Here is a 53,311-nt window from a genome sequence, read left to right as displayed (position 1 = left end):
GATTCTGGCGCATGAGAAGTGGTTGCCAAACTTTGCTGACTGCATTGCAGAACTCAAAAAAGCACATTAACTGAGGCTGATTATGGAACGCTTACTGATTGTTAATGCCGATGACTTTGGCTTAAGTAAAGGTCAGAACTACGGCATTATCGAGGCCTGTCGTAATGGTATTGTCACCTCAACGACGGCGCTGGTGAATGGGGAGGCTATCGATCATGCGGTGCGGTTAAGTCGTGACGAGCCGAGTCTGGCCGTTGGGATGCACTTTGTCCTTACACTGGGCAAGCCGCTGACTGCGATGCCGGGGCTGACCCGGCAGGGCATGCTGGGGAAATGGATCTGGCAGCTGGCAGAAGAAGATGCCTTACCTCTGGAAGAAATTTCCCAGGAACTCGCCAGCCAGTATCTGCGATTCATTGAACTGTTTGGCCGCAAACCAACACATCTTGATAGCCATCATCATGTGCATATGTTTCCGCAGATTTTCCCGATTGTTGCCAAGTTTGCGGCTGAAGAGGGGATTGCGTTGCGTATTGATCGTCAGCCAGTATTTAACGACGATGATTTACCCGCTAATTTGCGCAGTTCACAGGGCTTTAGTAGTGCATTCTATGGTGAAGAGATCCGTGAATCACTGTTCCTGCAAGTGTTGGATGATTCCAGCCATCGCGGTGAACGCTCGCTGGAAGTGATGTGCCATCCGGCGTTTGTCGATAATACAATTCGCCAGAGTGCTTACTGTTTCCCGCGGTTAGCGGAACTGGATGTGTTAACGTCGGCGTCGTTGAAGTATGCCATTGCCGAGCGTGGTTATCGGTTGGGTAGTTATCTTGATGTGTAGGTAAAACAGTTTTGCCGGATGCGGCATAAACGCCTTTTCCGGCAAGCAATGTATTGAAATTTCAAAATATTATGAATATCCGGTAGGCCTGATAAGCGCAGCGCATCAGGCAAAGGTGGCGCAGTTGCGCCACCCATATTTACGCCGGAATTTTGTCAATCTTAGGAATGCGTGACCACACGCGGTGTGCAGCCATTAGTGTTAACAGTTCATCCATAAAACTACCGTCGGCGCTGTCGGCTTCTACAATCCCTTCTTCACCCTGATCATCAACCTTAATTGTCGCCTTGAACTTGCGGGCGTCTCCCGCCAGCGCAATCGGTTTAAGGTGTTTGTAGGCTTCCATCAGGTAATAGTTCGCATCGCCGTTGTCTGCGATATCCGCAATATTACCGCAAGGGACAATCACCGCATCCACCGTGAGCGAAGGCGCACCGGCAAACGTTGCGGCAATCGGCAATACCGTACCGTCATCTGCCGTTACCTCACCCATACGCGAATAGAGCAGTTTGGCATGTACGCCTTTCGCTTTCAGCGCCTTGAGGATCGCCAGCAGATCTGCCGATTTCACTTTATCGTTGAGCAGGATAGCCACCACGCGGCCTTTCACATCGCCGTCCGGGATCGCGTACAGACTCAGCGCCGGATCTTTCTTCAGGCCGTTTACGTCCGGTGGCGGGGTGATATTCAACTGATCATCCGTTAGCTCGATGCCGAGATTTTTCGCCACCGCCTGGGCCAGAGTGAGATCAATATGCGCCAGCTGGTCAACGACGCGCTCACGAATATACGGACGAACTACTTTGCTTAACTCAAAACTGAAACCATCGACAATATGGCGCTGCTCGAATGGCGTCTGACTTAGCCAGAACAGACGCGGATGGGAATAATATTCGCCAAACGATGGACTGCGCTCGCGAACTTTGTTGCCTTCTACGCGCTCCTGGTATGATTCAAATCCTCCGCGTTTCGGCCCCGGCGGTGTTTCGCGCGGCCAGTTGTCGTTGATCGAGTTCGGTTCGTAGTTTGCCGGATTTGTGTCGATTCCCATGCGGTGCATGCCGTCACGCTGGAAATTATGGTAAGGGCAGGTCGGGCGATTAATCGGAATTTCGTGGAAATTCGGCCCGCCAAGGCGGCTTATCTGCGTATCGGTATAGGAGAACAAACGCCCCTGCAACAGCGGGTCGTTGGTGAAATCGATACCGGGGACAATGTGACCTGGGTGGAAGGCCGCCTGTTCGTTTTCAGCAAAGAAGTTATCCGGGTTGCGGTTAAGCACCATTTTGCCGACGCGCTGTACCGGCACCAGCTCTTCCGGGATAAGCTTGGTCGGATCGAGAAGGTCGAAATCGAACTTGAATTCGTCTTCTTCCGGGATTAACTGGAAGCCCAGTTCGTATTCCGGGAAATCGCCTGCTTCAATCGCTTCCCAGAGTTCGCGACGGTGGAAATCCGGGTCACGTCCGGTGAGTTTCTGCGCTTCATCCCATACCAGCGAGGCTTTACCTGCCAGTGGTTTCCAGTGGAAACGCACAAACGTCGCTTTCCCTTCGGCATTAATCAGGCGGAAAGTGTGAATACCAAAGCCTTCCATGGTGCGGTAACTGCGCGGGATCCCGCGATCCGACATCGCCCACATCACGTTGTGCAGAGTTTCAGGTTGCAGAGAAACATAATCCCAGAAAGTATCGTGGGCGCTTTGCCCTTGTGGAATTGCCCAGTGCGGTTCTGGTTTTACCGCATGAACAAAATCGGGGAATTTATGCGCATCCTGGATAAAGAAGATCGGCGTGTTATTGCCAACGAGGTCAAAAATACCCTCTTCAGTATAGAACTTGGTGGCAAAACCACGGATATCACGCACGGTATCGGCAGAGCCAGCGCCACCCTGAACGGTAGAGAAACGGACAAACACTGGGGTGATTTTGTTCGGGTCAGACAGGAAGTCGGCTTTGGTTATATCGCTTAAGTTTTTATACGGCTGGAAATAACCATGAGCCGCAGATCCTCGCGCATGAACAATACGTTCCGGGATACGCTCATGGTCAAAGTGAGTGATCTTCTCGCGCAGAATAAAATCTTCCAGCAGCGTTGGACCACGGCTACCGGCACGCAGTGAGTTTTGATCGTCAGCGATGCGCACGCCCTGATTGGTGGTAAGCGCATAATTTTCACTACCTTTACGTACATCTTCCAGGGAATTGAGTTTTTCGTTACGCGTATCAGGGGCTTTCAGACTGCCTGGCGCGGTAGGCTGCGCGCCTGGCGGCGTCGGTTCAGCCGCTGGACGATGAGAGCCGTCCTCAGGTGCCAGTGAGTCCATTCCTGGTTTCGCTTCGTTCGAGTCGTGCAGGGGGGACTGGTGCTGATGTGGGTTCTTTTCGTTATGTTGCGACATTGAACTCGTCTCCTTATTTCATTGCTGAAAGGGCCGCTTTTTTGGTCAAAAAACCCTCTAACTATAGACCATCAGGGGTATCTCGCTCCGGAAGTGGTGTCGGCGAAAGTATTTGAAGATGTACGCAAAGCAGGACGGCCGTGGGCTAAATCGGCTAAACTACATTTTTTCTGATTTTTAATATGCGTTTAGTGAAGCCAGTAATGAAGAAACCGCTACGTCAGCAAAACCGCCCGATTATTAGCTATGTCCCGCGCACGGAACCTGCGCCGCCGGAGCATGCGATTAAAATGGATTCGTTTCGTGATGTCTGGATACTACGTAGCAAATATGTGGCGTTTGTTCTGGTGGGGGAGTCATTCTTGCGCTCACCGGCGTTTAGTGTGCCGGAGGCGGCCCAGCGCTGGGCGAATCAGATTCGACAAGAGAATGAGGTCGAAGAGTGAAAAAAACGCCTGTCGGGATGACAGGCGTTTTGCGTTATAAGCCAGGGTTAACGGTGAGCCAGTTCGGCGTCATCTTCGCTATCCAGAATAGATTTATCGGTCTGCTTCAGCCACTGGCTGGTCAGTGTACCTGCGGTCATAGAACCGCTGACGTTCAGTGCCGTACGGCCCATATCGATAAGTGGTTCAACGGAAATTAACAATGCCACCAGCGTTACCGGCAAGCCCATTGCAGGGAGTACAATCAGTGCGGCGAATGTTGCACCGCCACCAACGCCTGCAACACCTGCTGAACTTACCGTGACGATACCAACGAGTGTCGCAATCCACATTGGGTCTAGCGGGTTAATGCCAACCGTAGGCGCAACCATCACTGCCAGCATTGCCGGATACAGCCCGGCACAGCCGTTCTGACCAATGGTTGCGCCGAAGGAGGCGGCGAAACTGGCGATGGATTCAGGCACGCCCAGACGACGCGTTTGTGCTTCTACATTCAACGGAATAGACGCAGCGCTGGAGCGACTGGTGAAGGCAAACGTCAGCACTGGCCAGACTTTACGGAAGTATTTCAGCGGGCTTACGCCATTAATGCCCAGCAGAATGCCATGCACTGCAAACATAATCAGCAGACCGAGGTAGGAAGCGACAACGAAGCTACCCAGTTTAATGATGTCTTGCAGGTTGGAACCTGCAACAACTTTGGTCATCAGTGCCAGAACACCGTATGGCGTCAGTTGCATGACCAGGCGAACCAGTTTCATCACCCAGCTTTGCAGCGTATCGATAGCGGTTAAGACACGTTCACCTTTCGGCGCATCATCTTTCAGCAGTTTCAGTGCTGCAACGCCCAGGAACGCCGCAAAAATTACCACGCTGATAATTGACGTCGGATTGGCGCCGGTCAGATCTGCAAACGGGTTTTTCGGGATAAAGGACAAGACAAGCTGCGGAACGCTCAGGTCAGAGACTTTACCGACATAGTTGCTTTCGATAGCGTTCAGACGCGCAGTTTCAGCGCCACCCTGAACCAGCCCCTCAGCCGTCAAACCAAACAGGTTGGTGACCAGCACACCGACCAGCGCCGCAATCAGCGTGGTAAACAAAAGCGTACTGATGGTCAGAAAACTGATTTTTCCTAGTTGAGACGCGTTATGCAGACGGGCAACCGCACTTAAAATGGAGGCAAATACCAGCGGCATGACGATCATTTGCAGTAACTGAACATAGCCGTTACCGACAATGTTAAACCACTGAACAGAATCTTTGAGTACCTGGCTGTCAGAACCATAAATGGTATGCAGGGCAAGGCCAAAAACCACACCCATCACCAGACCTACCAGCACTTTTTTGGCCAGACTCCACTGTTTGTGGCGGGTTTGGGCCAGCGCAAACAGCAGCACAACGAACACTATGATGTTCGCAATTAATGGAAAGTTCATCCCCGTTCTCCTGATCTTATTATTTCTATCGCTACGCAGTAGCCATAGTGTTGACGCAAGATTAACAGAACTGTGAGCTGGCTCTTATATTCAAATGGAATGGCTTATTCCAGAAAAGCAATTTTTGTTTTTTTAGTATTCAACCTGATGCTTAATAAGGCGATGAAACTCGATCTGCAAGGTATTAATCATTTGCGATGACCAACGCACGGCACTGTTTTCGGGCAGTGAATGGGGCATCCACACCGACCAGACAAACAACGCCATGCAGAGAAAACGTTCTAACTGGTTGCCTTTTTGTGGAACCAGAATCGGCAGACGGAAACGCCATCGACACGGCCAGAGGAGGGGAACGCCAGCGGGGGTCAGCATATCAGCAAGAATATGACTCAAATAACCGAGAACCATACCTTGCAAAGCATCAGCCGGAATAAACCAGCTTTCTGGGACTTTCAGGTAAAAGGTCGCCAGTAGAGCGAAAACCGCCAGCAGGCTGTGGGTAAAGCCACGGTGACCAAAAGCGCGGGCAATGGGTTTTGATATCCACTTTAATCGCTGCCCAAGAAACGACTTTGGGTGGTCAATATCAGGCAACAGGCAAGTTAATATTGCTGAAGGGACAATATGCCACCAGTCACCCTGTGCCAGCACGGGTGTAAGCTCGGCATTTTTAGCAAACACCGCACAAGCAATAGAAAAGAGGAGGTGACCTTCCGCCGTCATGATAAAACTCACTAAACTGTCGATACGTACAGTATAGGGTTTTTATACAGTGCGCGGAAGTGGTGACGGTGTAACTCTTCATCACAATGTGATGATAAAATCATCAGTTGAACGTGATTTCAGATAAGCAACCAGGGGCTGTGTTACCACGCCCCCTTTTTATTAACCGAGGAGGTCTTTCGCGGTGAGTTCGGTCAAGGATGAAAGTTTTACATTCGCCAACACAAAACGTGGATCATTTTGCGCTTCCGGTGCCGGAACGACGATGGAGCGCATTCGTGCTGCCTTCGAGGCGATCATGCCATTAACCGAGTCTTCCAGCGCCACGCAGGCGATTGGATCAACGCCCAGTTTTGCTGCGCAGTCGAGATAAACCTGCGGATGCGGTTTGCTATAAGGCAATTTTTCAGCGGAGGCGAGGGCATCGAAACTGTCACGTAGGTCAAACATGGTCAGCACTTTTTCAAGCATATGCAGCGGTGACGCTGAAGCCAGACCAATTAATAAGCCCTGCGCTTTACATAAAGCAACGGCTTCACGCACGCCAGGCAGTAATGGACGCGTCTCTTCAACCAACGAAATGGCGCGGGCAATCACCCGATCTACCACTTCCTGATGACTCGGTCCATTCCACGGTTGCCGGGCATACCACAGATCAACCACCATATCGATGCGTAAACCTAAGGTGTCTGGTAGCTCATTACGGCGGGAGATGTCCACCCCCAGGCTTGCCATCACATCCAGTTCGGCCCGATCCCATAAAGGTTCGGAGTCGATAAGTAATCCATCCATATCAAAAATTGCAGCAAGAATCTGTCGTGGGGTTGACATTACAACCTCTCCTTTAGAGCATTATGTGTAAGGTATTTAGCAGTGCTTATGATTAAGCGCCTATCATATCGCCTTTAAAGAATGGGCGAAAACAGATATCTACAGGTAAACTAAGTGAATCGACGCGTCTTAATCAAGGAGAACTCATGACGTATCAACAAGCTGGACGCATTGCTATTTTGAAAAGGATTTTCGGTTGGGTTATTTTTATACCAACACTTGTTTCCACGTTGATTTCCTTGCTGAAGTTTATGAATACCCGGCAAGAAACCCAGGAAGGCATTAATGCGGTAATGCTCGACTTTGCCCATGTCATGATCGATATGATGCAGGCGAATACGCCTTTTTTGAATCTGTTCTGGTATAACTCCCCGACGCCCAATTTTAATGGTGGTGTGAACGTTATGTTCTGGGTGATCTTTATCCTGATATTTGTCGGACTGGCGTTGCAAGACTCTGGAGCACGCATGAGTCGTCAGGCGCGCTTCTTGCGCGAAGGCGTTGAAGATCAACTCCTTCTGGAGAAGGCTAAAGGGGAAGAGGGGTTATCGCGTGAACAGATCGAGTCGCGCATTGTCGTTCCACGCCATACTATCTTCACACAGTTTTTTTCACTTTATATCCTGCCGGTAATTTGCATCGCTGCGGGATACGTGTTCTTTTCTCTGCTTGGTTTCATTTAATACAAAGGCCGCGCGGTGCGGCCATTATCATCGACTCCCGTCATGCGGCTAACAATCTATCCAATGATTGTTGAGCAACAACCAGATGCTGCCCGCCAAACAACCTTGCACGGTTTAGCAAAGTGTAAAGCTGGTAAATCGGTTGGCGTTCGAGGAAATCGGTCGGTAGCGGTGAAACTGATTGATAACCATCATAGATTTGCGGAGGCTGTTCTGCATGTAGCGGCAACATCGCCAGATCGCACTCTCTGTCGCCCCAGTAACAAGCTGGGTCGAAAATATACGGGCCATTCGGACCTAGCGCACAATTCCCTGACCATAGATCACCATGCAACAGTGATGGTTGCGGCTGATGTGAGGCCAGGCGCTGCTGGATATGCTCGACGATGGCGTCGATATTGCCGAAGGCGATCCCTTTTTCTGCTGCCAGCTCCAGTTGCCAGCCAATCCGTTGTTCAGCAAAAAACGTTGACCAGCGGCGTTGCCAGGTATTGGGTTGAGGGGTAGTAGAAAGGGCGTTGTCGAAATCGAGGCCAAATTGTGGCTGGTCGCTCCATTGATGTAGATGCGCAATTTGTTGCCCTAAAATAAAGGCGTTATGTGCATCCAACGGCCGAGGAGGGAGATAATCCATCACCAGAAAACTGTAGTCACGGTCAGCGCCAACGGCCCAAACTCTGGGTACGGTGACGGTTTTACTGCGAGACAACAATTCCAGTTGGTCGGCTTCGGCGGTAAAACCGGGAAGCAATTCTCTTTCATCACATTTGACGAAAAAGTCACGTCCTGCATAGCGTAAATGCCATGCGGCATGGACTTCCCCGCCAGGCAGTTCATTACGCAGTTCGATTTCGCCTTCACCTAACTGCTCGCTCAAAAGACGACTGATTACCTGCCACATGATGTCTCTCCCATGCTGTCTGCCAGATCATAAGGTTAGCGCAAGAATAAGGTGTAAAAACACGAGCTAACGCACACCACAGACTGATTATTGCCCAAAAAACTTTATTTGTTGCTATTCCACTCCTCCCAGGTGGTTATCCTTATCTCGGGGTCTTTGCCTGTAGCGCTCTGAGCGAGTCCGGCAACGAGTTCTCTTATCTCATCTTCGTTTTGCGTACTGAGAAGGCCAAAGCTATTCGTCCCTAGTTCATGGATATTCCCATCATCGTCTGTCATGGTCAGTGAAAAGCCATCTCGTGTCAGAAAGTTATTTAACTCATTAATTTCAGTTAATGTATCTTCATGCAGCATGACGGTAATGACATAACGGACAAGATCGCCACCAGCCATAATTCACCTCTTTGTTATCGCGTGATTTTTTAGCATAGTCGCATAAACGCGTTGCCGACAGGTTTGTGGTGATTCCCCCAACCGGTGGGGGAATGTCTCGATTAGCGGGAAAGGTAAGCGTAAATTTTTTGTGTATCGTCATGGGAGCACAGGCGTGTCCCCTGATTGAGTGTTGCGGCACTACCCGCAGCCACGCCAAAACGAACCATTTCATCAAGCGAGGCATTTTCTGCCAGCTTCAATGTCATCGCCCCTACCATGCTGTCGCCAGCACCGACGGTACTTTGGCTTTTTAGCGGCGGTGGCACAACCTGAATGCAGTTTTCGCTATCTACCCCCAAAGCTCCTTGTGGACCAAGGGAAACGACGACCCGTTTGGCCTTACCACTATTAACGATTTCCTGCGCAGCTTTACGCACATCATCGGGTTGAGTGAGCTCGCGACCTACCAGTGCGCTGAGTTCTTTTTGGTTAGGTTTAACTAACTCGATATTACCAATCGCCAGTGCCGCGCTTAAGGCTTCGCCGGAACTGTCGACGATGCAGCGGATCCCTTGTTTTTGCGCAGCAGAAATAAGCTGCGTTAATTTTTCCAGTTTCACGCCTGGTGGCAGGCTACCACTAATAACCAGAATAGCCTCTGACTCGATTTCCAGAACTTGTTCTTCAAGTTGACGAAACTCATCTTCGCTTAAAGCTGCGCCGGGCATGACAAAGCGATACTGCTCACCGCTGGATTCCACATGTACATGCAGATTCTGGCGGGTCCAGTCTTTCGCTTCGACTGTGGCGACAGGAACATTTTCATCGGCCAACAGAGCGACGAGATGTTCGCCGGTCGCGCCGCCGGCCGGGAATATAGCCGTCGCGCTCCCGCCCAGATGAGCAATGGCACGGGCGACATTAATACCGCCGCCACCAGGTTCAAACACGGGGGCACTACAGCGCAGTTTTCCTTCGGGGTAAATTTGCGGGGTAATTGTTGCGCTATCGAGAGAGGGCGCAAGTGTCAACGTATAGATACGTACCATCATTTCCTCCTATAGGCTGATTTCAGTCTGGCACTGAATCAGTGGAAAGTGAAGAAATTAACAATATGATTTATTAGATATTTATATAAAATTAATAAGGTAAAGATATATAAATAAATATCTGTTTTCGCAACGCGCTTATTCAAAAAATGAAATAAGAAGTCATTGCTAAGTTTTTCACTCCTTTTTATAATTTGTCACCTTTCCAGGGACGCTACTCTTTGATCCTTAAGAAAGTTTCCGGGACCGCGATGGTCTCTTTTTTTGTTGTACGGACTTTTAATAAATGAAGCTTTTGAAGACAGTTCCTGCCATCGTTATGTTGGCGGGGGGTATGTTTGCGTCTCTGAATGCAACTGCCGATGATTCCGTTTTTACTGTCATGGACGATCCTGCCAGCGCAAAAAAACCTTTCGAAGGTAATCTGAATGCAGGCTACCTTGCACAATCAGGCAACACGAAAAGTTCCTCACTCACGGCTGATACCACTATGACCTGGTATGGGCATACTACTGCCTGGTCGCTGTGGGGGAATGCCAGCAATACTTCTTCTAATGATGAGCGTTCTTCGGAAAAATATGCAGCAGGTGGGCGTAGCCGTTTTAATTTAACTGATTATGATTATCTGTTTGGTCAGGCAAGTTGGCTGACAGACCGTTATAACGGTTATCGGGAACGAGATGTATTGACTGCGGGTTATGGTCGCCAGTTTTTAAATGGACCGGTACACAGCTTCCGCTTTGAATTCGGCCCTGGCGTGCGTTACGACAAATATACCGATAATGCCAGTAAAACGCAGCCGCTGGGTTATGCCTCCGGAGCTTATGCATGGCAGTTGACCGACAACGCTAAATTTACCCAGGGTGTATCGGTTTTTGGTGCCGAAGACACTACGCTGAACTCTGAAAGCGCATTAAATGTTGCCATCAATGAACATTTCGGTCTGAAGGTGGCCTACAACGTTACATGGAACTCAGAACCGCCTGAGTCTGCGCCGGAACATACCGATCGTCGCACAACGTTATCGCTGGGCTACAGGATGTAATAATGTGCCGGGCCGTGTTATGCGGTCTGGCTGCATTGTTTGTTGATAGCGCCTCACCATTCAGCCCCAAATCATCGCTGCCCAGCGCAGCAACAGCATCGCGCCGCAAATAGACAGCAAGACTACCACCATCTTCCAGTGTTTTTTGTTGAAACGTTTTGTCGGCATGCGTTTTTCCAGGGGATTTACAATCTTCAATAATCGAGTGTAACAAAAGGGTCAGGTGTTGCCTGTATTGATTTATATCATATCGAACATGATGATTGTCGCTTTGCCCGATAACAATTACCGTGTAAACTGCCAAGCGGTATTATCAGAAAGTGGGTGTAGGTCTGGCATCGCCAATCAGCATGCTGTGACATATTTCGCAGAGTGAAGCGGGAATCAGCCCAAACCTTTTTGATAAATTTCATATGAATCTTTGTATGTGATCTTTCGTGTAAGTACCATCCAGAATTTCACCTCATTCCTGTCTGTTCCTGTCTGTTTCACCAATTCCGCATCACGCCTCACTTTCTTTAATTTACCCGTTTCAATTTAGTTCATCTTGTCCGCGTTCGTGTCGTAGAATCTGTGTACCAAATTGTGTACCAATTCCGACAAAGCTGAACAGGGACAAGCATGCCTCTCAACGATACCAAACTCAGACGTATAGCTGGCAAGCCATATGATGGACCAGAGGAGATTGCTGATGGTGGTGGGCTTTCTGCCAGGATCAGTCCAAAGGGACTTATCACCTTTCAGTATCGCTATCGCTTCAACGGGAAACCGGCCCGGCTAAAACTTGGCACGTACGGCAAGATGTCGATCAAAGAAGCCCGCGACGCGATGGAGGAATGCAAGGGCTGGCTGGAAGAGGGACGCGACCCGGCAATGCAGCGGAAGAAAGCCAGGGACATCGTATCCAGTTCACCGAGCATCAATACTCTCGTTGATGAGTGGCTTGAAACGCCATCAGTGAAAGAAATGGTGAAGTACGAATACTGGAAACGGATGCTGAAGCTTCACGTTACCGACAATTATGGTCGACTGATAGCAGATGAAATGAGCCCAGTTGAGTGGGAGCAGATATTCCTGCGCATAACGAAAGGTGGTTCCCCGGTACAAGCCGGTAACGTTCTGGTGAAGATGAAGCAGGTGATCCGCTATGCGCTGCGCCGAAAACGTATTACTTCAAATTCGCTAATGTTGCTCGAAATTAATGATGTCGGTAGCCGACCGGATGACGGGGAGAGATTCCTGAATGATGATGAGATAGGCGCGTTCTGGAATGCTATCGATAAAACCAAAATGTCATGGCAAAACAAAATGCTGATCCGCATTGTAGCCCTTACCGGTTGTCGCGGCGTTGAATTGAGGCTGGCAAGGAAGGGTGATTTTGACCTGAAGGCGCGGGAGTGGGTTATACCGAAAGAGAACTCGAAAACGCGTAAGCGCTTTGTGCGTGGGATTTCTCAGCTTGCAGCCGATTATTTACAGAAGGTTTTTGATGTGTACCCCGAACAGTCAATCGTATTTCCGCCTGCGAAGTTACAGGTGGACAGACCTATGGCGGCCAGTACATTGATTTCCATTGCGGGGCAGGTTGAAGAGGTTATGGGTGGGGAGCATTGGTCCTTGCATGACCTGCGAAGAACGTGCAAAACAAAGATGGCTGAACTTGGTGTAGCGCCTCACGTATCAGAGAAAATACTCGGGCATAAGCTAACGGGGATGCTGGCTGTTTATGACCAGTATGATTACATCCCCGAGCAGCAGGCAGCAGCGGAATTGTGGGCTGATAAGATTCAGGCGTGTGCAGCCAATAGTCCTTTATCTTTGCAGAACTGAATAACTTCTACATAGCGGAAGAGAGCACCACCTTTAGGCGGGTGGATTTCTTCCACTTCCTGCGGGAATGGTGTGCCAGATTCTTCCCACTGTTTGCGCTTTCGATAAAATGTGGTTCTGGAGATACCGCCAAGCATCTCCTGAACGCGCTCACGGTTAACCAGAACCGGCTGAATGCTGATTGTTGTTTGCATGCTTTTCTCCAGGCAAAAAGAAGCCCGGGCGAACCGGGCAAATGGGGGATAACGTGGCAGTGTATTGGCACCCAATAGCCAGCTCATAACTGGCTATCAGTTGCGCTACCTGTCATGTATATTGATTTGTGTTGAAAGAGGATAGGTGCATGGCTACATATAAGCAGATCCAGGAATACGTCAAAGCTCATAATGGTGTAAGCGTAAAAACATGCCACATCGCTCATGTTAAGCACATGCATCGATTCAAGATGAGGCAGGCGCCGAACCGCATTTCTCCTGACTCAAGGGTTTATAAATGCCCTGATAATTTTGTCCCTCTTATTGAGCAAGCAATGAAATATTTCGGGATGATTGCTTAGCCTTATCATAGTTTTCTTATGTGATGCTGTTAAATATTCTCAGTCTTATGACGTGCGAATAGATATTTAAAATATAACTCTTTAGTGTTGCTGATCTCTATTTTTAAATCATTAAGGATCAATAGATTGAAAAGCTTGTCATGTATCTCGAAAACTAAATCACGTAGCTTTATCAGATCAATAGTTGATGTGTAATCATTCAGATTATCATGAAATACCCCATCCCATGTGATTTTGGGATGAGTAATTAATATGTTGTTTTTCTTGGTTAATCGATAAATAACATTAGTTTGTTTCACATGCTGAGCCTCACACAGTAAGCTTCCATTATGCAAAAGGCCGTTTCTGAGGGAGACCAATGATTCTATATCATTCGATGGTAGATTTGTATTAAGCTCAAGGCAACGTTTTATTCCATTTTGCTTGTTAGAAGATTTTCCTTTCGGCGTGTAAAGGGTGCCCATTTGGTCCATCATGGCAAAAGATGTCATTAATGGAACGTATTGATTAGTTCTGTTATTATTAAAGGATGCGGATAAAGTTTCTCTTAAGTCATGGAGGCTTGATGATAAATAGCAGTTTTTTAGTTCTATAGAATTTGCGATGTTATATAAATGAACATACGCAAGTTCATCGGTGTTTAACTCATCCAAGTTTTTCATGGAAAAAAATCATGAGTAGCGTAAGGCTTGCTTGGGTCGAAATTTAGCATGGAATTCCACATGTATAATATAAGTAAGTATAATGATAGACGATATATAGTCTAACTTTAATCTTTTGTGATTAGAAGCTATCTAACCTCACATTTCGGTTTCTGTCCATGGCGCAATAGCACTTTGGAATCCTTTATATCAAGGAACCACCGACTCACGCTGCAACTCTTCGACGACTGATACGTCGTCTGCAAAATCTGCTATGGTCAGTGCTCCATGAACTGTCGGTTAATTCGGTTGAAGGTGAACGCGACCAGTAAAAAAGGAGCCTGTAGCTCCCTGATGATTTTGATTTTCATGTTCACCGTTCCTTAAAGACGCCGTTCAATATGCCGATCGCCAGACTTAAATGAGTCGGTGTGAATCCCATCAGCGTTACCGTTTCGCGGTGCTTCTTCAGCACGCTACGGCAAATGTCATCGACGTTTTTATCTGGAAACTGCTGTCTGGCTTTTTTGATTTCAGAATTAGCCTGACGGGCAATGCTGCGAAGGGCGTTTTCCGGCTGATGTGTCATTGAACAAGCCCCATGTCGGCAAGCATAAGCACACAGAATATGAAGCCCACCGCTAGAAATTGTCATGCCGCCTCCGTGAGTTGCTTAGAGGTGATGATTTGCACCAGACGGTCAGCAGCTGCTTTCTGTGCAGGAACGGAAGCAATAATGGTCGGCCGTTCTTTGTCGATATTTGCGCAGACGCCGCCCCATTGCGAAATCAGGAAGAAGTCTTCCATCTCAGAGGAGCCCGCACGGCTCGTCAGTTCCTCAATCATCTGGACGATATCGACGATTGAGTGTTCAGCCATTAGCCGCTGAACGGCGTAGCCGAAGGCGTTGATCATCACCGCATGGAACTGAATGTAGTCGCGCTTGTAGTCAGCCTGGTTCGTGCAGTGGCGAATCGCATCAATCTGTGTAAGAGACAGCCAGGCTTCCCAGATGGATTCGATGTCTCCCATTTCAAGCGGCTTACTCCCCGCACTGGCAAACTTGGCTGTGGCGTCACTCAGCGCTTTGAAGCTCACCCACAGCTTACTTTTTGCAGGAACGACGTTATGCTCGAAGTCGGTTACTTCTGAGAAAGTGTCGTGCTGCGAAAGGAACGTCACCATCCCCTGCGCAACATCATTGCGCCCGTCATATGCCATATTGATCGCGGCAGATGGCTTGGACACATTGTTGTTGATATCAGAGAAGAACTGCTGGCGCGCTTTAAGCGGTAATTTGTGAGTCAGCATCAGTGGAATACTGATTGGTTCGCCATATTTGCGGCAGAATTCAGCAATGCCCGCCGCGCGGTGCTGGCCGTCGAAAAGTTTTATTTCGGCGTCCATAGGGAACCGTGCAACGCCGACATTCGTGTTTCCGTATTCATCAAACTCGATTTCTGAATTACAGTTTCCAACCAGCGGCGGGATGATGAACGGCTCTTTATTTTCATATGCGCGGACAAGGTATTCGTAGAACTTCTTGACGCGCGCAGGATTGATTTCACGCTGGGAGCGTTCGAGAGTACTGCCAACGTTGTCTGAAGCCAGAACGCGTGCCAGCGTGCGGGCCGGGACTGTCATCATCAGAGTGACAGTGCTTCCCTGTAGGCCGCGGGATGCTGGGAACTCAAAGAAATAATCGCCAACTGCACTCATACTGCCTCCTGTTCAGGGTCGCTTTGTACATACAGCCCCCGTTTATTATTTATCGCCTCAGCCAGCCGCTGTGCTTTCAGTGGATTTCGGATAACAGAAAGGCCGGGGAATACCCAGCCTCGCTTCGTAACGGAATAGACGAAAGTGATCGCACCTACCCGGATATTATCGTGAGGATGCTTCATCGCCATTGTTCCCCAAATACAAAACAAATTTCAGCCAGTGCCTCGTCCATTTTTTCGATGAACTCCGGCACCATTTCGTCAAAACTCGCCATGTACTTTTCATCCCGCTCAACCACAACATAATGCAGGCCTTCACGCTTCATACGCGGGTCATAGTTGGCAAAGTACCAGGCATCTTTTCGCGTCACCCACATGCTGTACTGCACCTGGGCCATATACGCAGACTTGATGGCTTCGATACCGCCAAGGCGGAATTTCATGAAATCCCGGGAGGTAAACGGGCATTTCAGCTCAAGGCCATTGCCGTCACTGCATAAACCATCGGGAGAGCAGGCGGTACGCATGGTTTCATCATGGAATAGGATCGGCGATTCGGTAACGTTAACGCCGGTAGTGAATTCGAATAGCATCCGGGCATCTTCTTCATACTGCTTACCCCATGCCAGTGCTTTAGCGTTAACCTCTGGAGCTATACCGGTACAGACCTCGGCGAGAAGAGTATGGAAATATGACATCTTCATGTCCGTCCATTTCTTTCCTGATCGAGGCTTGGAGATGACGTTGTGCACTTCAGAGGCGGTTATGACGCCGAGGCGCAGCCGGTGCCACGCCTCATCACCTTGCTCGAGGGTGTTAACGTCAATGCCGGTACGCGTCAGGATAATTTCTGGTGTCATGCCGCCGCCCTCTGTTTGAGGAATCCAAGAGCCTTAACGGCTTCTGGCTCAGTAAGCTCTGATGACTCACGGATGTCGCGCTTAAATATGCGAGAACACAGCGGCAAAAGATCGTCATCCCATGTTTTGTCCATTGCCATAAGTACGCCGGAAATCTCCTGCAGTATTTCCATGCTCACCGGTGTAATGTTCCGCTCTGATTGCCTCTCATCGGAAAAATTGATTCCTTCCTGCCCCTCGGTGTTAACGTGGTCGATTGCAGCATCAAGGCGCTCGCGTCGCGGCCAGTATTTTGCAGCCTGCTTAACAACCGTCTTGAGAATCATCTGCTCTTCGTCAGTAACCCACGGGCATTTTTTGCTGCTGTCCTGTTTGTACTTCTTCCAGGCTTCAGATCGGTCACGTATCGCGTAGATAGCATCGATGCGCATCGTATGTGTAAGATAATCGCCATCATCCGTCTTGATGACGACGTAGGAACCGACGATGTCTCCGCGCTGTTCTTCGGTGTCAAAGTCGTTGTAGATGTGGATCGGCGGCTTATCGAGCCCCTCGCGGCGGAACTGGTCGTTTCGACGAACTATGGCCGACTGACACCACTTAATGGCGCCAGACTGCTGCGCAATGTGCATCAGGCCCATGTAACTGATGTCTAGGCAAATGGCCCCTTTACGCGGAACCAGGTAAGCTAGCTTCTGAGCTGGGTTGAGCGAAATACCGATAGCCGCAACGTTGATGATCGCGTTCTGCGTGCTGGTCTGGTTCTGGAATGCAATCTTGGCGAGGTAGTCGTTGTTCTGAAATAACTGGATGGCGAACTGGCTTTCCTTCGCCCACACCATCCGCTCGTCAGTGGCCGCCTTAATGAAAAGCGGTTCCTGTTGTTTGACGAAATCAACAAGGGTTAAACTCATAATCACTCCTTAGAACGGGCAGCCGGTACGGAGTTCCCAGTCGGATTCCGCTTGGGCGTAAGCAACTGCCGAAATGAAATCGTTGTATGCCTCGCCAGCTTTATCGCTGCGAAGTCCTTCGTATGGGCTGGAGTCAATCGGTACGGAAAAGTGGAAGAGGCCAGACGGCTCTTTGGGCATCATGTCGATGATTTGCTGCGCCCGGTCGTCGATCCACTTCTCTTTCTGATCGGTGAGCAGCTGTTCAACCCAGCGCCGATCTTCGATACGGTCGTAAGTGAGGAATGCGTTCATGGTTGCCTCAGTAATGAATTTTCGCGCAGGGGATCAGGTCATCTTTCAGAGCGGTAAGGACTTCGATAGCCTGTTCGTGTGTTAAGCTGGTGTGGCTGGTTAGCGCGTTAACGATGTTTGTGCCGACCGTCTTCCGGTGCTTCACGTCTGCTTCTCGCTTCGCCTGCTCATCGGCTTTGCGTTTCTCTTCCGCCAGGCGACGCAGTTCTTCGCGGTCATGGTCGAAAGCATCGTTCATCAGCAGGGCCATCTCGTGGTCTGCTTCAAACTTGCCCGCCAGCTCCAGATCTAACTTGATGTTCATCTCCAGCGCTTCGGCGTGCAGCGCGTTCATGGCTTCTTCAGCCTTGATGTGTTCCTGCTCGGCTTCCCATTCTGTGAGTGGGCGGCGGGTCGCATCGCGCAGCTCGTTACACGCATCAACGAAACGCTTAATCTCGGCCTCAGCAGGACGCACAGCCTCTTTAAGACGCTTCAGGTACTCACGGCCTGGTTTTTCGATTGCCGTCTTGCTGCGGGATACCTGCGCCGCCAGAGAGGCGATACGGTCACGGCCTTTCTTCGTGGACAGGTCTGGTACTTCGTTTACTGCCATGCGGATTTGTTCGAGGTAAGCATCAAGGCCGCCCGCTGCGTAAAGCACTGGTGCCTGCTCCGGCTTGATTTCGATGACAGTTAAGTCCGTTACTTCGCTCATGGTTTCTCCTGAAATTTGGATGTGCAGATCCCGCCCGCAGAAAGACAGGCTGAACGGTTGAATAGGGTGGTTAGTGCTGGATAGGGTTTCCGCGTCCGTCGAGAAGGACGTCAATCACGCAGTCACTGAGACGGATGATTTCTGCATCGGTGTGCAGGTATACCCATTTTCTCTCCTGGATTACTGCTGAGACGCGATAGGTGCGGCCTTTGTGCAGTGCCATCATGCCGGGAGTGACGCACTGGCGAATCATTGGAGTCGTTCCGTAGTGAGACATCATTTCTTACCCTCCACCTGAGCCAGTAAACCAGCAACATGCATCTGCCAGCGGTTCAGCGTGACTTGCTCTCGCGGGTTGGTGAGCGACGTTAGCCGCCATTCGTTATTGTTAATGGCGCAGCGCTTTACGGTGTATTGCTTGCCGTTGTGGGTGACTGTCATGAAGCAGCCTTAAGAGCCTTTTCGGCTTCTTTGATACGGGCTGCGGTGCCAGCATTCGGAGCAATTTCATTAAGGTGACGAGCGTCTTCCAAAAGCTTAGCGATTATCTCTTTCAGGTCTGTCATAAATCCTCTTGGCCTTATCGCGGCGAACGGAACGGTTAATACAAGACTTCTGCGCTAATGGGCGGTGGATAGCCGCCGTTCATAACTGAGCGTCCTCTGAGAAGCCGCTGAGGTATGAAAAAAGCCGCATTGGGCTGCTTGTGTTGAAATCCTTTGTGGTGCGGTGCTGGGATGCTTATCTTCCCAGTTACTGTCTGGCAGCTGCATTTCACCGCACTACAAAACATTCCAGATTGTTGCCGGGGTATTTATCCATGCCCGGCGCATGGTTTCCTTGCTTTCCACAGACAAAGGAAATTGCTAAATTGGCTATTCCACAGGCAATTAAGGAATGATTAATGAACACTAGTACGCTGAAAATTCACTGCCCCGATTGCGGAAGTGAACTCATCAAGAGACCCGACGATTTCGACTTTGATAGTAATTTCGTGGATGTATCCTGTGCTGATTGCGGGAGGAACATAACGAAGGACGACGTTATCGAACAGGCCACTAAGGCTGCCAAGAAGCAGGTCGATGACATGCTGCGGAAGACCTTCAAAGGACCCGGATGGAAGTTTAAGTAGCTTTATGGCTTCCTCCATTTTCTGAACTGCCTCTCTGGCGTCGAGCGTGAGCATCATCGGCGCCCTTATAACATCTCCCATATCTCACCTCTCTGTCGTTACCCGCTGATGCGGGAGAAATGCTTTGGTTCTGACTCCCCACAAGGAAGCAGGGAAGGCCGTCGTCGCCTTGGTGAGCCATTAACTCACCAACTAGCTGATAACTGTCTGCCAGCCCAAAACATTCCCTGTATTGGTCAGCGTCAACTCCCTGCCAGTGTTGCCCGTTCTCACGCCGTTCTCGCTCTCGCGCGGGGATATTCTCTCACCGACCGGATCGCACCCGGTGATACAGCACGTTTACGTGTAGGGGTCTTAACCGGTCATTGACGCTGTAAATCTGCATTTTGTTAAAAAGCAGGCGACTTGCTGTCCGCCGCTGGCTAACTTCGCTCAGCTGTCGATGTTTCGTTTCGATAGGCTAATAATAGCTATGGCGATTATTGTAGTCAATCGCTTAAACGATATTAATGATAGCTGAGGCGATAAATGTGTGATTGATATGGCGATTTTTAATTAAAATTATTTACGTGGTAATCTGTTTTTTTCGGTGAAGGAGTGAATAAATGGAACTTCAAGAGTGGGTTGATAGGTTGCGGTGGCTGAGTCATGAACAGATCGTTCAAGTTCATTTCGGGCTTCAGGAAGAGATTAAGAAATATTACAAACTGAGAGATGAAGCTAATAATCTTGCGCGCGCTGAGCATCTGTGTGAGCAAATGATTGCTCTTACAGAATTGGCATTTCCGGCGCTGAAGAGGGCTCATGATAAAAGAGTAGAAGAATATGAGTCGTTAACTGGCAACAAGTACCCGAGCGAATTCTATCCGCCATCACACTATGGATTTTCTCAGTTAGTGGTGATCTTGAAGAAAAGAAAGGATTACAAGCGGATTGAAGAACTTCGTGAAAAGATGATTAAAGATGGGTGGAGGTGCTAAGCCCGGTAACCGGGCTATGCGAATCTTTTATAATCTATCGACTGTCGTAAAAGCACTCTTGCCATGACATAGAACTGGTCTTCATCACCAGGCTCAACATACCACTTCTCGTAAATAGGGTTATCAGAGATTACAGCCAGGCGGTCACGCTGCATCTGAAGTCGCTTGACGTGTAATGTTTTACCAAAAGCAAAGACATAAACGCCATCACTGTCGAATGCAGTGACGCCGATATCAACAAAGATTTGGTCTCCCGGAGAAATTGTTCCATCCATGCTGTCACCGCTAACTGTGATGACCTTGATATTTTCAGCTGGGCGGTTACCGAACAGAGAGCGCGCTTGCTCAGATGTGTATTCAATAGCTCTAATGGTTTCAATGAAATCGCTGGTAACTAAGGCACCCGGGCCCGCACTGGCTTTAACGTCGAGAACATCCACGCGATAGATCCCACTGTTTGGCTTTCTAACCTTGTATAGTGTAGGGGATTCATTTGCGCTACCGGCAAACATTTCACCTTCGCCAGTAGACAGCCATTCCGGACGCACACCGAGAACCGATGCAATTTCTACAGTTTTGCGTGAGCTGCTCGCACCATTCAATAGCTTATTAACGCTGGATTGCGCCATCCCTACAGCTTTTGCGAGCCTGCCCTGCGTATATCCTGCGGAAGACATCGCATGCGCTAAGCGCTCAGAGAATTCCATACACACCCCTTAAAAACACTTTCTTTAATCCTATCGCCTATGCGATTGTTTAGCAAAAAATCGCATAGGCGATTGACATTCACCAGGGTGATAATCATAATCGCTTAAAATTGATAGTTGAGGTGATTATGAAAAACCCCGCAGTAGAAAAGGCGATTGCCATTGCTGGCAGCCAGAAAGAGCTGGCGAAACGTTGTGGGAAGGCCCAATCAACGATCTGTGACTGGCTGAATGGCAAGAAGCGAATTTCGCCAGTCCATGTGCTCGACCTTGTTAATGCGGTTGATGGGGAGATTAAGGCTTACGAGTTTCGTCCAGATCTCCCAGCAATTTTTCCGCATCCGGGCTCCATCGCCTGAGCCGCGCAACAGCTCACCGCTCTTTAACAATCTGGAACCCTATTAAACCGGCTGAGTAATCAGCCAATTATTAACTATTCAACGATAGAGATAGCGATATGCAATCACTTACGTATCAACAGAGTACCGGAATACACAGTAGCGTGCTGATAAATCGCGCTCAACCGGAACCGGACAATAATCATGAGTTGATCCGCGCGGCGGTTCGCGGCTGGTCAGCTGCTATCGACAATCAGGACGTGGTGTCAGCGCTCATCATCAACGAATATCGGGAGCAGGGCGGGACTGCTATCAGCTTCCCGGAAGACATCAGCCGGGCGCGCCAGAAGCTCTTTCGCTTCCTGGATAACCGCTTCGACTCCGAGCAGTACCGAGAAAACGTGCGGAAACTGACTCCAGCAATCATGGCTGTTCTGCCGCTGGAATATCGGGAAAAGTTGATGCCGGAAGATAGCCTAATGGCTCGTCTGGTACGCATGGAGAAGGAAACCAGCGAAGCGAAAATTGCCGTCGCAATGGATGCGCCACGGCATCAGAAGCTGAAAGAACTGAGCGAGGGGATTGTGGAGATGTACCGCGTTGACTCTGGCTTAACCGGTCCGCTGATGGAAATGGTTCAAATGATGTTGGGGGTTGTATGACGGTTTCAAAAATGGCGAAAGCCGCTCTGCGCGAACAGAAGCGGCCTTCAGGTGGAATTAACTGGATCAATTCACAGGAGTAATTATGACAAATATCGCCAGAGTATTCAACTTCCCGGCGCCTGAGCCGGGATACTTCCGGAGCAACAGAATGGAGAACAAAAAGTTCGGCCATTTCTCTCTGTTCAGAAGTCTCCTTCAAACAGATTGGGCTAAAGATACCGCAAAAATGGCTCTCTGGGTTCGATTGCTGGGAGAGGCTTCCTACCGCGTCAGAACAGTTGAATTTGCCAATAAGCAATGGGAGCTATCAAATGGTCAACTAGTCACTACAGCGGCCATTCTTGCAAGAAAACTTCGTGATCAGGACGGGAAAGAAAAGAGTCCACAAGCAGTAACCAGAATGCTTAATTTCTTCATCAAAGAGGGGATGATAAGCACTGAAGGAAACCGGTTTGGAACAGTGATAACCATCACAAATTACGCCTCGTATCAGGTCGCTTTACCCGATGAACCTTCCGATGAACCTTCCGACAAAGGAAAAGGCAGTAATGGCGCGGGTTTGAGGTTGGTAGCCGATGAACCATCCGATAAACCAACCGATGAACAGAACAAGACATTAACTAACAATAATAAAAACAATAAGACCTCTACGTCCGAGAATTCTGACGAATCCTCTGACAAGCTTGGAAAGAAACCTCCTGTCTTGAAACCTGAAGCGGCAATTCAGAGCGGCACAAAGTGGGGTAACTCAGAAGACCTTCGCTGTGCAGAGTGGCTCTTCGATGTCGTGCAAAGCATCTCTTCGTCTGCCAGAAAACCGAACTATGCAGCATGGGCCAATGATATTCGCCTGATGCGAGAGCGTGACCAGAGAACTCACAAGGAGATCGCCACGCTGTTCAAGTGGGCCTGTGAAGACAAATTCTGGAAGGGAAACGTGCTTTGCCCTTCAACACTGCGTGAGAAGTGGACGCAGCTCGATATCCAGCGCACGAAACAAATCACTGGTGAAACCAGAACGACAGGTAACAAGCCAGAACTCGACTTCAACAACACTGACTGGGCCTATGAGGTTATGCGATGAAATCTTTTGCAGAGCAGTTACGTAACCACGACCGTGAGCAGATGAGCCGCATAGCCCATAACCTGCCAGAGCAGTACCAGGAGCGCGCGCCGGTTGAGCAGGTGGCTCTGGTATTCAACGGACTGTTAAACCAGCTGCGTGCCGCGTTTCCGGCCAGCATGGCTAACTTCCGCACCCAGGACGACCTGAACGAATTCCGCCGTCAGTGGCTGCTGGCGTTTCAGGAGAATGGGATCCACTCAATGACCCAGGTTGATGCCGGTATGCGTATAGCACGCCGCCAGGAGCGCCCATTTCTGCCGTCGCCGGGCCAGTTCGTCGCTTGGTGCAAGCAGAGTGGCGGGGTACTGGGTATCACCATTGAACAGGTGATCACCGAATACTGGGACTGGCGTAACCGTTCGTTCGAATTCACCTCCAGCGAGCAATTCCCTTGGTCACAGCCGGTCATGTACCACATCTGCCTCGAACTTCGCCACCGCAGCACAGAGCGCCAGTTAACGCATGGTGAGCTGGCGCGTGAGGCCGGTGTCCTGCTGGACATGTGGGAGAAGCGTGTCTGTGATGGTAAGCCAGTGCCGCCTGTGCGTCGGGCAATTGCCGCACCAGTTGCCGATCGAGGACCGACGCCTATCCAACTGCTGCAGGCGAAGTACAACCGCAACAAGTCGAGCGGAATGGTGTGAGATGACTGGTAAGCAGGCAATTCTTAATTACCTAAAGACGCATAAAAATTTTTGTGCGCCTGATGTATCAGCAGCCAGCGGAACAACGATGACCAGCATCAATCAGGCTGCAAACATCATGTTTCATGACGGAGTAATTGTCCCTGAAGGAAGGGTATGGAGAACGGTGTATTACCGATACTCCACAGAAGCGGAACGTGAAGGCCTCGTTAGTACCAACGGGATATTTCAGGAATGCAAGAACTCGGCAGCAATGCAGCGTGTACTGGCGTTTTACGGGAGAACATCAGCATGAAACCAACTTATCAAGAACTGGAACTGCAACTTGCCGAGTCACATAGCGAGTTCCGGGCAGCAGATGCGACTATTCACAATCTGGAACTGAAACTCACCGATATGGCAGTACATCTCGCTAACGCCGAGAGCAAGTGCAGGGAGCTGGCGGCGTAGAATGTAACCGACGATGAGCGAATTATGGCTATAGAGGGTATTCATAACTGCGAACAGTGCGGTGATGAAGGGCTTGTTGTTGGCGAAATGGGTATCACGCGCTGTACGTGTGGTCAGGCTGGCAACTCTCCGGCAAATCCGGATTGTTGGATAAGCTGTAGTGAGCGAATGCCTGAGGATGGTCAGCACGTAATTATTTTATGTGATGGCGCATTCGTTCTTTATGCGCAATATCGAGACGGTGAGTTTTTCGATATTGTCCGCAATGGTGATGAATTTTTTGAAACACAGAGCCGCAGTGTCACCGACTGGATGCCGCTGCCAGAACCGCCGCAGGAGGTTAACCGTGGCTAACCTGCAACTTGCAGTCAAAGGTGAATACTTCGATGCCATGATTCGCGGAGTGAAAACGGAAGAGTATCGCCTTGTTAATGACTACTGGAAAAAGCGCCTCTTTAACCGCGAGTATGACCGTCTGATCATCACAAAAGGATATCCGAAGCGCGATGATTCCAGTCGTAGAATTGACGTCCCGTATGGCGGATATGAAATCAAGGTAATAACACATCCGCACTTCGGCCCTGATCCGGTTAAAGTTTTTGCTATAAAGGTGAGCATTAATACTTAAACCATTTTAAACTCAGTCTCGATCCGGTTTACCTAAAGCAGGAGAGTTAATGATGGAAAAGGTGAAGGTTTTTACACGAGAACATTTCAGTGACTATATGGATGCTGAATATATTTATTCTACCCGGCAGGGGAGGAATGGGCCGGTAGCAAATCATCAAATCACTATAGAAAAGAGTGAGCTAAGTGATGGCCTTTTCCTAGGCATGCCCTACAAGATGGCCATAAGCTTGAACGTGGTTGGGGCCGAAGATGGGTATAGAGATTATTATTTTGTCCACGATACAGCCGATGGGTATGTTTTTCAGACCAACCCCGGATAATTGATTTTCTGAAATCAACCAGCCATAATCGCGTCATCGGAGCCTGAACAACTTCGATGACTTCTGCGCATTTAAGGGGACTTAAATGCGACCACAATCTGAACTCTTCACCTTGTCACAGATGCAGAAATGCACCTGCGATTTTCTGCATTCTGCGTTACCTCCCGGAGGTGGCGTGTGAAGCAACAATTCCACCTCATGAACGACGCCATCAAGCAGAACGCTATCAACTACATCCGCCAGTTGCCGGTGGATGCCAGACGACCACTGATTCTCGACATCAAGGAGATGACGCGCACGCTGGATCAGAATCGCAAGATGTGGCCGTTACTGAAAGACCTCTCTGACCAGGTAACCTGGTTCGGCAATAAGTACGACCCTGACGACTGGAAAGACCTGATCACCGCGATGGTCGCCAAGGCCAAAAAGCAAGAGCAGAGGATGGCACCTGGTCTCGACGGCGGCGTTGTGATGTTCGGTCAGCGTACAAGCAAGATGACCGTTCGGCAGATGGTTGAAGTCATTGAGGCTATCTACTGGTTCGGTACGCAGCAGAGCGTGAAGTTCAGCGAGAAATCCCGCCTCGAAATCGAATGGGCGAAACAGTGGGGTGAGAAGCATGGCTAACCTCATCAATCGCGTCATGAATGGAGGCATCTACAAAGTACCGGCGCACAGCAAGCGTAAGCCGGAACTGAGCCCATCAGAAATACCCACTCTCAAAGATTACACATCCCGCCTGGTGGATCAGAAATGGCTGCGTCTCGCGGCACGGAGGCAGCATGGCTAATTTGTGCAAAGCAGCACGCGGGCGCGAATGCCAGGTGCGGATCCCTGGGATATGCAACGGAAACTCTGAAACTTCGGTGCTGGCACATATCCGTATAGCTGGTCTATGCGGTACCGGAATCAAGCCGCCTGACCTGATCGCCACCATCGCATGCAGCAGCTGCCACGACGAGATTGATCGCCGTACGCGTCTTGTCGATGCGGAATATGCGAAGGAGTGCGCGCTGGAAGGCATGGCACGCACGCACGCAGGTTATTTGGCTGAAAGAGGGGCTCGTGAAGATATGAATATTTACGATATTACTCCTGTCAGCAAACCTCGCATGACTCAACGGGACAGATGGGTAAAACGTCCGGCAACAGCAGCGTATTGGGCTTTTAAAGCCGAAGTACGCCTGCTAGGGATCTGCCTGCCTGAATCCGGTTATCACGTCACCTTCATCATTCCCATGCCAAAAAGCTGGAGCCAGAAGAAGCGGGCACAACTGAATGGCCATGCTCATCAGCAGAAACCGGATAAAGACAACTTGGAAAAGGCGTTACTCGATGCCATTTTCGACGACGACAGCCGCGTCTGGGATGGCCGGGTGACAAAGCTCTGGGGAGAGAAAGGGCAGATCATTATTGGGGAGTGTGCGCCGTGACCAGAGACGAGATAGCACGGTACCAGGCAGAAAGCGTTAAGCGCGCCAGCATGCCACCAATAGCAAAGCACACTAAAACCAGCCAACCACAGAAGGAAGCCGCTTAATGAACACTCAATACCTCGAATACGTTCGCCAGCAGCTGATTGTGGCCACGGCAGATATGAGCGGAGCAACGAAAGGTCAACTGGTAGCATTCGCCGAGAACGCGATGTTTACAGCCACTCCACGCAGCCGGGGCAGGATGAAGGTGGTCAACCCGGTGAACGGGCGTTTAATGAATCCCAATAACCCGCCGATCCCCGGCCAGCAGTCACGCGCGAAAGGCTCCCACATTCCACTGGTCAACCCGGTGGAGTTCTCTACAGCATCATGGCGCCGCGCGGTACTGTCGTTGGACGAACACCAGAGGGCGTGGCTGCTATGGAGCTACAGCGAGAACGTGCGCTTCGAATATCAGGTGGCGATAACCCAGTGGGCGTGGGCAGAGTTCCTGGAGCAGCTCGTCGCGAAGAAGATGGCTGGCAAGACGATGGAGCGCCTGAAGAAGCTTATCTGGCTGGCGGCGCAGGACGTCAAAGCGGAGTTGGCGGGTAAGGATGCCTACGAATACCAGGCGCTGGCAGAACTTGCTGGCGTGGCGAAATCCACTTGGACAGAAACCTATCTTCCTCACTGGCTGGCAATGCGCAACAGCTTTAAGCGGCTCGATAGCGGCTCGCTTATGGCCGTAACGCGATCACGATCACAACAAAAGTCGACAAATTATCAGCAAGATATTGCAAAACCGAACTGAAACGCTTATATTTCATGTAAATCTGATATCGTCGCCATAGCTTTGGTTGTCGACCGAATTACAAAAATAGCCCCAGTTAATCGCTGGGGCTTTTTCGTATCTGGATACCTACCAGGACCATAAGAGCGAAAGCTCAACGCACCACCCTCATCTTGCCCACTGCGCCGTGGGCTCTTTATTCAGGCCGCCGACAATCACCTTCATATGCCACGTAGCTATCGTGTCGGACGGCCTACCTCTATACACGGAATAACTATGTCTGAGCCAATCACAATTGCCAGTGGGGTGACCTCCGCTACGGTAGGGATCACTTTCGCTACGATGTTCCCGGAGGCGACGCCTGGCGTAATGTTATGTGCGCTGGCCGGGGCGGCAATGTATGTGCTGACCTCAGAGCCTCATCAACTCTGGAAGCAGATGCTCTTCGCGGTCATCTCGTTCATGGGAGGCGTGTTCTTCTCCGTTCCCATGGCCAAGATTCTCGCCGGGATTATCAACACAGCCCTCGGGCTGTTGCAGCCGCCGGTCAGTATCGAAGTCTCACCGAATGTCGGTGCGCTGGTATCCGCTTCCATTTCCGTCGCAGTCCTGCTTCGAATCGTCGCCAAATCACGACGCGGCAAGATGCCCGGGCTGGAGGAGGAAGGGAAATGACATGGCATTCTGTCATCCTGGACGCAAACGCGATCATCTGCATAGCGATCGTGATGCGTCTGATGTTCTTCAGTAAAGCCGGGAAGACACACCGACCTGGTTACGCGTGGATGGCTTACCTGCTTATTCTGGCTGCTGGCTTCACCGCTTTCCGTATTCTTCTCGGCTATTACAGCAACGTTGATCCGGGTGAGTTATTCCTCAACCTAGCAATCTGTATTGCTGTCTGGCGAGTCAAAGGCAATCTGGCGAAAGTCGTAAGGGATGAATGATGACCAAAGACGATATTTTCAACAGCATCCTCGGCAAAGAGGGGGGCTATGTTAATCACCCGAACGACAAAGGCGGCCCGACGAACTGGGGCATCACTCAGGCAACAGCTCGCGCCCATGGCTATACCGGGGACATGCGAAACCTGACCCGTCAGCAGGCCATGGAGATTTATGAGGCTGATTACTGGTACGGCCCACGCTTTGACCAGGTAGCAAACATCTCCCCGGCTATCGCTGCCGAACTCTGTGACACCGGCGTGAACATGGGGCCATCAGTGCAGGTGAAATGGTTCCAGCGCTGGCTGAACGTATTCAACAATCAGCAACAGCTATATCCCGACCTGATTGCCGATGGCAAGATTGGTCCACTCAGCATCAGTGCGTTGAAATCGTTCCTGGCTAAACGCGGGAGTGAAGGGGAAGCCGTATTGCTTTGCGCACTTAACTGCAGCCAAGGTCAGCGGTATCTCGAGCTGGCAGAGCAGCGCCAGCAAAACAAGTCGTTCGTTTATGGCTGGGTGCGGGAGCGCGTAAGCCTATGACGAAACTGAAAGCTGTTCTGGTGTTTATTGTTACCGCTGCGCTGTTCACTCTCGGTGCTTTCGGTCTGGGCAGTATGCGCGGCCGAGAAAAGGCAGAAGCCGAAGCGGATAAACAGCGCACCGACGAAAATGCAGTAGCCACCAAAGCCGCAGCAGAACGCCGCATCGAAGTAATCAAAGAGGCCAGTAATGTACAGCAGACTGTTAGCCATATGCCTGATGACGATGTTGATCGCGAGTTGCGCGGAAACTGGACCCGCAAAGGTTGAAGTCATCGAAGCTGGTTGCGACTGGGTAAAGCCAATCTACCTGACTGACAGAGACATCACAGTCATGGACAAGCAGACCAAGCGTATTGTGCTGGCGCATAACAAATCGTGGCAGGTGAACTGCCAACCAAACAGTGCGAAATTTATTAAATAGTAGGTTGATTTAGGAAAGGTTGATGGCATAGTAAATCCTACCATTTAATGAGGATTAATTATGGCAACTGAAGAAACTAAGCGCTATCTGGCTCTTGGTGGCGAAATGCATGGCAGTGTAGTTACTGAATTGAGCGATGAATACCAGCCGTTAGATCACATGGCTGCAACTGGGAATGGACCATTTCGGCATTATTCTATTGCATGCCATGATAGCTACGACCGATCGAAAACATTGAATGATATAGAGGCTAGCGGGTTTCACACACACAGAGTAGAGTGAATCAAATCACAAATTACTACGAAAACAAGCCGCCACTGGGCGGTTTTTTATTGCCATCAGCTTAGACTTTACAGCAGGCATTCACGGAGTACCTGTGATAATGCTATAAATAATCACCTAAAAAGATAAAGGTGATCTATGAAAAGGTTCATAGCTTCAATTGAGGCTTCACTTGAAAGTGAAAATTGGTTAGCCGCGTTATTTATGGCGCTTGCTATGCCAGATATTTGTAGAAGCTTAGAGAGACCTGATATTGAACAGGGGACAACGGGGAAATGGTATAGGGACTGGGTAACCCGTTACATTGAGGACAAATATACTGCAAGTCGTTTTGAAAAGTGCAAATTCTACGCGCAAGATTTTTGGCTGTATCGTTGTTCTTGTCTTCATGCTGGTACTGATCCGGAAAACAAAAAGAGAATGATGAAGTTCAATTTCACCCCCCCTCCCGGCTCAGATAGTCTGGTGCATCTAAACTATTTTGATGGAAAGCTACAGTTGCAAATCGATGTGTTTTGTCGAGATATGATTGCTGCCGCCAACCGATGGTATGAGGAAGTAAAAGAAGATCCAGATATAATCGGCAGATTGGATGGGCTTATAAACATATCATCTACTTCATTTGGCTCATCCATACGTTTCACTTAACCGCCTCCGGGTAGTTTTTTATTGTCATCACAAAGGCCACTTTCGAGTGGCTTTTTTAATGGTCTTAACCAACAGGAGTTCCCATGGCATCGAAAAAGCTCACGGCAGAGCAGCAGCAGCTTTTCGATGCGCTGACTCCGCTTCAGAAAAAGTTCTCACTGGCCATCATCAAGGGTAAGAACCAGACCGACGCATACAAGGCAGCCAAGGGGAAAGCTAAAGGCGATAACCTGCGCAAGGCTGCTCATGCGATTGCGACAAATTGCGACGTTTTAGCGTTCCTTGCATCTGTCCAGGTATCAGCAGTAAGCGACGCCATCATGACCCGCGAGGAAGCACTCAAGCGACTGACCTCAATGGGCCGCGCGCGCATCACTGACCTCGTTGATTTCGGTGAGCATGTAGTCGGCGAGGATGAGGACGGCCGTGACGTCATTCAAGCTACCTGGAAGTTTAAGGACTCAGTCAAACAGTCACCAGAATTACTAGACGCCATCGCTGAACTGACTGCCGGTAAAGACGGCATCAAGCTGAAGCTGCACGACGCTCGCGGCGCTATTAAGCAACTCGGGGAGATGGAAGGTTGGGAAGCCCCGAAGGTAACGGACAACATCTCTTCTGACGGCTCAATGGCTACAAAGCCGACCACCATTCGTTTAGTTGGAGTTTTGCCTGATGGGAGCAACAGCTGATCTCCAGATCCCCGCGAAGCTCGTACCGGTATTCACTGCTGAGAATGTCCGTTACCGCTGCGCTTATGGTGGCCGTGGTTCGGCTAAGACACGCACCTTTGCTCTGATGAGTGCTGTGCGCGCTTACGAGAAGGCAGAAGCCAGAATAAGCGGCGTGATTGTTTGTGGCCGCGAATACATGAACTCCCTCGAAGAGTCGAGTATGGAGGAAGTTAAGCAGGCAATCCGCTCCGTGCCGTGGCTCAATGATTACTTCGACATTGGCGAAAAGTACATCCGCACGAAGAACCGTCGCGTCAGTTACGTGTTCTGTGGCCTGCGGCATAACCTCGACAGCATCAAGTCAAAGGCGCGCATCCTGCTGGCTTGGGTGGATGAGGCGGAGTCAGTATCTGACGTCGCGTGGAAAAAGCTTCGCCCTACAGTACGTGAAGAAGGCTCAGAGATTTGGGTGACGTGGAACCCGGAGAAAGACGGTAGCGCCACTGACAAACGCTTCAGAAAGACGCCACCGAAGAATTCCATCATCGTTGAGATGAACTACAACGATAACCCGTGGTTTCCCGAGGTGCTGGAAGAAGAGCGGCAGGACGACCTCGCAACACTGGATTACGCCGATTACGCGTGGATCTGGGAAGGTGCTTACCTCGAGAACTCCAATAAGCAGGTGCTGGCGAATCGCTATATCGTCCAGAGCTTTTCTGATGACCTCTGGCAGAAAGCCGATCGCCTGCTGTTCGGCGGTGACTTCGGGTTTGCCGAAGACCCATCAACGCTCATTCGCGGCTTCATCCTGGATAACTGCCTGCATATCGAATACGAGGCCTACGGTAAGCACGTAGAGCTTGATGACATGTGGAAGTTCTACGCCGGGAAGGATGGCGCCAAGCCTCGCCAGCTTGAAGAGTGGAGGGTCACCGACGATGCGAAATTCCCTGGCATCCCCGAGGCGCGGAAGTGGCCTATCAAGGCAGATAACTCCCGGCCTGAGACCATCAGCCATATCAAAGCGCAGGGCTTCAATATCGCCGCCGCCAAGAAGTGGCAGGGCAGCGTTGAAGACGGGATCGCCTATCTGCGCGGGTTCAAGAAAATCATCATTCACCCGCGCTGCAAAGAGACGGCAAAAGAAGCCCGGCTCTATTCCTACAAAACAGATCGCGTCACCAGTGAGGTGTTGCCGATTATCGAAGACAAAAACAACCACTGTTGGGACGCCGTCCGGTATTCACTGGATGGGCTGATCCGCAGAAAAGGGAAGGGCATTTTCTCATGAACTGGAACTGGCTTAAGTGGTTTCGACCAAAAGCAGCAGTAATTGTTGAAGAGGCGAAGCCTGATCCGGAAAAGAAGAAACGAGCAGGCACCTTCTCAACGCACAAGCAGCATACCAATTATACGTTAGATGACCTGTCAGGATTGGCATTCCCGGTTCGTGCGGTACATCAGGTGGATGCGACCGGCAAGGCAATGGATGAGTCATGCGCTCAACCACCATCTGCCGGATACCGCTTCTCAACACTCGGCGGCGTGCCGGACAACGTGGTCGGATGGTTCCTGTCGCAGGGATTCATCGGCCATCAACTGTGCGCCGTTATGGCTCAACAGTGGCTGGTTAATCGCGCCTGCAAAATCCCGCCAGAGGACGCCACTCGCAACGGCTGGAAGATTACAGGCGTTGACCCTGAGAAGGTTCAGCAACTGGAGAAAATCGACCGTAAGCGCGGCATCAAACGTCAGGTACAGGAGTACGCTCGGTTTAACCGCGTATTCGGGATCCGCATTGCCATCTTCTGCGTGGACAGCGACGACCCGCAATATTACGAGAAGCCATTCAACATCGACGGCGTTACCAAGGGAAGCTATCGCGGCATCAGTCAGGTTGACCCGTACTGGTGCGCGCCGGAGTTGGAAGGTGTGGATGTAACCGAACCGTCGTCGGAGAACTTCTACGAGCCGACATATTGGCGCATAGCCAATAGGCGCTATCACCGTTCGCACCTGGTCATCATTCGCTACTCAGAAGTCGCTGACGTGCTCAAGCCGACGTATCTGTTCGGTGGGCTTCCGTTACCCCAGCTTATCTGGGAGCGCGTGTACGGCGCTGAGCGTTCGGCTAACGAGGGACCGCAGTTGCTGATGTCGAAGCGGATGAATGTCATCAACACCGATCTCGAAGAGGCCATGGCCGATCCAGATAAATACATGGAAAAGCAGCAACTGGCAGCGGAATCACGAGACAACTTTGGTTTCATGAATCTCGGGACGGACGATGTCTACGCGCAGCACGAAACCTCTCTTGGTGACGTCGACTCGGTGATCATGACCGAGTACCAGTTGGTAGCCTCGGTTGCGGAGATGCCAGCAACGAAACTGCTGGGGACTTCACCAAAGGGCTTCAACCCAACCGGTGATTTCGAGATGTCAGCATACCGCGAAACGTTGGCAGGTATTCAGGAGCACAGCTGCACACCGTTCTTGAATCGACATTACCAGTTACTGACCAAATCAGAGTTCGGCGAAAGCATGGATATTGAGGTGGTGTGGAATCCCCTGGACGAACCTACCGAAACCGAGCAGGCGCAGACCGGCCTGGCGAAAGCTCAAACCGCGCAGATTTATCAGGAGTTGGGCGTGGTAAGCGCTCAGCAGAACCAGCAGAAGCTCAAGGATGATGAGTCCAGCGGCTACGAGTTTGAGGAGGTAGACGATGGCGGAGAAGAAGACGACGGACTTGCAAGAGCAATCGCGGCCGTTCTTCAGCCCCCTGTATCTGGAGCAGCAGTACCAGCGCAGGCTGAGACGGCTGGTGAACTGGATGAAGGGCAACCTGTCTGATGAGTTGCTGGCAACCAGTGGCCCGTCGCTCGACTCAAAACTGACAACACTGTCTGGCAAATACGCCAACCTGTTCCGCGATTACGCCCCCACGATGTTTAACCCGGTACTCGACGGCGCTGATAAGTCTACTCAGCGGCAATTCACCGCGCTGAAACTTGACGATGCAGTCAACGCAGACACCGTGCGCGGGTACTTTCGGGACGCAGCGCAGAAGAACGCGCAGCTGATATCGACGTTGCCGACGGATCACATCGAGAGGATTCGAAAAGCTGTGGCCGAGTCGCCTGGCGACCTGTCCGCGCTGAAAGACATCCTGTCTGATGCCAACGGCAAACTCGACCGTCGCTCCCGAAACATCGCATTGGACCAGACGCGAAAGGCGTACAACGACACGGCGATGATGAAGGCCCAGGCAACTGGGGCAACCAAAGGCATCTGGATCCACTCGCATCGGGGCCCTGCTCATTCTCGTCCTAAACATGTTAAGGCGCACGGCGAAGAGTTCGACCTTTCCGTTGGCCTTCCGGTGGGCGATAGCGGTCAGAACGTCATCCCCGGAGAGGAAATTAACTGTCGTTGCACATTCAAACTGGTGGTCGACTTTGGAGTGAAATAATGACAACCGGCGCTAAAGCCCTCGACCGTTCCGCTCGAGTCGTCGACGACAACGGGTGGATCAACGTCGAGGGGAATCCAATCACTAAGGCCGGGATATTCGATTATCTCGGCAGCGAGATACCCGGCGCGCCAGACCCAGGCAAGATTTATCAGGTATATCGACCAGCTGAAGAACTCAGCAAGCCGGAGACGCTGGAGTCTTTCAAGCTTATTCCCTTTACCAATGGGCATGCATGGCTTGGCACTGAAGGCGTAGATGCTGGGGATGCTGGAGTCGCGGGGATCGTAGGAGAGAAGGTCTATTTTGACCCTCCATACCTTCGGGCAAATCTCCGAGTGTTCTCTGACGAATTGAAGCAGGCCCTGCAATCTGGGAAGACTGAACTATCCCCTGGCTACAAATACGACGTTGACCCAACGCCAGGTGTGTTTGAAGGAATACCGTATCAGTACGTGCAGCGAAATATCCGCTGCGGAAACCATCTAGCCCTTGTTGATGAGGGCAGAACAGGACCTGACGTCGCAGTGATGGATCAGGCCATAAACCAAAACTCCGACGGAGATAAAACAATGACTTTAGAGGAACTGATCGCGGCGCTCGGCAAGCTGGACGCCCCATCAATCGCCGCTGTCATGGCTGCACTTCAGCAGATGAATCAGCCGGAAGTACCAGCTGAGCCGGTTCTTGATGAGGATCCTATCGACCCGGCAGCAGCGCCAGCGGAAGACGAAGACCCGAACGCACCTAAGGCTGAGGATGAAGACCCTGACGCTCCGAAAGCAGAAGACGAGGATCCTACCGACACGCCAAAGGCTCAGGATGCCAAAATCGCCGCGCTGACTAAGCAGGTGAACACCCTGACCAAGCAGGTTAAAGCACAGGACACTGGCGCGCTGCTGAAAGAACTCGGCAAACGCAACGAACTGGCTAGTCGACTTACTCAGCACATCGGCGCGTTTGCGTGCGACTCCATGGATACCGTGGCGGTGGCGAAGTACGGCCTGGAGAAACTCGGCATCAAAGGTACCGCCGCCGGGCATGAAGTTTCAGCCCTGAATGCTGCTCTGGCGATGAAGTCTGCAACTCCACGCACCATCGTTGCATTCGGTCAGGACGCAGCACCGACCAAAGACAACGCTGTATCTTCCGCAATCGATGCTCTTTAAGGGGAACAGAATGACCTTTCAAAAAACTGTAAGCAGCGATCTGGCATGGGGCATTCCCGGTGAACATGCGCTGGCAGGCGACGTTCGTGCCGAGCCTGTGCAGCTGAAAACTAAATTCGATGGTACTGCTGGTAAACGCGTCCCGTTCGGCGCAGTCGCACTAACGCAGGCTGCTGGTGATAATGGGCTGGTATCCATCGGCGGTTCCGGGACATATGTTGGTATTCTGTCATCACCGAAAGAGTGGGCGGCTTATACCGCGCTTGGTGGTGATGCGGCAGGTATCGAGGCAGGCGCTCAACTGGAAGCGACTTCGCAGACTCCTGGTATGTTTATGGAGTTGACCACTGCCGCGGGTGTTGGTGATGCGATCGCATACAAAGCTGATGGTTCCCTGGTTGCTGCTCCGTTATCCGCTGCCCCCTCCAGTTCTACTCTGATCCCTGGCTCCCGCGTCGTGCGTTACAACGTGACTACCGGAATTGCAATCGTCGCCCTGCAGCAACTGCCGACTCCGGCCGTAGCACCTTAATCCAAGGAAATAACAAATGCCTAAAATCTCAAAGGTGCATAAGCGCCTGTCTCCTGCTGCCGCAAAATTGCTGCAAAGCAAGCTGCGCGGCATTGCGATGGATTCAGCGGATAACGTCCGCTCCCTCGCTAAGGTGGGGATCCACGTATCTGATTTCGCTGCTCAGTCGTACGCTCAGGCGTATGGTATGGACGCCGCCGTCAGCATTCCCGGCCTGACCGTCAACGCCTCTCAGGGCAACAGCCCTTACATGCAATTCCTGCAGGCGTGGCTGCCTGGCCAGGTGCAGGTGATCACCGCCGCCCGTAAAGCTGATGAGCTGATGGGCGTGGTAACTGCTGGCGCGTGGGAAGACGAAGAAGTTATCCAGGAAATTCTGGAACTGGTCGGCGTGGCTCAGCCGTACACCGACTATGGCAACATCCCGCTGTCCAGTTGGAACCTGACCTATGAAAAGCGCGGCGTGGTTCGCTTTGAAGAAGGTCTGCAGGTTGGTGAGCTCGAAGGCCTGCGTTCTGGTCGCATCGGCATTAACGCCTCAGAAACCAAACGTAACGCCGCCTCCCTGGCGCTGGAAATCTCCCGAAACCGTGTGGCCTTCTTCGGCTATGCGACGCATCCTGACACCCGCCCGATTTACGGCTACCTGAACGATCCGAACCTCCCGGCATATATCACCGTGTCAGCTGGCACTGGCGGTACCACCTGGGACAAAAAGACCTATGCGGAAATCGTGCGTGACCTGCTGACCGGTTTGGCTGCGTTGCGCGTTCAGTCGAAAGAAGTCATCGACCCAACCGCTACGCCAATCATCCTGGCTGTGGCATCGGAAAAAGTTGACTACCTGTCGACACCAAACGACCTGGGTGAAACGCCGTACGACTGGCTGCGTGAGAACTACCCGAACGTAACCGTCAAATCAGCCATTGAGCTGGATGATGCTAACGGCGGTGCTGACGTGTTCTACCTGTACGCAGAAACGGTTGGTGATTCCGGTACCGACGGTGGCGGTGTAATCGACCAGATCGTACCGTCCCGCTTCCGCGCGCTGGGTGTGGATACATCCTGCAAACTGGTTACCGAAGACTTCACTAACGCCACTTCCGGTGCTCTGGTGAAACGTCCATTCGCTGTCTATCGCGCAAGCGGCATCTGATTTTAAGGGGCTTCGGCCCCGATTCTTTCTGGAGATAACCATGCCAGCAGTTTATTCGTCCTGTACCTCTGACAACTTTTTCCCGGTCTGGAAAGGCCATGCGCGTAAGGACACCTACGACAAGGGGGTCCTGATTAAAGGCGGTGCCAACTCGCAAGACAAGCGCACCATGATCACCCCACGCGGCGTGGCGACAGTAGTCACTACCGAAGAACTCGATCAGCTCAAAGCAGACCCGGCATTCATGGGCTTCGTTGAGCGCGGCTTCATGTCCTTCGACGAGAAGGCAAAACACGGACATGACGCCGAAGAGCGCGGCGCTGAGATGGACAAAGACAAGTCTGCCCAGGACACCGCTGAAGACTACAAAAAGATGGGCAAGAAGGCTCCTAAAGAGGAGAAGTAACCCATGATCGACGTCGCTGAGTTCCGAGAAAAATTCCCGGCCTTCGCCAATCCAGTGCTGTACCCAACTGACAGTATCCTGCTGATGGCCGAAATGGTGGATTGCTACATCGACGTTGGTAATCGCTGGTTCCGATGCGTGAAGTGTCAGGAATTAATGACCGAACTTCTCACAGCCCACCTGCTGATGATTAACGGCACACCTGCAGCACCAGCCAGCGGCGCAACCGGAATCATCAGCAATGCAACGGTTGGCTCTGTTAGCGTCGGTTTCACTAATGCAGCGTCGAGCAAGGGCGCGTTCATGGCCTGGCTGGGAAAGACGCCTTACGGCGAACAACTGGCAGCATTGCTGGCTCGGCTGTCGATTGGCCTTGGCTATATCGGTGGCGCTCCGGAGCGTCGTGCATTCAGAAAGGTTGGCGGGAGGTTCTGATGGGCAGAGGTCTGGATGAGCTGGTTAAGCGCGTGCAGGAGATGGGGCGACTGAAGGCTGAGGTCGGATGGATGGATACTGCCAAGTACGATGACTCGGGAGTTCCGGTAGCGTTAGTTGCTCAAACTCAGGAGTTTGGAAGCCCGGCGCAGAATATCCCCCCAAGGCCATTTGTCAGGCCAACCATCGCGGCAGAAGGCAGGAGCTGGTCAGAGTTGATGGGAAGAGGTGTTAGGGCTGTATCTGCTGGGGAGAGGACGCCTTTGCAGATATTCACAGCAATCGGAGAGCAGGCAGCCGGTGATGTGAGAATGACCATTACGCTGGTTAATAACCCTCCACTTGCCGATTCTACACGTAAAGCGCGTATTGCCAAAGGTCGAGAACCTGATAAGCCACTGCAGGATTCCGGGGTGATGCGCGCCTCCTGCACATCAATCGTTAAGGAGAAATAATGTTCGTACCAGGTTCAAATCTCCTTGGCATGGCGTTATCAGCGATTAACCCGTCTACTGGCGTCCAGATTAAGCGCTTTCTCGGTCAGCAAGAGAATGACTTCGGCAAAACCATCAACGCGTACAGCGCTCCTGAGTCTCTTTATGGTGCATCCGTTCAGCCACTTTCATTTCGTGATATCCAGCAGTTCGGTCTGACTACCGGGCGCGAGTACATCACTGCGTGGATCCAGACTGGTGCCAACTCTGCGTATCGTGGAGCGGCGGCAGATGTAATCCTCTGGAATGCCGCTGAGTGGGAAATTATTCAGCCAACAAACTGGAAGGTTCAGGACGGATGGACACAACTGGTGGCGGTGAAGCAATGAACGAGATTTATAAACTCATTCGGGAAGTGCTCATCTCCGGGTTTGCTGGGCATGGCATGACTGTGCGGGTGATGCAGAGCTATTCCGGTGTTTCGACCGGGCCGCCGGCTGTACCCGCAATCATCATGCACCACATTACCAGCGAGCGTGTCGGCTGGCAGTCAAGGAAGCCCAGAGTGACGAGCGGCAACCCGGAAATAATCGAACGCCAGAACGTTGCTGAGACCATTCAGTTTAACGCGGTGCTGCCGTACGTGAAGCCAGAAGACGAAACCGTTGATACACCCACAGTTCAGGGTGTGCTGACAACCGCCTCGCTGATCCTTCAAAGTCATTCGATGCTCACTGCGCTAAAAGCCGCAGGTATGGGCATGCAGGTAGTGAAGCCCATAACTTCCAATTACATTCAGAACGAGGCCGAGCAGTGGGAGAACGTCCCGAGCTTCGATCTGATCATCTGTCACAAACTCACACTAACCCATGACGTGGGTAAGGTTGAGCAAATCACCAGCGGGATATACCGCGTTTAACGAGGATTGCTGATGAGCATCTCTATTAAGAAATACGTGGACATTACGTCCGGCGTAGGAGGCAGCGCGGCCGTTAAAGAGCGCGAGCTTATCCTTCGCCTGTTCACGAAGGACACGAAGGTTCCTGCTGGCGTAGTGATGGAATTTACCGACATTAACGATGTGGCCACGACCTTTGGTACCGTGTCTGAGGAGTACAAACGAGCCGCGCTATATTTTGGCTTTGTGTCGAAGATCATCACCAAAGCAAAAAAAATCGCCTTCGCGCATTACAGCGATGCTTCTTCTGCAGCGGCTCCGGGGATTGTCGGCGGTACCCCAATGACCACTATCGCGACATGGCAGGCCATTACTGACGGGGCTGTTCGTATCACTGTTGACCAGTCTGATTACCTGCTGGACGATCTCGACTTCTCTTCAGCTGCGGCTCTGGCTGATGTCGCAACTGCTATCCAGACCAAACTACGTGGCATTCTCGGCGGCGCGACGGTTACTTACGACTCTTTGGCACAAAAGTTCAACGCATCGTTTGTTGGTCATGATGTTCCTGCGGCGGTAAACGTGATTGCTGCGGGTACCGGTGTTGATATCGCCGACAATCTTGGCTGGACTACTGCGAAAGGTATGCTTACCTCTCCGGGGTCAAATGCCACTACCGTACTCGATTACGTGATCGAGGCGGATGAAATCAGCGACAATTACGGCTCATTCGCTTTCTGCGGTACCGCGCTTACTCATGATATCGTACAGAGTATCGCTGCGTGGAACGCAACGCAGAACGTTAAATACATGTACCTGGTGCCGGTGACAATGGCTGATTACGGCACATGGTATGGAACGCTGCAAACCTATAGCGGCTGCGCGATGACCATCGTCAACGACGCCAACACAGAGTTTGATGAACAAATTCCCGGCATTATCCTTGGCGCCACCGACTACAAACAGCGCAACGCCAGCCAGAACTACATGTTCCAGCAGGTGTCAGGTATCACTCCGAAGGTTGATAGTAATACTGACGCCAATGCGATCGACACTGACACTCGCGTGAACTACTACGGTCGCACGAAGAACGCAGGCCAGGCTATCGACTTTTACCAGAACGGCTATCTGTGTGGCACCAATACGGATCCGCTGCAGATGAACGTTTATGCCAACGAGCAGTGGTTTAAATCGGCCGCGACCGCCGTACTGATGTCTGGCCTTCTGTCATTGCCAATCATCCCAGCAACTGAAGAAGGGCGCGCTATCGTGATCAGCCTGCTTAACGGCGGTGATGATGCGCCAATCCCACGCGCGCAGTTCAACGGCACTATTAAAGCCGAGAAGGATTTGACGGTTACGCAGAAGGCTTACGTCACTCAAATCACGGGCGACCCGCTGGCATGGCACCAGGTGCAGTCGATTGGCTACTGGCTTGATGCCTCCGTGCAGCAGGAGTCGCAGACGAACGGCACTATCAAATACGTTATCGACTATCTGCTGGTCTACTCGAAGGCCGACGCGGTAAACAAAATCACCGGTCGGGATATCCTGATTTAACGAACCTGATAAGGCTGCCGTGCGCAGCCTTTTTTCTGGAGATAACAGATGCAAGACATCGCAGGCTTTGGCCTACAGGTTCGCGTAATCGCGAGCAAGACGTATCCTTCCGGGTTTACTATCACTGAGTTCGCTGATGATGCTGACCCGTTCGACCTGCCAACTTTGCAGATCAACGATGCAGCTATGGGGCTCAACGGCGATATGGTGCACTGGTCTAAGGCTAACCCAATTCCTCTGGCAATTGCGGTGATCCCTGGCGGCGAAGATGACAAGAATCTGGCAGTCGTATTTGAAGCCAACCGTGCTGCTCGCGGTAAGCGCCCCGCAAAAGATACCATCACCATCGTCGGTACGTATCCGAACGGCTCCACCATCACGCTGACGCCGGGTATCATTTTTGATGGTCTCCCGGGTAACGCGGTGGCGTCCGCGGGCCGTATGAAATCGAAGGTCTATAACTTCCGTTTTGAAGGCATGAGCCGGGTAGAGGTATAACGTGGCTGAATTACTGGAAGCGAAAAACGTCACGGTGAAAGACCGGGCAGGTAACGATGTACCGTTCATCATCGGTAAGTTCCCGGCCATTGCAGCGCGCGAGATTGCCGCAAAGTACCCAACATCGATTGCAGCACTGGCGAAGCAGTGGGAAGAGAACCAGTACGCTGAGAGTGAGAAGATCATGCTCAAAGCGATGACATTCGTTGAGCGCGTCCTGGACGATGGTTCTACTATCCGTTTGAGCACCGCAGCCCTGGTCGACAACCACGTTCCCGATGGTGAAGCGCTGATGCGCCTTGAGAAAGAGTTGCTCGAGTACAACTTCTCTTTCTTCGAAAAGTTCACCCGCTCCATTTCCTCCGGCGGTATCGTGCAGAATATGATCAAGTTGATTACGTCAACGCTGACCAGTTCATTGCAACAATCCTCTCGGCAGGACAAGCAACCCTGACAGAACTGAAGACCTCCGTCACGCTGGAGGAGGCCTTTAGCCTTTGGGAAATTGTCATGACCACCCGGTTTAACGAGTGGTGGGCAATGGAGCAGATCAATAAACGACACAGTTGATATCGAAAATTCATGTCCATGCCGTAGCCTGTGTTACTTTTATCGAAGTATTAGTGATATTGGTGAGGGTGGGTGTGAAATATTCTGATTTCAAAAAGATGACATATCGGCAGCGTCGTGATTACATTAAAAATGGCGGTAAAGTAGAGCGTACTTTAGGGCAAAAGATTGTTTACTACGGGTCCACAACTTTCCTTATCTTGGTGGCTCTCTGGTTTGTGAGATCGTGCTCTAATCAGCCAAGAGATAATCAATACATCTCCGACATGATGATTTCAATGTGCACTACCGAGGTCAAGGATAGGGCCAAGGATCCGGGAAGCTTTGAAGTAGACAGGGCGAACACAATCTCAAGCAGCACTACCGACGGCTACAAAGTTGAGATGGTTTTTCGCGCCAAAAATTCTTTTGGGGCATTGGTTCCTGGCTCTGCAATATGCAAGTTCAGTAAGCTTGGCTCAGATAACAAGCCATTGCTGGAGTCAAAAGAGAAGGCTGTATTGATGTCAGTTTCCATTAATGGGAAGCGCGCATGATGGAAAAAATCGTCTCAGACTTGGTAGAAAAACACGGTATTGATAGCGCTCTCGCTGACAAAATAGCCGCAGATTTTCTGGGTATGGATTTTGATAAGTTTCAGGTTGAAATGTCGGATCTTGAACTGGCAGTGCTAAAGTCAGGCGGCAATTTGCAGGAGCTATCCGTGTATCTGACGGAAAGATATCCAGATATTGGAGCTAAAGCGAAGGGCTTCATTGCAACTAGATTCTTTTGCAAATATGCATCATATGAAAAAATCAATAAATCTCTTAAGGCTGGCATCAAAACCGGTGAATGGATTTATAGCGGTGTCGTGTGTGGTCATTCAGGTCTGTCATCGAAAAAATTCAAACTCTCGGATGGCGCATTTTTCAAAGATGGCAATATTTTTCCTGGGCGAGAATGGGATTGCCGCTGCTCCTTTAAACCGGTGATTAGTTTCCTCGACGAAGAGGAAGAAACCCCACCACCTAAAAAAGGCTTTTTCTCCAGATTGTTTGGTGGATAGCCAATATTCCACAGGTTAACAACCCCGCTATGCGGGGTTTTTTATTGGAGCCAGCATGGGCATTCTCGACACATTTGTATTCCTGCTTGAAACGGACAATCGCGACGCACTGAGAGGTTTACGTGATGCAGATAACGCGCTTGACGATGTAGAGGATGGTTCAAAAAGTGCGCATAAGTCAATGCTCGGCATGTTCGATGGTGTTCTACAAAAAGCAGGAATAACCACTGACGGATTTAAAGAGCTCGCGGTAAGCGCATTGGGTATTGCTGGGGCTGGCTTGTCTCTTAATGCGGTGCTTGATCACATGGCCGAAATGCTTAGCAAGGTGAAGGCGGCGGAAACTGTAGGCGTAGATATCGGGCAGTACGACGCACTATCCAAAACATTTCAGTCGCTCGGCGTAGACGCCGATGGCTTCCGTGATTCCATGATCGATCTCAACGAAGCGATGGGCGAAGCGGCTTCTGACGCAAAATCAGGGAAGGCGGAATCATTCAAAACCTTTGGTGTCAGCCTGAAAGACGCTAAAGGGAATATTAAATCAGCAGATCAGGCTCTTCTTGAGTTGGCTGGTTCCATGGAAAAAATGGACAAGCAGCAGGCTACCTTCCAAATCAAGCAGCTCGGCATCACCGATAACGCAGTCATAGCTGCAATGCTTAACGGGCAGAAAGCGCTTGAAAGACAGATTCAACTTCAGAAAGACCTTGGTGTTCTGAATGAGAAAGATGTTGAGCAGCTAAAGCGATTTAAACAGGCGCAAAACGAGCTATCAACAATATTCTCACGCTTTGCCGATCAGTTGGCAATGGCTGTCGTTCCTGCGCTGGAATTGGTCATCGAGACAACTCAAAAAGTAATAGCCTGGGGTAGAGAGCATAAAGCCTTCCTCTTCACCTTCTTTGGGGCGCTTGCAACCGTAGTTATTCCGGCCTTGACTGCATCGCTATGGCGAATGGCGGCGGCCGCATGGGGCGCGATGGCGCCATTTATTCCATTCATCGCCGTGGCTGCTGCTCTGGGGCTGGTAGTAGAAGATCTCTGGCAGTATTTTAATGGCGGTGAGTCGGTAATCGGCGATCTGGTTCAGCAGTTCCCTGCGCTGGCTGGCGTTCTGGATAATGTGAAAGAAAGCTTCCTTGGTGCATGGGAGGCGCTAAAACTCCTGTTCTCTGATCCATCGCAGTTCATGGTCGTGTTAGTCGCGGAGCTAAAGGCTAGTTGGGATGAGATCGTGAACGGTGTAGTAGATGCCGGTGATGCTATTGCAGATGCCTTAAGCCGGGCATGGGAGAAACTATCAGCCGATACTAAACAGGTATTTACCGAGCTGTTGGAGTGGGTGAAGGGAATTTTCTCCAATATAGGTGCTGACATTGCTAATGGTGTTGGTAATGCAGCCATCAAAGCCAAGAACGCCGTCAAAAGTTTTCTGGGCATGGATACGAGTGAAGATGCGCAACCGACAACAACCGGATCGCCAGATGCACAATCCATTAATGATGGCGCAAATCCTAACACTGAGATACCAGCGCTGGCAGCCGCAAAATCTGCTCATCAATCAATTGCAATGGCTCCAATGATTCCCCCTTCATCCTCTCGCTCATCAAGCATCAGCAACACGCAAAACGTCAATGTCGCCAAGGTCGAAGTGACCACGCAGGCCACTGATGCGCAGGGGATCGCCAGCAGCATGACTGATGGGCTGAAGAATGCTTACGGAGATATGGCAAACCAGTATGACGACGGAAGGAGCCATTAATGTCTTCATTCTCTGACCTGATGAATACCGCATCCGGATCCCTGTCATCGTACAACATGGTGATGTCTTCATTCGCTGTGGATGTCGTACGGATTACGGATGAGTTCGGCGCGCAGATGTTCACTGAGTGCCGGGCTATGCGTGCTGCAGTGAATCGTTCTTCCGATCTGTGTGAGCATCCGCTGGAAACCGGCAACACCATCGCTGACTTTAAAATCATCAAACCTAACGTCGCGCAGCTCACGATGTTTATCCCGGCTGATGCGTATGGTTCGGTGTATAGCGACATTGAGCAGGCCTACGTCAACAGTACATCGCTGATCGTACAGACCCGCGCATCTTCTTATGCGGATATGGTTATCACCGACATGCCGCACGATGAGGCGCCAGATCTTGGTGACACGGTAGCTGTAACTCTAACCCTAAAAGAGGTTCAGTGGTTCACATCGACCGTTGAAACGATGCCTGCCAAAGAGGTTGCGGTGTCCAGCAAGTCTGCGAAAACAGGCGGAACAGCAAAGCCTGATGCCGACACTGTGAAGCAGGGGCAGAAACGCCCATCTGAGGCTTCTCCAGCCACCCAAACAAAATCCAGCTCTGTGGCGAAGGATATTAAGGACTGGTTCTGATGAAGCAAATTCCATTGAAGTCTTTCCCAAGGCAATCACTTTCCGTTGTCCTCGAGGGCGCTTTGTATGAGCTATCCCTCAAAGAGTGCAACGGCATCATGGCGGTCTCAGTCACTCGCGATGGCATAGTAATCGTCAACAATCGCCGTGCGGTTGCCAGTGCGCCAATCATTCCATCGCGTTACCTCAATGACGGTAATTTTTTCATCATCACCGACAATGACGAGCTGCCGTACTACACATCTTTTGAGGGGAGCGATGTTTTTGTCTGGATGACGAATGAGGAGATCGACAATGCTTGATGGCCGTGTGCTAAAAATTGGAATCGAGATTAACGGGCAGATGAAGTTTTACGAAGGCGCGGCCGCCACGGCGAAGATTGTTAAAACGTCAGATGGAAAACAGAACAGCTGCCAGATAACACTCGACAACCTCCTTCTTGAAACCATTGATTATCTCGTCACCGAAACTTCCCCCTGGAACCCAAACCAGAAGCCAAAGTTGATCACCGTGATGGCCGGTCGCCAGTCCACTGGTGTAGAGACTATCTATAACGGTGATGTTGTTCTGGCTGAACCCAGCATGCCGCCTGATCGCCGACTCACCATGAAGGCTCTAACCCAGAACGGAGCGAAGTACAAATGGGCGTCGCGTTCGTCTCCGAAAACAACCCAGCTCTCCGAACTGTGTAAGGGGGTAGCGAAAGACTACGACCTGACTCTGCGGTTTGAGGCCAAAGACAAGACCGTTGCCAACTACGTCTATAACGGGCCCGTCGGCAAGCAGATACAAAAACTTGAGCAGGTGGGCGATGTAGACTGCTTTATTGACGATGATTTCCTGGTGGTTAAAGACCTTGGGAAAGGAATGAAGGGCGAAGTGAGGGTAATCTCGTCGGCTACCGGAATGATTGGCAACCCGGTTCTGGATGATAAAGGCGTTAAGGTGCGCATGCTGTTCGACCCGTCAGTAAAGCTTGGGCAGCAGATTGAAATTCAGTCCTCGGTCAACAAAGCCGCAAATGGTCAGTACGTGATTTACAACTGGGCAGCCAGCCTGGCGACGCACGAAAACGACTGGTATCTCGACCTGTCCTGCAACAACGACAACATCACATCAATAGCCGAAAAACGCGAGGCGCAGAAGAAAGCTGATGCCAAATCCAACTCCAAGCCAAAAGCCGGGACAAAGTGACAGCCTTTCAGGCTCAATGGACCTGGTGCTGAGAAAGTTTTTGCTCGATGTCGATGACATGTTGCCGGCAAGAATCGTGTCGTATAACCCCCCGCCGGTTAATCGGGCACAAATAGAAATTCTCTATAAAGTCACCATGACGGACGGCTCCCTGAATCCACTTAGGGCGCCCGCAGAGGTCCCGGTGCTGACAATCGGTGGCGGTGGTATGTGCCTTACGTTTCCGATAAAACCAGGCGACCTGGGATGGATAAAGGCAAGTGACAGGGATATGTCGTTATTCCTGCAGAGTTATGAAGCGGAGCCGGGCAATACAACCCGGCTTCACTGTTTTGAGGACGGCGTCTTTATACCGGATGTAATGAAGGACTTTGTTGTCAGCGATGGTACAGCTGCCACGCTACAGACTATCGACGGCACGACATCAGTAGCGGTTAAGCCAGGTAGCATAGTGCTGACAGCGGGCTCCACTGTCGTGTCGATAACTGAAAGCGGTATTGAGTCCAATAAGCCGATCAAAGCACCACAATTCACTGACGGCACCATCAATACGTTTGGTCACGTCCATACCAATCCGGAGGGCGGCAACGTAGGGCCGATGAAGAACCCATGAAGACATTAGCCACCAACAATGACTTTGATATCTACCTTGATAACTCCCGAAACCTAGCAATGGCTACTGATCTTCAGGCCGTCATTCAGACGTGCGAACACGTAGCCAGGACAAAGCTAACTGAGTTGCCGTACGCGCAGTCGCGCGGTATCCCGTTCTTCGATATCGCATTGGGGTCCCAACCAGACATTAGCCGGTACGACATGTTCCTGCGAAAGGTCTACAAGACCGTTCCAGGCGTCGAAGGAGTGGGGAACATAAATTTCGCAAAAGACGGCGATACGCTGAGTTACACCGCCCAGATAAGAACGATTTACGGAACGGAGAGCGCAAGTGGAATCATATAAATACCTCTCGCCAGAAGGTGTGATTGTCCCGGATACATCGCAAATCCTGACTGATACAGAGAATGAGTGGAAATCCACTTTTGGTAGCGATCTGGACGTTACGCCGGACACGCCGCAGGGCATGATCATCGCCAGCGACGTTGCAGTTCGTTCTGAAGTTGTAGCGAACAATGCTGCTGTAGCAAACCAGATTAACCCCAACTATGCAGGTGGCCTGTTCCTGGATGATATCTGGGCGCTAACAGGAGGGAAACGCCGGGCCTCAACATATACGCTTGTCGATGGTGTCGCGCTAACTGGTGTACCCGGCGTGGTGATACCGTCCGGCTCGAGGCGTTCATCAAATGGAAATCTGTTTGAGCTGCTTTCTACCGTCGCGCTGGATAACTCAGGGAAAGGAACCGGTATATTTCAGGCTCTGGAGCCAGGAGCCATTCCTTGTCCAGCTCATACGCTGAAAGACCCAGTCGTTGGGTACACGTCTGTGGGTTGGGAAACATCGGATAACCCGGTTGCCGGAACAATGGGTACTGAAGAGCAGTCAGACCTGTCAGCCAGGAAAGAACGGCGCCAGACTCTGGCCATTCAAGGTCGATCCATTGGAGAGGCTGTCTATTCAAATGTCAGGGCGGTGGTAGGGGTTAATTCGCTGTCGTTTCGTGAGAACGTAGACAACACAACTAAAACGATTGATGGGATTAGCCTTATTGGTCATTCAGTCTGGGCATGTGTTGATGGCGGCGAAGATGCCGCAGTTGCAGCAGCACTCTATCGCTCTAAAACAGGTGGGGCTGCGTGGAATGGGGCTGTAAGTGTTGATGTGACAGATGCCTGGTCTGGGCAGAAATCAACAGTCAAGTTTGACAGGCCTATAGCCAAGCCTGTTATGGCGAAATTTACGGTTGTCTCTAAAGGTGTTGGTACAGGCGATCCAACTTCGCTTATCAAAGATACCATCGTGAAATATGCAAACGGGCAACTCGATAATGGAGAAGAAGGGTTTACTCTCGGCACAGACGTATCTCCGTTCGAATTGTCAGCCGCAGCTAACACTGCCTCACCTCAAATATTTATTAAAAGCGTTGAGATAGCGAATAAAGCAACTACCCCGACCTGGTCAAAAGATGATATTTCGATAGGGTTAAACGAAAAGGCCACTATTCAGGTTGACGATATTCTTGTGGTGACAACATGAATATTCAACGGTTCGACTTTTCTCTGGATTTGATGAAGGTTTTAAAGTGGGAGTATGACCAGTCACCGAATCTGGCGAATATTTTTAACCTGAAGCAGAAATGGTATGACGCTAATCATCAGGTTTTCTGGACCTCGTGGGAAAGTGATGTATTCAATCTGTTTACTGCGAATGATTTCGGGCTGAATGTCTGGGCAGTCATCCTTAACCTACCTCTATACACCGAATCAAAAGCGAGCCCCGCAAACTATCCAGCGTTTGGATTTGCAGATTTTGGCCTGAATTTCGGCAGAAGTAACTTCGCGGTTGATGTTGACTCAGTAAATAAACTTACGGTCGAGCAAAAACGACAATTACTTCGCATGCGTTGGTGGCAGATAACTTCCGATGGCTCAATGCCTGCCATAAACCATGCTTTATATGACGTGTTCGGGAAAGATGTCTACGCACTCGATGGACAGGATATGACTATAACCGTTGTTTATCAGATTATCCTTCCAGATATCATGATGAGGCTCCTTCAGGATTTCGACCTTATCCCCAGACCATCAGGCGTTAAATTCAACCATCTTGTTAAACCACGAGATGCTTTTGGGTTTGCTGACTATAACCTCAATTTCGATCAGAATAATTCACAATTTGGGAGTTAATATGACCTCATTTATTAAGGTCCCCTTTGCATCATCAGGGGATAAAGCTGCCGTGCCTGATACTGATGCTGGAGGTGGTGTAAATATGACACAGGGGTATGGTCAGGCTTACTCTTTGGATCCTGCCACTGACCCATCAGCAAAACGAATTGAACGCGATAAGATGAACTGGTTATTCAACAGAATAACTCAGGCAATTAATGAGATTCAGTCAGGCGGAGTGGCACCTTTTATTACCAGTGCAGATAATGGTGGATCTGCTTTCTCTTATGGCAAAGGTGCTTTAGTTTCGTTGAGCGGGGTTGTTTATCAGTCTTTGGTGGCGAGCAATACAAGCACTCCACCAGGCGCGAACTGGTCAGCATTGCCAGAGAAAATACAACCTCTCGACGCCACCCTGACCGCATTAGCAGGATTAGTAGGTGCAGCCAATAAAATCCCGTACTTCAACGGTGTAGATGCCGCGGAGTTGACTGAGCTGACGCAAGTAGGTAGGGACATCATCGGCAAAACTGATATTACTGCTGTTCTCCAATACCTTGGTTTAGGAGCAGGTGTTCCGGCAATCGGAATTCCGTTCTTCTGGCCTTCTACAGTGATGCCAAATACGGTCATGGATGAATGGTCAGATATGGTATTTCTGAAATTTAACGGTGCGACATTTTCGGCAGCGACTTATCCGAAACTGGCTAAGGTTTTTCCCGGACTCAGGCTGACAGAAGCCCGGGGGGAGTTTCTGCGCGTGTGGGATGACGGACGCGGTATCGATAGCGGACGTTCATTGCTCAGTCCGCAGGGGGATGCAATCCGAAATATCACTGGCAGTCTGGGGTTTATTACGATGGTGGGGAATACCGTCGCTGACGGCGCGTTCACCGCCGGGGGCGCTCAGAACATTGTAAATTTAGGCGTTGATGGCAATCCGACGACATTAGCTCAGTTCGCTTTCTTTAACGCCGCAAATGCTGGCGTACCTGTGGCAGCAGAAAACCGCCCACGTAATATCTCGTTTAATCTTCTTGTGAGGGCAAAGTAATGAAACCTGTCTTCGATGCAGACGGACTGGCGGCAGAGCCGGGTGATGTTCGCTGTTTTTATTATGATGCGGTGACGGGGGAGTATACCGGCTGGTCAGATGAATATATCCATATCGGCGTGAGTATGCCTGGCAACTCCACCGATATTGACCCGGGCGAGGTCGTTGCCGGAAAGGTCCCTCTGTTCACTGGCACCGACTGGAAACAGGAAGAAGATCATCGGGGAATGACGGTTTATTCAACCGCTGATGGAAAGTCTGCGACAATTGATTATATTGGTCAGATTCGAGATGGCTACACCAGAATTGCTCCATCAACACCATATGATAAGTGGGATGGTGAAAAATGGGTAACTGATACCGCTGCAGAACATGCTGCTAATGTTGGTGCCGCTGAAGCGGAAAAACAATCCCGCATCGACAGGGCTAACGCGTTTATAAATAGTAAGCAGTGGCCAGGAAAGGCGGCTATTGGGCGTTTGAAAGGCGACGAACTGGCGCAATATAATCTATGGCTGGATTATCTTGACGCTCTTTATGCAGTTGATTTTTCTACAGCGCCTGATGTCAAATGGCCTGGCAAACCAGAGGAGTGATATTATCGAAAATAAATATTCGCCACAGCATCATCAAAACGTAACTGTGGCGGATATTTAAAATTTTACTCACTGACTAACCAGAACCCCGTTTCTTCAAGCATTTCCTGGACAGTACTGCTTATCTGTTCATTCTCATGCTTGTGGACGTTGGTGTTGAGCACTGATTGTCTCCCTGACATCAGTATCGGGAAAAACCAACGAGCCAACTCGCTTAACTCGTCCGGAGGGAAGTAGTTGATATAGACAAGCATATATTCATATTTTTTAAATTTTATGCAATCCGTCTGATGATTTATTATTTATTTTTTTGATAAACGGTAATTCTATAAAATGATAAGTGAAAGTAGATAACAGGCAAATGCCAAAGAAGGTCATAACAAGTATCGAAAGTAATAAGGGGCCAGTAGTCATCATTTTTGCGGATTTCAGATAGTTATAGACTGGGAAAAGTACTAATCCCTGTGTGAGATACAAACTGTAGCTAATCGCGCCTAATCTTTTGGCTGCTTTGGTTGTTAGTGCGCCAAAGAGTTCGGCTCCAGATATGATGCAAAAGAAAATAACAGCAAGGAAAGCAGTCTCCGGTGGGCTATATAATGTAGGGGCTGACAGAAAGGTTAGCAGTATGGCAGCTATCAAAATATAATTTGCATTAGTCTTGGACAGGATAATTCTTTCTTTCAACTCCCTGCAGAGCATCCCCGCAAAAAAATATGACCAAAGATATGCAGTATTCGTAAAGGACGGCAATAAATAAAACGAAAATGCAAAAAGAATAATAGTCAGTTCCATTGGTTTTTTATTGAGAATAAATAGCAATGGAAGAGAAAAATAAAACATCCACTCCCATTTCAATGTCCACGTAACTCCGGCTAACACAATGAATGGAGTCTGAAAAGTCGTTACTGGTGGTTTATTATCCCACAAGCTACCATCAAACCAGGACAGTATATTGGATATAGTGGTTAAAGTTAATGTGGTTTTTTCCGTGAAAATGAAAAGTATAGAAATACCCATGAATGAACAAAAGAAAGCTAATGGGACAATTCTAAGGAATCTTTTTTGATATAGGGTTACCCAATCAATATTTTTCTTGTCCCTAATTTTCCCCCAAAATAAGTAGGCTGTTGTCATGAAGAATAATGCTACACCATATTTTCCCATAGTTAAAAGCCACTGGGATATTGGGGTCCATTCCCCGGTTGTAAAATATGAATAGGAGCAATCCATATGATGAAGTATTACGAATGATGCAAGATAAAAACGCATTCCATCAAGACCGTTAGCACGATTTTGCTGAATGTCATCATCTAAAAATTTAAATATCGGTAAGCCGAAGGCGACTAATGCACCAATTATACAGAAAAATGCTAAAATAAATGAAAATGGTAGATTCATATAAGTAATGCTCTTCTTTTTTATGTTAAAGATAACCAGTTATTATCATAAATGTGCACGGAATTACTCTAGAATATCAGAATGTAACTCCATAGCAAGCAACCGCGCTTTGTCATACAACTAAGGCGACATTGAATCTCGTTTATGTATGTTTTTTTTCCAATTATATTAACCCAGCCTTTCAACGAAGTTAAATGCACTGCTAACCATCACTTTTCATAAATCTCAGTTGTGCCATTTCCCATACAAACCCCATCGCGTGCACCCTGCGCGTATCAACCAGAACATAGGCAGACCCCCTCTACAACCGGAGAGACTGCCTTATGGCTCAGGATTACCACCACGGAGTGCGCGTTGTTGAAGTCAACGAAGGCACCCGATCCATTACCACGGTGAGCACCGCCATCGTGGGTATGGTCTGCACGGGCGATGATGCCGATGCAAAAATGTTTCCTCTTAATAAACCCGTGCTGATCACTGATGTACTGACCGCCAGCGGTAAAGCGGGTGAGTCCGGCACGCTGGCCCGTTCGCTGGATGCCATCGCTGACCAGGCAAAACCCGTGACCGTTGTTGTGCGTGTGCCGCAGGGGGAAACGGAAGAAGAAACCACAACCAATATCATCGGCGCAGTGACTGCTGAAGGTAAAAAAACAGGCATGAAAGCCCTGTTATCTGCCCAGTCACAGCTCGGCGTTAAACCGCGCATTCTCGGCGTGCCGGGTCACGATAACAAAGCCGT

General features: G+C 50.3%; 77 protein-coding genes and 4 pseudogenes (1 of these 81 cut by a window edge). 57 read left to right on the top strand and 24 right to left on the bottom strand.

The features are described 5' to 3' along the window. Both celF and chbG read left to right on the top strand, forming a co-directional pair. Positions 1–70 carry the end of a 6-phospho-beta-glucosidase gene (celF, locus tag D9742_RS08330; protein WP_114006667.1) on the top strand. Its footprint begins 1,283 nt before the window's first position, so only the last 70 of its 1,353 coding nucleotides appear in the window; its start codon lies off the left edge, out of view; the stop codon is at positions 68–70. A 12-nt stretch (positions 71–82) separates the two neighbouring features. Next, positions 83–841 (top strand): chitin disaccharide deacetylase, encoded by a 759-nt coding sequence (gene chbG / locus D9742_RS08325; RefSeq protein WP_130236589.1) that lies wholly within the window; start codon positions 83–85, stop codon positions 839–841. Positions 842–980: 139 nt separating this feature from the next. Here chbG and katE read toward each other — a convergent pair whose 3' ends face one another. Next, positions 981–3,242 carry a catalase HPII gene (katE, locus tag D9742_RS08320; protein ID WP_130236588.1) on the bottom strand — a complete coding sequence of 754 codons (2,262 nt, stop codon included), beginning with the start codon at positions 3,240–3,242 and terminating at the stop codon, positions 981–983. Between the two features lie 182 nt (positions 3,243–3,424). Between katE and cedA the strand changes: the two genes are divergently transcribed. Then, positions 3,425–3,688, top strand: a complete 264-nt coding sequence (gene cedA / locus D9742_RS08315) for a cell division activator CedA (protein WP_130236587.1) — start codon at positions 3,425–3,427, stop codon at positions 3,686–3,688. Between the two features lie 47 nt (positions 3,689–3,735). Here cedA and tcyP read toward each other — a convergent pair whose 3' ends face one another. From tcyP to hxpB, 3 genes are all read right to left on the bottom strand, one after another. Beyond that, positions 3,736–5,127 (bottom strand): cystine/sulfocysteine:cation symporter, encoded by a 1,392-nt coding sequence (gene tcyP / locus D9742_RS08310; RefSeq protein WP_130236586.1) that lies wholly within the window; start codon positions 5,125–5,127, stop codon positions 3,736–3,738. A gap of 132 nt (positions 5,128–5,259) precedes the next feature. Next, positions 5,260–5,850: a metal-dependent hydrolase gene (locus D9742_RS08305; protein WP_064529159.1), complete on the bottom strand. Its 591-nt coding sequence runs from the start codon at positions 5,848–5,850 to the stop codon at positions 5,260–5,262. Between the two features lie 162 nt (positions 5,851–6,012). Beyond that, complete coding sequence (gene hxpB / locus D9742_RS08300; RefSeq protein ID WP_130236585.1) at positions 6,013–6,681, bottom strand: hexitol phosphatase HxpB; 669 nt, start codon at positions 6,679–6,681, stop codon at positions 6,013–6,015. Positions 6,682–6,827: 146 nt separating this feature from the next. On the opposite strand from hxpB, the gene D9742_RS08295 reads away from it, so the two are divergent. Next, the gene (locus tag D9742_RS08295; RefSeq protein ID WP_130236584.1) at positions 6,828–7,364 is read left to right on the top strand and encodes a YniB family protein; all 537 of its coding nucleotides are present in this window, start codon (positions 6,828–6,830) and stop codon (positions 7,362–7,364) included. A gap of 40 nt (positions 7,365–7,404) precedes the next feature. Here the strand turns inward: D9742_RS08295 and D9742_RS08290 are convergent, their stop codons facing one another. From D9742_RS08290 to pfkB, 3 genes are all read right to left on the bottom strand, one after another. Continuing rightward, a complete protein-coding gene (locus D9742_RS08290; RefSeq protein WP_130236583.1) occupies positions 7,405–8,265 on the bottom strand; it encodes a fructosamine kinase family protein in 861 nt (286 codons plus the stop codon). Between the two features lie 104 nt (positions 8,266–8,369). After that, the gene (ghoS, locus tag D9742_RS08285) at positions 8,370–8,657 is read right to left on the bottom strand and encodes a type V toxin-antitoxin system endoribonuclease antitoxin GhoS (RefSeq protein WP_130236582.1); all 288 of its coding nucleotides are present in this window, start codon (positions 8,655–8,657) and stop codon (positions 8,370–8,372) included. Positions 8,658–8,758: 101 nt separating this feature from the next. Next, complete coding sequence (gene pfkB, locus D9742_RS08280) at positions 8,759–9,688, bottom strand: 6-phosphofructokinase II (protein ID WP_130236981.1); 930 nt, start codon at positions 9,686–9,688, stop codon at positions 8,759–8,761. A gap of 286 nt (positions 9,689–9,974) precedes the next feature. Here pfkB and D9742_RS08275 point away from each other — a divergent pair, with 286 nt between their 5' ends. After that, positions 9,975–10,733 carry a YdiY family protein gene (locus D9742_RS08275; protein ID WP_130236581.1) on the top strand — a complete coding sequence of 253 codons (759 nt, stop codon included), beginning with the start codon at positions 9,975–9,977 and terminating at the stop codon, positions 10,731–10,733. Positions 10,734–10,793: 60 nt separating this feature from the next. Here the strand turns inward: D9742_RS08275 and yniD are convergent, their stop codons facing one another. Next, positions 10,794–10,901 (bottom strand): small membrane protein YniD, encoded by a 108-nt coding sequence (yniD, locus tag D9742_RS08270; protein WP_064529152.1) that lies wholly within the window; start codon positions 10,899–10,901, stop codon positions 10,794–10,796. 453 nt (positions 10,902–11,354) lie between these two features. Between yniD and D9742_RS08265 the strand changes: the two genes are divergently transcribed. Continuing rightward, on the top strand, positions 11,355–12,563 hold the full coding sequence (locus tag D9742_RS08265; protein ID WP_130236580.1) for a site-specific integrase: 1,209 nt from the start codon (positions 11,355–11,357) through the stop codon (positions 12,561–12,563). Here the strand turns inward: D9742_RS08265 and D9742_RS08260 are convergent. The 13 genes from D9742_RS08260 to D9742_RS08205 form a co-directional block, all read right to left on the bottom strand. Continuing rightward, positions 12,521–12,757 carry a hypothetical protein gene (locus tag D9742_RS08260; RefSeq protein WP_032936075.1) on the bottom strand — a complete coding sequence of 79 codons (237 nt, stop codon included), beginning with the start codon at positions 12,755–12,757 and terminating at the stop codon, positions 12,521–12,523. The genes D9742_RS08265 and D9742_RS08260 overlap by 43 nt on opposite strands. Positions 12,758–13,148: 391 nt before the next feature. Next, entirely contained in the window at positions 13,149–13,781 is a 633-nt protein-coding gene (locus D9742_RS08250; protein ID WP_130236578.1) for a hypothetical protein, read from the bottom strand. A 352-nt stretch (positions 13,782–14,133) separates the two neighbouring features. After that, positions 14,134–14,349, bottom strand: coding sequence for a cell division protein ZapA (locus tag D9742_RS08245; protein WP_205712872.1), 216 nt, complete (start codon positions 14,347–14,349; stop codon positions 14,134–14,136). A gap of 62 nt (positions 14,350–14,411) precedes the next feature. Beyond that, positions 14,412–15,479 (bottom strand): DGQHR domain-containing protein, encoded by a 1,068-nt coding sequence (locus tag D9742_RS08240; protein ID WP_130236576.1) that lies wholly within the window; start codon positions 15,477–15,479, stop codon positions 14,412–14,414. Then, complete coding sequence (locus D9742_RS08235) at positions 15,476–15,664, bottom strand: DUF1317 family protein (protein ID WP_130236575.1); 189 nt, start codon at positions 15,662–15,664, stop codon at positions 15,476–15,478. Before D9742_RS08235 ends, D9742_RS08240 begins: the two co-directional genes overlap by 4 nt. Further along, positions 15,661–16,341, bottom strand: coding sequence for a lambda exonuclease family protein (locus D9742_RS08230; protein ID WP_130236574.1), 681 nt, complete (start codon positions 16,339–16,341; stop codon positions 15,661–15,663). The genes D9742_RS08235 and D9742_RS08230 overlap by 4 nt, the downstream gene beginning before the upstream one ends. Further along, entirely contained in the window at positions 16,338–17,255 is a 918-nt protein-coding gene (locus D9742_RS08225) for a RecT family recombinase (protein ID WP_130236573.1), read from the bottom strand. Before D9742_RS08225 ends, D9742_RS08230 begins: the two co-directional genes overlap by 4 nt. A gap of 9 nt (positions 17,256–17,264) precedes the next feature. Further along, positions 17,265–17,549 carry a host nuclease inhibitor GamL gene (gene gamL / locus D9742_RS08220; RefSeq protein WP_130236572.1) on the bottom strand — a complete coding sequence of 95 codons (285 nt, stop codon included), beginning with the start codon at positions 17,547–17,549 and terminating at the stop codon, positions 17,265–17,267. Positions 17,550–17,556: 7 nt separating this feature from the next. Then, entirely contained in the window at positions 17,557–18,246 is a 690-nt protein-coding gene (locus D9742_RS08215) for a hypothetical protein (RefSeq protein WP_130236571.1), read from the bottom strand. 70 nt (positions 18,247–18,316) lie between these two features. After that, entirely contained in the window at positions 18,317–18,526 is a 210-nt protein-coding gene (locus tag D9742_RS08210) for a cell division protein FtsZ (RefSeq protein ID WP_107164391.1), read from the bottom strand. After that, positions 18,523–18,687, bottom strand: a complete 165-nt coding sequence (locus D9742_RS23145) for a hypothetical protein (protein ID WP_165382774.1) — start codon at positions 18,685–18,687, stop codon at positions 18,523–18,525. The genes D9742_RS08210 and D9742_RS23145 overlap by 4 nt, the downstream gene beginning before the upstream one ends. Further along, positions 18,684–18,812: a hypothetical protein gene (locus tag D9742_RS23390; protein ID WP_276319632.1), complete on the bottom strand. Its 129-nt coding sequence runs from the start codon at positions 18,810–18,812 to the stop codon at positions 18,684–18,686. Before D9742_RS23390 ends, D9742_RS23145 begins: the two co-directional genes overlap by 4 nt. Before the next feature lie 335 nt (positions 18,813–19,147). After that, the gene (locus D9742_RS08205) at positions 19,148–19,459 is read right to left on the bottom strand and encodes a hypothetical protein (protein ID WP_130236570.1); all 312 of its coding nucleotides are present in this window, start codon (positions 19,457–19,459) and stop codon (positions 19,148–19,150) included. Between the two features lie 524 nt (positions 19,460–19,983). Here D9742_RS08205 and D9742_RS08200 point away from each other — a divergent pair. Further along, complete coding sequence (locus D9742_RS08200) at positions 19,984–20,358, top strand: hypothetical protein (protein ID WP_130236569.1); 375 nt, start codon at positions 19,984–19,986, stop codon at positions 20,356–20,358. Between the two features lie 14 nt (positions 20,359–20,372). Here D9742_RS08200 and D9742_RS08195 read toward each other — a convergent pair whose 3' ends face one another. Beyond that, complete coding sequence (locus tag D9742_RS08195) at positions 20,373–21,065, bottom strand: helix-turn-helix transcriptional regulator (RefSeq protein WP_130236568.1); 693 nt, start codon at positions 21,063–21,065, stop codon at positions 20,373–20,375. Between the two features lie 128 nt (positions 21,066–21,193). Between D9742_RS08195 and D9742_RS08190 the strand changes: the two genes are divergently transcribed. The 49 genes and pseudogenes from D9742_RS08190 to D9742_RS07960 all read left to right on the top strand — a co-directional run bounded on the left by D9742_RS08190 (position 21,194) and on the right by D9742_RS07960 (position 51,168). Beyond that, positions 21,194–21,424 carry a YdaS family helix-turn-helix protein gene (locus D9742_RS08190; protein WP_130236567.1) on the top strand — a complete coding sequence of 77 codons (231 nt, stop codon included), beginning with the start codon at positions 21,194–21,196 and terminating at the stop codon, positions 21,422–21,424. A 98-nt stretch (positions 21,425–21,522) separates the two neighbouring features. Further along, positions 21,523–22,065: a toxin YdaT domain-containing protein gene (locus tag D9742_RS08185; RefSeq protein ID WP_130236566.1), complete on the top strand. Its 543-nt coding sequence runs from the start codon at positions 21,523–21,525 to the stop codon at positions 22,063–22,065. Positions 22,066–22,150: 85 nt separating this feature from the next. Next, positions 22,151–23,152: a replication protein gene (locus tag D9742_RS08180; RefSeq protein ID WP_240780468.1), complete on the top strand. Its 1,002-nt coding sequence runs from the start codon at positions 22,151–22,153 to the stop codon at positions 23,150–23,152. Next, entirely contained in the window at positions 23,149–23,838 is a 690-nt protein-coding gene (locus D9742_RS08175) for a replication protein P (RefSeq protein ID WP_130236565.1), read from the top strand. Before D9742_RS08180 ends, D9742_RS08175 begins: the two co-directional genes overlap by 4 nt. A 1-nt stretch (position 23,839) precedes the next feature. Next, on the top strand, positions 23,840–24,133 hold the full coding sequence (locus D9742_RS08170) for a protein ren (protein ID WP_130236564.1): 294 nt from the start codon (positions 23,840–23,842) through the stop codon (positions 24,131–24,133). Beyond that, positions 24,130–24,288: a hypothetical protein gene (locus D9742_RS23140; RefSeq protein WP_165382771.1), complete on the top strand. Its 159-nt coding sequence runs from the start codon at positions 24,130–24,132 to the stop codon at positions 24,286–24,288. The genes D9742_RS08170 and D9742_RS23140 overlap by 4 nt, the downstream gene beginning before the upstream one ends. A gap of 138 nt (positions 24,289–24,426) precedes the next feature. After that, positions 24,427–24,642: pseudogene (locus D9742_RS08165) on the top strand (DUF551 domain-containing protein); the annotation flags it as partial. Next, entirely contained in the window at positions 24,635–24,916 is a 282-nt protein-coding gene (locus tag D9742_RS08160) for an ASCH domain-containing protein (RefSeq protein WP_130236563.1), read from the top strand. The pseudogene D9742_RS08165 and the gene D9742_RS08160, both read left to right, overlap by 8 nt. A 49-nt stretch (positions 24,917–24,965) precedes the next feature. Then, the gene (locus D9742_RS08155) at positions 24,966–25,238 is read left to right on the top strand and encodes a hypothetical protein (protein ID WP_130236562.1); all 273 of its coding nucleotides are present in this window, start codon (positions 24,966–24,968) and stop codon (positions 25,236–25,238) included. 177 nt (positions 25,239–25,415) lie between these two features. After that, on the top strand, positions 25,416–25,865 hold the full coding sequence (locus tag D9742_RS08150) for a recombination protein NinB (protein ID WP_130236561.1): 450 nt from the start codon (positions 25,416–25,418) through the stop codon (positions 25,863–25,865). Beyond that, the gene (locus D9742_RS08145) at positions 25,858–26,028 is read left to right on the top strand and encodes a NinE family protein (RefSeq protein WP_107164404.1); all 171 of its coding nucleotides are present in this window, start codon (positions 25,858–25,860) and stop codon (positions 26,026–26,028) included. The genes D9742_RS08150 and D9742_RS08145 overlap by 8 nt, the downstream gene beginning before the upstream one ends. Next, a pseudogene (locus tag D9742_RS08140) lies at positions 26,021–26,315 on the top strand (DUF1364 domain-containing protein). The gene D9742_RS08145 and the pseudogene D9742_RS08140 overlap by 8 nt, the downstream one beginning before the upstream one ends. After that, the gene (locus D9742_RS08135; RefSeq protein WP_130236560.1) at positions 26,312–26,671 is read left to right on the top strand and encodes a RusA family crossover junction endodeoxyribonuclease; all 360 of its coding nucleotides are present in this window, start codon (positions 26,312–26,314) and stop codon (positions 26,669–26,671) included. The pseudogene D9742_RS08140 and the gene D9742_RS08135 overlap by 4 nt, the downstream one beginning before the upstream one ends. After that, complete coding sequence (locus tag D9742_RS23135) at positions 26,668–26,778, top strand: hypothetical protein (RefSeq protein ID WP_165382773.1); 111 nt, start codon at positions 26,668–26,670, stop codon at positions 26,776–26,778. The genes D9742_RS08135 and D9742_RS23135 overlap by 4 nt, the downstream gene beginning before the upstream one ends. Beyond that, entirely contained in the window at positions 26,778–27,467 is a 690-nt protein-coding gene (locus tag D9742_RS08130; protein WP_130236559.1) for a bacteriophage antitermination protein Q, read from the top strand. The genes D9742_RS23135 and D9742_RS08130 overlap by 1 nt, the downstream gene beginning before the upstream one ends. Before the next feature lie 255 nt (positions 27,468–27,722). Further along, entirely contained in the window at positions 27,723–28,121 is a 399-nt protein-coding gene (locus D9742_RS08125) for a putative holin (RefSeq protein ID WP_107164408.1), read from the top strand. Next, positions 28,118–28,393 (top strand): phage holin family protein, encoded by a 276-nt coding sequence (locus D9742_RS08120; protein WP_130236558.1) that lies wholly within the window; start codon positions 28,118–28,120, stop codon positions 28,391–28,393. The genes D9742_RS08125 and D9742_RS08120 overlap by 4 nt, the downstream gene beginning before the upstream one ends. Beyond that, complete coding sequence (locus D9742_RS08115) at positions 28,390–28,935, top strand: glycosyl hydrolase 108 family protein (protein ID WP_240780469.1); 546 nt, start codon at positions 28,390–28,392, stop codon at positions 28,933–28,935. The genes D9742_RS08120 and D9742_RS08115 overlap by 4 nt, the downstream gene beginning before the upstream one ends. Beyond that, positions 28,932–29,204 (top strand): hypothetical protein, encoded by a 273-nt coding sequence (locus D9742_RS08110; RefSeq protein ID WP_107164411.1) that lies wholly within the window; start codon positions 28,932–28,934, stop codon positions 29,202–29,204. The genes D9742_RS08115 and D9742_RS08110 overlap by 4 nt, the downstream gene beginning before the upstream one ends. Continuing rightward, entirely contained in the window at positions 29,161–29,358 is a 198-nt protein-coding gene (locus D9742_RS23385; RefSeq protein ID WP_107164412.1) for a hypothetical protein, read from the top strand. Before D9742_RS08110 ends, D9742_RS23385 begins: the two co-directional genes overlap by 44 nt. A 60-nt stretch (positions 29,359–29,418) precedes the next feature. Further along, a complete protein-coding gene (locus D9742_RS08100) occupies positions 29,419–29,640 on the top strand; it encodes a hypothetical protein (protein WP_130236557.1) in 222 nt (73 codons plus the stop codon). A gap of 138 nt (positions 29,641–29,778) precedes the next feature. Next, positions 29,779–30,288, top strand: a complete 510-nt coding sequence (locus tag D9742_RS08095) for a hypothetical protein (protein ID WP_130236556.1) — start codon at positions 29,779–29,781, stop codon at positions 30,286–30,288. 83 nt (positions 30,289–30,371) lie between these two features. Next, positions 30,372–30,980: a terminase small subunit gene (locus tag D9742_RS08090; RefSeq protein WP_130236555.1), complete on the top strand. Its 609-nt coding sequence runs from the start codon at positions 30,372–30,374 to the stop codon at positions 30,978–30,980. Continuing rightward, a complete protein-coding gene (locus tag D9742_RS08085) occupies positions 30,964–32,256 on the top strand; it encodes a phage terminase large subunit (RefSeq protein WP_130236554.1) in 1,293 nt (430 codons plus the stop codon). Before D9742_RS08090 ends, D9742_RS08085 begins: the two co-directional genes overlap by 17 nt. Further along, entirely contained in the window at positions 32,253–33,818 is a 1,566-nt protein-coding gene (locus D9742_RS08080; protein WP_130236553.1) for a DUF1073 domain-containing protein, read from the top strand. Before D9742_RS08085 ends, D9742_RS08080 begins: the two co-directional genes overlap by 4 nt. Beyond that, a complete protein-coding gene (locus D9742_RS08075) occupies positions 33,799–34,437 on the top strand; it encodes a phage minor head protein (RefSeq protein ID WP_165382772.1) in 639 nt (212 codons plus the stop codon). The genes D9742_RS08080 and D9742_RS08075 overlap by 20 nt, the downstream gene beginning before the upstream one ends. Next, complete coding sequence (locus D9742_RS08070; protein ID WP_130236551.1) at positions 34,437–35,606, top strand: DUF2213 domain-containing protein; 1,170 nt, start codon at positions 34,437–34,439, stop codon at positions 35,604–35,606. Before D9742_RS08075 ends, D9742_RS08070 begins: the two co-directional genes overlap by 1 nt. 10 nt (positions 35,607–35,616) lie before the next feature. Beyond that, the gene (locus D9742_RS08065) at positions 35,617–36,138 is read left to right on the top strand and encodes a hypothetical protein (RefSeq protein ID WP_130236550.1); all 522 of its coding nucleotides are present in this window, start codon (positions 35,617–35,619) and stop codon (positions 36,136–36,138) included. Between the two features lie 16 nt (positions 36,139–36,154). Next, a complete protein-coding gene (locus tag D9742_RS08060) occupies positions 36,155–37,294 on the top strand; it encodes a major capsid family protein (RefSeq protein WP_107164420.1) in 1,140 nt (379 codons plus the stop codon). Between the two features lie 40 nt (positions 37,295–37,334). Then, positions 37,335–37,700, top strand: a complete 366-nt coding sequence (locus D9742_RS08055) for a hypothetical protein (RefSeq protein ID WP_107164421.1) — start codon at positions 37,335–37,337, stop codon at positions 37,698–37,700. A 3-nt stretch (positions 37,701–37,703) separates the two neighbouring features. Further along, the gene (locus D9742_RS08050) at positions 37,704–38,135 is read left to right on the top strand and encodes a DUF4054 domain-containing protein (RefSeq protein WP_130236549.1); all 432 of its coding nucleotides are present in this window, start codon (positions 37,704–37,706) and stop codon (positions 38,133–38,135) included. Continuing rightward, the gene (locus tag D9742_RS08045) at positions 38,135–38,590 is read left to right on the top strand and encodes a hypothetical protein (protein WP_130236548.1); all 456 of its coding nucleotides are present in this window, start codon (positions 38,135–38,137) and stop codon (positions 38,588–38,590) included. Before D9742_RS08050 ends, D9742_RS08045 begins: the two co-directional genes overlap by 1 nt. Next, entirely contained in the window at positions 38,590–38,958 is a 369-nt protein-coding gene (locus D9742_RS08040; RefSeq protein ID WP_130236547.1) for a hypothetical protein, read from the top strand. Before D9742_RS08045 ends, D9742_RS08040 begins: the two co-directional genes overlap by 1 nt. Then, positions 38,886–39,488 carry a hypothetical protein gene (locus D9742_RS08035; protein ID WP_131131012.1) on the top strand — a complete coding sequence of 201 codons (603 nt, stop codon included), beginning with the start codon at positions 38,886–38,888 and terminating at the stop codon, positions 39,486–39,488. The genes D9742_RS08040 and D9742_RS08035 overlap by 73 nt, the downstream gene beginning before the upstream one ends. A gap of 12 nt (positions 39,489–39,500) precedes the next feature. Beyond that, positions 39,501–41,027: a DUF3383 family protein gene (locus D9742_RS08030; protein WP_130236546.1), complete on the top strand. Its 1,527-nt coding sequence runs from the start codon at positions 39,501–39,503 to the stop codon at positions 41,025–41,027. Between the two features lie 48 nt (positions 41,028–41,075). Continuing rightward, positions 41,076–41,525 (top strand): hypothetical protein, encoded by a 450-nt coding sequence (locus D9742_RS08025; protein WP_107164427.1) that lies wholly within the window; start codon positions 41,076–41,078, stop codon positions 41,523–41,525. A gap of 1 nt (position 41,526) precedes the next feature. After that, positions 41,527–41,979 carry a hypothetical protein gene (locus D9742_RS08020; RefSeq protein ID WP_117343382.1) on the top strand — a complete coding sequence of 151 codons (453 nt, stop codon included), beginning with the start codon at positions 41,527–41,529 and terminating at the stop codon, positions 41,977–41,979. Between the two features lie 190 nt (positions 41,980–42,169). After that, entirely contained in the window at positions 42,170–42,631 is a 462-nt protein-coding gene (locus D9742_RS08015; RefSeq protein ID WP_130236545.1) for a hypothetical protein, read from the top strand. Continuing rightward, the gene (locus D9742_RS08010) at positions 42,628–43,143 is read left to right on the top strand and encodes a hypothetical protein (protein ID WP_130236544.1); all 516 of its coding nucleotides are present in this window, start codon (positions 42,628–42,630) and stop codon (positions 43,141–43,143) included. Before D9742_RS08015 ends, D9742_RS08010 begins: the two co-directional genes overlap by 4 nt. A gap of 55 nt (positions 43,144–43,198) precedes the next feature. Continuing rightward, entirely contained in the window at positions 43,199–44,908 is a 1,710-nt protein-coding gene (locus D9742_RS08005) for a phage tail tape measure protein (RefSeq protein ID WP_130236543.1), read from the top strand. Then, positions 44,908–45,537 (top strand): phage baseplate protein, encoded by a 630-nt coding sequence (locus D9742_RS08000; RefSeq protein ID WP_130236542.1) that lies wholly within the window; start codon positions 44,908–44,910, stop codon positions 45,535–45,537. The genes D9742_RS08005 and D9742_RS08000 overlap by 1 nt, the downstream gene beginning before the upstream one ends. Continuing rightward, positions 45,537–45,839, top strand: a complete 303-nt coding sequence (locus D9742_RS07995; RefSeq protein WP_130236541.1) for a hypothetical protein — start codon at positions 45,537–45,539, stop codon at positions 45,837–45,839. The genes D9742_RS08000 and D9742_RS07995 overlap by 1 nt, the downstream gene beginning before the upstream one ends. Beyond that, the gene (locus tag D9742_RS07990; protein ID WP_107164434.1) at positions 45,832–46,731 is read left to right on the top strand and encodes a hypothetical protein; all 900 of its coding nucleotides are present in this window, start codon (positions 45,832–45,834) and stop codon (positions 46,729–46,731) included. Before D9742_RS07995 ends, D9742_RS07990 begins: the two co-directional genes overlap by 8 nt. Further along, positions 46,691–47,344: a Gp138 family membrane-puncturing spike protein gene (locus D9742_RS07985; protein WP_346477126.1), complete on the top strand. Its 654-nt coding sequence runs from the start codon at positions 46,691–46,693 to the stop codon at positions 47,342–47,344. Before D9742_RS07990 ends, D9742_RS07985 begins: the two co-directional genes overlap by 41 nt. Then, the gene (locus D9742_RS07980; protein ID WP_130236539.1) at positions 47,341–47,691 is read left to right on the top strand and encodes a hypothetical protein; all 351 of its coding nucleotides are present in this window, start codon (positions 47,341–47,343) and stop codon (positions 47,689–47,691) included. The genes D9742_RS07985 and D9742_RS07980 overlap by 4 nt, the downstream gene beginning before the upstream one ends. Next, positions 47,678–48,886 carry a hypothetical protein gene (locus D9742_RS07975; RefSeq protein ID WP_130236538.1) on the top strand — a complete coding sequence of 403 codons (1,209 nt, stop codon included), beginning with the start codon at positions 47,678–47,680 and terminating at the stop codon, positions 48,884–48,886. Before D9742_RS07980 ends, D9742_RS07975 begins: the two co-directional genes overlap by 14 nt. After that, positions 48,883–49,536, top strand: coding sequence for a DUF2612 domain-containing protein (locus D9742_RS07970; protein ID WP_130236537.1), 654 nt, complete (start codon positions 48,883–48,885; stop codon positions 49,534–49,536). Before D9742_RS07975 ends, D9742_RS07970 begins: the two co-directional genes overlap by 4 nt. Before the next feature lies 1 nt (position 49,537). Further along, entirely contained in the window at positions 49,538–50,572 is a 1,035-nt protein-coding gene (locus tag D9742_RS23380) for a phage tail protein (RefSeq protein ID WP_240780523.1), read from the top strand. Further along, positions 50,572–51,168, top strand: a complete 597-nt coding sequence (locus tag D9742_RS07960) for a tail fiber assembly protein (RefSeq protein WP_130236536.1) — start codon at positions 50,572–50,574, stop codon at positions 51,166–51,168. Before D9742_RS23380 ends, D9742_RS07960 begins: the two co-directional genes overlap by 1 nt. 65 nt (positions 51,169–51,233) lie before the next feature. Here the strand turns inward: D9742_RS07960 and D9742_RS23780 are convergent. Together D9742_RS23780 and D9742_RS07950 are read right to left on the bottom strand one after the other, a co-directional pair. Beyond that, positions 51,234–51,335, bottom strand: a pseudogene (locus tag D9742_RS23780) (DinI family protein); the annotation flags it as partial. A 100-nt stretch (positions 51,336–51,435) separates the two neighbouring features. Beyond that, positions 51,436–52,569 (bottom strand): acyltransferase, encoded by a 1,134-nt coding sequence (locus tag D9742_RS07950; protein ID WP_130236535.1) that lies wholly within the window; start codon positions 52,567–52,569, stop codon positions 51,436–51,438. A gap of 323 nt (positions 52,570–52,892) precedes the next feature. Here D9742_RS07950 and D9742_RS07945 point away from each other — a divergent pair. Next, positions 52,893–53,311 (top strand): annotated as a pseudogene (locus tag D9742_RS07945) (phage tail protein); the annotation flags it as partial.

The organism is Escherichia sp. E1V33 (genome assembly GCF_004211955.1).
Lineage (GTDB): Bacteria > Pseudomonadota > Gammaproteobacteria > Enterobacterales > Enterobacteriaceae > Escherichia.
The sequence above is the reverse complement of the archived record's forward strand: the minus strand, read 5'-3'. Positions and strand labels throughout refer to the sequence as shown.

Coding starts and splice junctions, on each gene's coding strand:
- D9742_RS08005 (WP_130236543.1), top strand. CDS start 43,199: ATGGGCATTCTCGACACATTTGTATTCCTGCTTGAAACGGACAATCGC.
- ghoS (WP_130236582.1), bottom strand. CDS start 8,657: ATGGCTGGTGGCGATCTTGTCCGTTATGTCATTACCGTCATGCTGCAT.
- D9742_RS08190 (WP_130236567.1), top strand. CDS start 21,194: ATGAAAAACCCCGCAGTAGAAAAGGCGATTGCCATTGCTGGCAGCCAG.
- hxpB (WP_130236585.1), bottom strand. CDS start 6,681: ATGTCAACCCCACGACAGATTCTTGCTGCAATTTTTGATATGGATGGA.
- D9742_RS08210 (WP_107164391.1), bottom strand. CDS start 18,526: ATGATGTCTCACTACGGAACGACTCCAATGATTCGCCAGTGCGTCACT.
- cedA (WP_130236587.1), top strand. CDS start 3,425: ATGCGTTTAGTGAAGCCAGTAATGAAGAAACCGCTACGTCAGCAAAAC.
- D9742_RS08275 (WP_130236581.1), top strand. CDS start 9,975: ATGAAGCTTTTGAAGACAGTTCCTGCCATCGTTATGTTGGCGGGGGGT.
- D9742_RS08135 (WP_130236560.1), top strand. CDS start 26,312: ATGAATATTTACGATATTACTCCTGTCAGCAAACCTCGCATGACTCAA.
- D9742_RS08100 (WP_130236557.1), top strand. CDS start 29,419: ATGGCAACTGAAGAAACTAAGCGCTATCTGGCTCTTGGTGGCGAAATG.
- D9742_RS08120 (WP_130236558.1), top strand. CDS start 28,118: ATGACATGGCATTCTGTCATCCTGGACGCAAACGCGATCATCTGCATA.
- D9742_RS08290 (WP_130236583.1), bottom strand. CDS start 8,265: ATGTGGCAGGTAATCAGTCGTCTTTTGAGCGAGCAGTTAGGTGAAGGC.
- chbG (WP_130236589.1), top strand. CDS start 83: ATGGAACGCTTACTGATTGTTAATGCCGATGACTTTGGCTTAAGTAAA.
- D9742_RS08170 (WP_130236564.1), top strand. CDS start 23,840: ATGACTGGTAAGCAGGCAATTCTTAATTACCTAAAGACGCATAAAAAT.
- D9742_RS23380 (WP_240780523.1), top strand. CDS start 49,538: ATGACCTCATTTATTAAGGTCCCCTTTGCATCATCAGGGGATAAAGCT.
- D9742_RS08075 (WP_165382772.1), top strand. CDS start 33,799: ATGAAGGGCAACCTGTCTGATGAGTTGCTGGCAACCAGTGGCCCGTCG.
- D9742_RS08235 (WP_130236575.1), bottom strand. CDS start 15,664: ATGAAGCATCCTCACGATAATATCCGGGTAGGTGCGATCACTTTCGTC.
- D9742_RS08025 (WP_107164427.1), top strand. CDS start 41,076: ATGCAAGACATCGCAGGCTTTGGCCTACAGGTTCGCGTAATCGCGAGC.
- D9742_RS08305 (WP_064529159.1), bottom strand. CDS start 5,850: ATGACGGCGGAAGGTCACCTCCTCTTTTCTATTGCTTGTGCGGTGTTT.
- D9742_RS23145 (WP_165382774.1), bottom strand. CDS start 18,687: ATGACAGTCACCCACAACGGCAAGCAATACACCGTAAAGCGCTGCGCC.
- D9742_RS08260 (WP_032936075.1), bottom strand. CDS start 12,757: ATGCAAACAACAATCAGCATTCAGCCGGTTCTGGTTAACCGTGAGCGC.
- D9742_RS08180 (WP_240780468.1), top strand. CDS start 22,151: ATGACAAATATCGCCAGAGTATTCAACTTCCCGGCGCCTGAGCCGGGA.
- D9742_RS08050 (WP_130236549.1), top strand. CDS start 37,704: ATGATCGACGTCGCTGAGTTCCGAGAAAAATTCCCGGCCTTCGCCAAT.
- D9742_RS07970 (WP_130236537.1), top strand. CDS start 48,883: ATGAATATTCAACGGTTCGACTTTTCTCTGGATTTGATGAAGGTTTTA.
- D9742_RS08065 (WP_130236550.1), top strand. CDS start 35,617: ATGACCTTTCAAAAAACTGTAAGCAGCGATCTGGCATGGGGCATTCCC.
- D9742_RS08265 (WP_130236580.1), top strand. CDS start 11,355: ATGCCTCTCAACGATACCAAACTCAGACGTATAGCTGGCAAGCCATAT.
- D9742_RS07985 (WP_346477126.1), top strand. CDS start 46,691: ATGCCAAATCCAACTCCAAGCCAAAAGCCGGGACAAAGTGACAGCCTT.
- D9742_RS08125 (WP_107164408.1), top strand. CDS start 27,723: ATGTCTGAGCCAATCACAATTGCCAGTGGGGTGACCTCCGCTACGGTA.
- D9742_RS08145 (WP_107164404.1), top strand. CDS start 25,858: ATGGCTAACCTCATCAATCGCGTCATGAATGGAGGCATCTACAAAGTA.
- D9742_RS07990 (WP_107164434.1), top strand. CDS start 45,832: ATGCTTGATGGCCGTGTGCTAAAAATTGGAATCGAGATTAACGGGCAG.
- D9742_RS08295 (WP_130236584.1), top strand. CDS start 6,828: ATGACGTATCAACAAGCTGGACGCATTGCTATTTTGAAAAGGATTTTC.
- yniD (WP_064529152.1), bottom strand. CDS start 10,901: ATGCCGACAAAACGTTTCAACAAAAAACACTGGAAGATGGTGGTAGTC.
- D9742_RS08200 (WP_130236569.1), top strand. CDS start 19,984: ATGGAACTTCAAGAGTGGGTTGATAGGTTGCGGTGGCTGAGTCATGAA.
- D9742_RS08030 (WP_130236546.1), top strand. CDS start 39,501: ATGAGCATCTCTATTAAGAAATACGTGGACATTACGTCCGGCGTAGGA.
- D9742_RS08090 (WP_130236555.1), top strand. CDS start 30,372: ATGGCATCGAAAAAGCTCACGGCAGAGCAGCAGCAGCTTTTCGATGCG.
- D9742_RS08195 (WP_130236568.1), bottom strand. CDS start 21,065: ATGGAATTCTCTGAGCGCTTAGCGCATGCGATGTCTTCCGCAGGATAT.
- D9742_RS08130 (WP_130236559.1), top strand. CDS start 26,778: ATGAACACTCAATACCTCGAATACGTTCGCCAGCAGCTGATTGTGGCC.
- D9742_RS07960 (WP_130236536.1), top strand. CDS start 50,572: ATGAAACCTGTCTTCGATGCAGACGGACTGGCGGCAGAGCCGGGTGAT.
- D9742_RS07995 (WP_130236541.1), top strand. CDS start 45,537: ATGAAGCAAATTCCATTGAAGTCTTTCCCAAGGCAATCACTTTCCGTT.
- katE (WP_130236588.1), bottom strand. CDS start 3,242: ATGTCGCAACATAACGAAAAGAACCCACATCAGCACCAGTCCCCCCTG.
- D9742_RS08085 (WP_130236554.1), top strand. CDS start 30,964: ATGGGAGCAACAGCTGATCTCCAGATCCCCGCGAAGCTCGTACCGGTA.
- D9742_RS08060 (WP_107164420.1), top strand. CDS start 36,155: ATGCCTAAAATCTCAAAGGTGCATAAGCGCCTGTCTCCTGCTGCCGCA.
- D9742_RS08040 (WP_130236547.1), top strand. CDS start 38,590: ATGTTCGTACCAGGTTCAAATCTCCTTGGCATGGCGTTATCAGCGATT.
- D9742_RS08175 (WP_130236565.1), top strand. CDS start 23,149: ATGAAATCTTTTGCAGAGCAGTTACGTAACCACGACCGTGAGCAGATG.
- D9742_RS08230 (WP_130236574.1), bottom strand. CDS start 16,341: ATGACACCAGAAATTATCCTGACGCGTACCGGCATTGACGTTAACACC.
- D9742_RS08225 (WP_130236573.1), bottom strand. CDS start 17,255: ATGAGTTTAACCCTTGTTGATTTCGTCAAACAACAGGAACCGCTTTTC.
- D9742_RS23140 (WP_165382771.1), top strand. CDS start 24,130: ATGAAACCAACTTATCAAGAACTGGAACTGCAACTTGCCGAGTCACAT.
- D9742_RS08055 (WP_107164421.1), top strand. CDS start 37,335: ATGCCAGCAGTTTATTCGTCCTGTACCTCTGACAACTTTTTCCCGGTC.
- D9742_RS08110 (WP_107164411.1), top strand. CDS start 28,932: ATGACGAAACTGAAAGCTGTTCTGGTGTTTATTGTTACCGCTGCGCTG.
- D9742_RS23390 (WP_276319632.1), bottom strand. CDS start 18,812: ATGACAGACCTGAAAGAGATAATCGCTAAGCTTTTGGAAGACGCTCGT.
- D9742_RS08245 (WP_205712872.1), bottom strand. CDS start 14,349: ATGACACATCAGCCGGAAAACGCCCTTCGCAGCATTGCCCGTCAGGCT.
- D9742_RS08010 (WP_130236544.1), top strand. CDS start 42,628: ATGATGGAAAAAATCGTCTCAGACTTGGTAGAAAAACACGGTATTGAT.
- D9742_RS08155 (WP_130236562.1), top strand. CDS start 24,966: ATGATGGAAAAGGTGAAGGTTTTTACACGAGAACATTTCAGTGACTAT.
- D9742_RS08095 (WP_130236556.1), top strand. CDS start 29,779: ATGAAAAGGTTCATAGCTTCAATTGAGGCTTCACTTGAAAGTGAAAAT.
- gamL (WP_130236572.1), bottom strand. CDS start 17,549: ATGAACGCATTCCTCACTTACGACCGTATCGAAGATCGGCGCTGGGTT.
- D9742_RS08045 (WP_130236548.1), top strand. CDS start 38,135: ATGGGCAGAGGTCTGGATGAGCTGGTTAAGCGCGTGCAGGAGATGGGG.
- D9742_RS08185 (WP_130236566.1), top strand. CDS start 21,523: ATGCAATCACTTACGTATCAACAGAGTACCGGAATACACAGTAGCGTG.
- D9742_RS08115 (WP_240780469.1), top strand. CDS start 28,390: ATGATGACCAAAGACGATATTTTCAACAGCATCCTCGGCAAAGAGGGG.
- D9742_RS07950 (WP_130236535.1), bottom strand. CDS start 52,569: ATGAATCTACCATTTTCATTTATTTTAGCATTTTTCTGTATAATTGGT.
- D9742_RS08080 (WP_130236553.1), top strand. CDS start 32,253: ATGAACTGGAACTGGCTTAAGTGGTTTCGACCAAAAGCAGCAGTAATT.
- D9742_RS08215 (WP_130236571.1), bottom strand. CDS start 18,246: ATGAGCGAAGTAACGGACTTAACTGTCATCGAAATCAAGCCGGAGCAG.
- D9742_RS08000 (WP_130236542.1), top strand. CDS start 44,908: ATGTCTTCATTCTCTGACCTGATGAATACCGCATCCGGATCCCTGTCA.
- tcyP (WP_130236586.1), bottom strand. CDS start 5,127: ATGAACTTTCCATTAATTGCGAACATCATAGTGTTCGTTGTGCTGCTG.
- D9742_RS08205 (WP_130236570.1), bottom strand. CDS start 19,459: ATGGGAGATGTTATAAGGGCGCCGATGATGCTCACGCTCGACGCCAGA.
- pfkB (WP_130236981.1), bottom strand. CDS start 9,688: ATGGTACGTATCTATACGTTGACACTTGCGCCCTCTCTCGATAGCGCA.
- D9742_RS08240 (WP_130236576.1), bottom strand. CDS start 15,479: ATGAGTGCAGTTGGCGATTATTTCTTTGAGTTCCCAGCATCCCGCGGC.
- D9742_RS08070 (WP_130236551.1), top strand. CDS start 34,437: ATGACAACCGGCGCTAAAGCCCTCGACCGTTCCGCTCGAGTCGTCGAC.
- D9742_RS08250 (WP_130236578.1), bottom strand. CDS start 13,781: ATGAAAAACTTGGATGAGTTAAACACCGATGAACTTGCGTATGTTCAT.
- D9742_RS23385 (WP_107164412.1), top strand. CDS start 29,161: ATGTTGATCGCGAGTTGCGCGGAAACTGGACCCGCAAAGGTTGAAGTC.
- D9742_RS07980 (WP_130236539.1), top strand. CDS start 47,341: ATGAAGACATTAGCCACCAACAATGACTTTGATATCTACCTTGATAAC.